Raw genomic sequence first — 56,404 nt, forward strand, 5'->3', positions numbered from 1 at the left:
AGAAGCGCCACCCCGATCACGATGCCGATGATTTCGCCGCTCTGCAGGAACAACACCGCTCGCCAGCCGACGAGGACCAGGTAGAACACCAGCAGCAGGGCCATCAGGCCGGCGGCAAGCCGGCCCTTCATTCGGCGGCCTCACCCGGGTGGGCAGTCGTGACCGTCGTGGGCGCACCCAGTCCGAGATCGATGATCTGGTCGAGCCCGACTGTGACGCCGACGGCCGTGCGCGTGGCCGCCAGGGCCAGCAGGATGCCACGTTCGTAGGATGCGGCCGACAGGGTGTTGTGGCTGATCGTGAGGGTCTCCCCCGCACCGCCGAAGAACACGTCCTGGCGGGCGAGCATGCCGTCGAGGCGCAGGCTGTGCACGGGGATGCTCGAGACCTGCTGGCCACGGGCGCGCTGGTCGGTGTGCGGCGCCGACACCGGCCCGATTTCGGCCCTGGCCCGCCCGATCAGTTCGGCTGTGCGCACGGCCGTGCCCGACGGAGAGTCCACCTTGCCGGCCCGGTGGGCCTCGACGATCTCGATCGAGTCGAAGAAGCGGGCGACGAGCACCGACAGGCCTGTCGCGATGACCGACCCCATCGAGAAGTTGGGGATGATGACGACGCCGATCTCATTCTGCCCGGCGAGGCGGGCGGAGAGGGCGTCGATGCGGTACTGCGACCAGCCGGAGGTGCCCACGAGCACGCGCAGGCCGTGGTCCACCGCGAACTCGACCACGCTTTGACTGACCCCGGGCAGGGTCAGATCGATCACGATCTCCGCGCCGATCATCTCGGACAGGTCGCTCTTCGAGTTCAGGCCGGCGACGAGATCGTACTCCTCGGACTGCTCGACGAGACCCGAGACCAGGCGGCCCATCGTTCCCGATACGCCGACGATGGCCACCCGTGTTTTCATGGGTCCAATCTATCAATCGCGGGGCATCGAGTTAGCCTTGGGCCATGCCTGACACTCCCGCCCTTGCCTTCACCGCCGTGTCGGTGACGGATTCCGGCTCCATCGTGCTGCTCACCCAGTACTTCAGCGATCGGGAGTCGGGCTTCCCGGCCGCGCAGGGCCGGTACCGCACCACGTTCCCCGATCCGGTCCAGTTCCTGCCGCCGTCCGGGGTGTTCCTGTTGGTCAGCGAGGAAATGGGACCGGCCGAACGTGCGTTTGTGGGGTGTGGCGGCATCCGTCGTCTCGAGGATTCCCCGGCCGGAACTGTGCGGTTCGAGATCAAACATCTCTGGCTACAGCCGCAGGTGCGGGGGCGCGGCTGGGGGCAGTCGCTGCTGACCGAGCTCGAACGACGCGCCCGGGGGTTCGGCGCCGACGACGTCGTGCTCGACACCAACGCGAGCCTGACCGCGGCCGGAGCGCTCTACGCGCGGTCGGGCTACGAGTCCGTCGCGCCGTATAACGACAACCCGAATGCCACGACCTGGTATCACAAGAGCCTCACCCGGAAGACGGACAAAGCCGGGCCAGCCGAGAATCGGCCGCCCGGAACCCGCCTATCCACCTAGAACAGGAGCGGGTCCGGCAGACCGGTGCGCAGCTCCACGGGGAGGTGCCCGGTGTCGTTGTGGGTCAGTAACGTCCAGGGGCGGCCCGGTTTTTGGTGCAGCACGGTGAGGCCGCAGTTCGCCTGGTTGATGCTGATCCACCGCCAGTCCGGGGCGCCGAGCACCTCCCGAACGAACCAGGCGATGACGAAGTTGTGGGTGATCAGCAGGTCGTGGCGTTCGCCGCGGCGTGGCTGGAGGAACTCGGCCACGGCGTCGCCCATCTGCGCGCTGCCGGCCTCGATGTCGGCCTCGGTGACCCCACCGAAGAACGGCGCATAGGCCGACGGCGTCTCCGGCGCCCTGCCGGAGGGGATGCAGTCGAAGAGCAGCGGGCTGGGCACCGAGGTCAGGGCCGGCAGTCGCTGCGCGATGATTTTCGCCGTGTCGGCAGCGCGCTGCAGCGGGGAATGCCAAGCGTCCGTGAACGGCACGCCGCCGAGACGCTCGGCGATCAGCTGAGCCTGCCGGGTGCCGCGCGCGGACAGAGGCCCGTCGGGCATGCCGTGCTCGGCATCCTGCTGTTCACCGTGACGAACGAGGTAAATGTAATGGTGCAAGGGGATCTCTCTCAGTCAGGAGCGCACATCAGCGTGTGGCCCCGGCTTTGGGTCTCGGTGGTTCTGGGCATTCAGCATCCGGGCACTGAGTTTTTGGACTCCGAGTTTTCTGGGCTCCGAGTTTCTGGGCCCGACAGTTTTGCTCAGGAGGGCACTGCGGTCGGCAGGATCCCGGCGAAGACGTCGTCGTCGAGCGCGCCGACCGCGGAGATGGAGAGCGAGCCGGCGGCCAGCTCGGCGGCGAGGTTCTGGACGTCGTCGGCCGTGACGCGCGCGAGCCGGCGGAGGGCCTCGTCGAGGTCGATGAACTCGCCGAGGGTGATCTCGGCGCGGCCCAACCGGGACATCCGGGTATCGGAGTCTTCCAGGGCGAGAGCGGATGCGCCGGACAACTGCCCCGCGGCCCGCGTCATCTCGTCGGCCGTGACGCCGTGGTCGGCGAGTCGGTGCAGCTCGCCCAGCATCAGCTCGGCCACCTGGCCGGACTTCGCCGGGGTGCAGCCCGCGTACATGCCGAACAGTCCCGCATCCGAGTAGCCGGGCGCGAAGGAGTAGACCGAATAGGCCAGACCGCGCTTCTCGCGGATCTCCTGGAACAGGCGCGAGGACATGCCCCCGCCGAAGATCGAGGTGAGCACGCTCATGGTGACGCGCCGATCGTCGGTGGCCAGGAGGCCGGGGAAGCCCATCAGGATGTTCGCCTGTTCGAGCGGGCGGCGCACGATGGTGACCGCATCACCCTGGCTGAGCGCGGCAGGGGCACCGGCCCGGCGGCCGACCGGGGGCGCGACAACGCTGAGGTCCCAGCCGGCGAGGGCGAGGGACCTGGTGACTGCGGCGACCAGCACGTCGTGGTCGACCGCGCCGGCCACGGTGACGACCAGGTCCTGCGGGCGGTAGTTCGCCCGGTAGTGTTCCAGAACGGCGGCGTGCGTGGCCGCACGGATCGTGTCGGGACTACCGCCGATCGGGCGCCCGAGCGCGTGATCGCCCATGACCGCCTCGAAGAAGCGCTCGTTGGCGACGTCGGCCGGGTCGTCGTCGGCCATGGCCAGCTCTTCGAGGATGACGCCCCGCTCGTTCTCGAACTCAACCGGGTCGAGCAGTGACGACGTGAGCATGTCGGTGAGCACCTCGACCGCCATCGGCAGGTCTCGGTCTTGCACCTTGGCGTAGTAGCAGGTGTATTCCTTGGCCGTCATCGCGTTGTGCTCACCGCCGACCGAGTCGAAGGCGATCGCGATGTCGAGGGCGGTGCGCTTGGCGGTGCCCTTGAACAGGAGGTGTTCCAGAAAGTGGGTGGACCCGAAGTGGCCGGGCTCCTCGTCGCGGGAGCCGACCGCGACCCAGTAGCCGATGGTCAGGCTGCGGCTGCCGGGAACGTGTTCCGACACGATGCGCACACCGCTCGGCAACACGCTGCGGCGCACCAGGGAATCACCTGCCGCGCGAAACGAGAGTTCGGGCAGATCCAGAGAGAATTCGACGGCACCGTTCATGACTAGACCACCTTACGTCACGGCGCCGGCACGGCCCGGGTGCCGGCACCGGTGCGTTAGGCCGAGATCCGGTCGAGGTCTACCATGTCGCTGCGGGTCAGACGGATGCCGGCCGCCGTCACGAGGGCGTCGACCTGTTCGGGCTGGCTGGCACTGGCCACCGGCGCCACGACCGGCCCCCGTGCGAGCAGCCACGCGATCGCGATCGCCGCCGGCGGCGCCTCGTGCTCCTCGGCGATGCGGTCCAGCACCGCAAGCACGCGGAATCCGCTGCGGTTGCGGTATTGGGCGCCGCGGGAGCTGCGAGTGGTCTTCTCCAAATCGGCCTTCGACCGGTACCGGCCGGCCAGAAATCCGTGGGCGAGCGCGAAATAGGGGAGCACCGCCATTCCCTGGGCGCGGGTGACGAGGGCGAGGGAGGATTCGAATGCGGTGCGGTGCAGGAGGTTGTACTGCGTTTGCAGGGCGACAAAGCGGGGCAGGCCGTTCGCCGCGAGAACGCGGGCCTCCATCAGACGTTCGGCGGAGAAGTTGGAGGCGGCGAGGTAGCGCACCTGGCCGCGGCGCATGAGCACATCGACGGCGCCGAGGCTCTCTTCCAGCGGCACGGTCGGGTCGTCGAAGTGGAAGTGCAGCAGGTCGATGTAGTCCGTCCCCAGTCGGTCGAGGGAGGCGTGCACTGCGCCGATGATGCTGCGGGAGGAGAGCCCGGGGTTGTCGAGGTTCTTGCCGATCTTGGTGGCGATGACGGTGCTGTCGCGCGTTCGGCGCGAGCGCAGCCACGACCCGATGATCACCTCGCTGCGGCCGGAGGTGTAGCTGTCGGCCGTGTCGAGGAAGTTGCCGGCCAGGTCGCGGTGACGGTCGAGGATGCGGTGGCTCGTGGCGCCGTCTGCCGTCCACCCGAACACGCTCGTGCCGAGTGCCAGCGGGTGCACGGTGAGGTCGGTGTCGGCAATCGTGCGGCGGAGCGCCAGGGGGGACGCCCCGGTCGCGGGGGCGGCCCGCGGGACGTACGGATCCGGGATCGCGAGCGGGGGCGGCAAAGCCGCCTTCGGGGCGGTCGGGATGGACGTCGAGATCGGAGCCGGGCCCTGTCCGGTCGGATGAGCGGGCATGCTGGTGGTCGTATGGCGGGAACCGTGCATGCTCGGACGCGGCATCCGTCGTCTCCCTTCGGTTGAGCCGAGGTTATCCCCGAGGCCGAACGTTGCACAGGACACGCCTGGACCGTTACCAAACCGTGCGCGCATCGGGCCTGAACCCCGCCACCGGAAGCGGAGAACCAGTTCCCAGAGTGTGAAGTTAGAATTGGGGAGAACCGATTCCTGAGTAGCGGCCGCCCAGGCAACGCCCCCCGCCTGCCCGAATCATCCGCGAAAGAAGGATCCATGACGCAGCTCGCCGGCGTGTCCACGCCCGAGGTATTGAAAGAAGCGCGCAGGCGACGCACGTTCGCCGTGATTTCGCACCCCGACGCGGGGAAGTCGACGCTCACCGAGGCCCTGCTGCTGCACGCGCGGGCCATCACCACGGCCGGCGCCACGCACGGCAAGGCCGGCCGGCGCGGCACCGTCTCCGACTGGATGGCGATGGAGCAGGCCCGCGGCATCTCCGTGACCAGCGCGGCGATCCAGTTCGAGTACCGCGACGCCGTGATCAATCTGGTGGACACCCCCGGGCACGCCGACTTCTCCGAGGACACCTTCCGCGTGCTCTCCGCCGTCGACGCCGCAGTCATGCTCGTCGACGCCAGCAAGGGTCTCGAGGTGCAGACCATGAAGCTCTTCGAGGTGTGCAAGCAGCGCGGCCTACCGGTGATCACGGTCATCAACAAGTGGGACCGTCCCGGTGCCGAGGCGCTGGACCTGATGGACGAGATCCGGGAGCGCACGGGACTCCTGCCCACTCCCCTGACCTGGCCCGTCGGGATCGCCGGTGACTTCCGCGGCGTGATCGACCGGTCCTCACACGAATTCATCCGCTTTCACCGCACCGCCGGCGGAACGAAAGCCGCCGAACCCGAACGCTTGAGTGTGGCCGTCGCGGCCGCTGAGGAGGGCGCAGCCTGGGTCACCGCGGCCGAGGAGTCCGAGCTGCTCGCCGAGGAGAGCCAGGACCACGATGAGGCCCGCTTCCTCGCGAACGAGACCACCCCGGTGCTGTTCGCCGCGGCCGTGCTCAATTTCGGCGTGCAGCACATTCTGGACACCCTCGTGGACTTCGCGCCGGCCGCGGAAGCCCGGGAGAACGCATCCGGTGGCCACCGCCCCGTGGACAGCGCCTTCTCCGGTTTCGTGTTCAAGGTGCAGTCCGGTATGAACGCCTCACACCGCGACCACGTCGCGTTCGTGCGGGTCTGTTCGGGTCAGTTCCGGCGCGGGATGATCGTGACCCACGCGGCCAGCGGGCGGCCGTTCGCCACCAAGTACGCCCAGCACCTGTTCGGGCGCGAGCGAGAGGTGGCCGACGAGGCCTGGCCCGGCGACATCGTCGGCCTGGTCAATGCCTCCGCCCTGCGGGTGGGCGACTCGATCTTCGAGATCGAACCGGTGGAATACCCGCCGCTGCCGATGTTCGCGCCCGAGCACTTCCGGGTGGTGCGGTCCGCGGACTCCAGCAAGCACAAGCAGTTCCGTCGCGGCATAGACCAGCTTGACCACGAGGGTGTCATTCAGGTGCTGCGGTCGGAGCTGCGCGGCGACCAGGCGCCGGTGCTCGGCGCGGTCGGGCCGATGCAGTTCGAGGTTGTCGAGGAACGGATGACGCACGACTTCGGCGCCGCCATTCGCACCGAGGCTCTGCCGTACCAGCTGGCCCGGCGCACCGACCGCGCGAGCGCCGAGATCCTCGGCCACGACCGCCAGGTCGAGGTGCTGATGCGCTCCGACGGCACGCTGCTCGCCCTGTTCAGCACTCCGTGGCGGCTGCGAAACACCGTGCGCGACCACCCCGAGCTGATGCTGGAAGACCTCGCCACGGGCAGCAACGAGGTTCCCGCCGCGTATTAGGCGCGTCGGTCCTGATTCGCAGGCAAGCAGCCCGAACCGCGAGGGCAGCGGCCAGCACGAGGGCCGCGGCCAGGCGGATGCCGTCGGACGGGGTCAGCGGGTCAGATCGCGCGGCGGCTCCGTGAACTCGTCTCCGCCGTACTTTTCGTTGGCGACGCCCATCATCTCGGGCCACATCCGGTGCCGGGCCGTGGCCGCCTGCCCGCTCTCGAAATATGTCTCCCGCTGGTCCTCGCCGACCCCGGACACGTTCATGACGCCCACGATGGTGGCGACCTTCGTGCTCGCCCCAGCCATCCAGGTGTCCCTGTTCTCATCGGTGGTGCCGGTCTTGCCGATCATCGGCACCTGCGGGTCGGTGTCGTAGTACGACGGGCTACCCGAGCCTCTGGTCATCACGCGCTCCATCGCGTAGCTCATGGCCGCGGCCACCTCGGGGGTGACGGACTGCGTGCAATTCGACTGCGGGGCGGGAAGTTCGGCTCCGTCGGGGCCGGTGATCCGGTCGATCACGATCGGGGTGCAGGTGACGCCGTTGTTGGCGATCCCCGCGTAGGCGGCGGCCATCGTCAGCGGCGCGATCTCATTGGTGCCCAGCACCGCGGACGCGCCCTGTTCCAGAGCGCCACCATCGGCGCGGTGCACGCCGAAGGCTTCGGCCGTCTTGCGGATGCCGCAAAGGTCGAGTTCCTTGGCCATTCCGATGAAGCCGGTATTGATCGAGTCGATGGTCGATTCCAGGGCGGAATAGGAAGAATCGTCATCCGAGGAGGAGTCGTTGCCGGGCGCGAAGCTCTCGCCGTAGTCCTGGGGACCGTTGCAACTGTCCTCGAAGGTTCCCCACTCGTCGCGTTCCCAGGCGCTGACCGAGTCGGCGAGCGAATTACCCTGAGTGAGCCATTCGGCGAGGGTGAAGACCTTGTAGGTCGACCCGGTCTGGAATCCGTTGGAGCCGCCCTGGTCGAGATCGGTGTTGTAGTTGATGCCGGTGAAGTTCGCTCCGGTGTCGGCCGGGTCCTGGCTATAGTCCTTGTTCTGGGTCATGGCCAGAACACGCCCTGTACCGACGCCCACGCTCGTGATCACGCCGCCGAGATCCCAGTCCTCGAAGGTCTTGGGCACGTTCTCGGCCATGGTGCTCTCTGCCGCGCTCTGCAGTTCCGGGTCGAGGGTCGTGTACACGTTGTAGCCGCCGAGCCGGAAGTTGGCCAGGCGGGCATCGGCATCCGCCCCGAAGGCCGGATCGTTCCGGAGGGTCTGGAGTACCAGGTCGCAGAAGTAGGCGCTTCCGCCCGCGGTGCGGCACCCCGTGCTCGGTTCGGTGATGGTCGGTTCGATCGGAGCGCTGATCGCGGCGTCGTGGTCGGCCGTGCTGATCTTCTGGTTCTCCTGCATCTCGTCGAGGATGTAATCACGGCGTTCCTTGTTGGCCGCGTACCCGTTGGCGGCGCCGTTGGTCGGGCTGTCGGGTTCGTCGAGCTGGAACTTGACCGGGTTGTTCACGATCGCGACGAGGCTCGCGGCCTGCGGCAGCGTCAGCGCGGCCGCAGTCGTGTTGAAGTAGTAGTTGGCGGCCGCCTCGATGCCGTAGACGGATCCACCGAAGCCGGTGATGTTCAGGTACTGCCGCAGGATGTCGTCCTTGGAGGACTTCTTCTCCAGACCGACGGCGAGGCTCATCTCCTTGAGTTTGCGCCACGGGCTGGTCTCCGTGGCCGCGTCGTAGCAGGTCATGCGCTCGGCGTCGTCGGAAAGGGCCTCGCACTGCTGCACGAGCACATTTTTCACGTACTGCTGGGTGATCGAGGATCCGCCGCGGACGTCGCCGGTGAACAGCGTGGTGACGGCGCCGGTGAGGCTGCCCCAGATGTTCACGCCGCCGTGCTCGTAGAATCCGGGATCCTCGCCGGAGGTCGCCGCATCCTTCACGTACCGGCTGATCGCATCCGAACTCACTTCGACCCGGTTCTGGTCATAGAAGGAGGCGAGCAGATAGGGCGAACCGTCACTCGCTGTGGCGTAGATGTTGCTCTTCTGCGACAACCGGCCGATCGACAGGTCGTCGGGCAGATTGACCACGACCGCGATCGCCGTCGTCGCCAGCAGGGCCACGACGACACCGAGCGCGATCAGCACACGCGAACGCCGCCGGGACCGACGGGCGTTTCTTCTACCGGACAATTCAGAGGGCATGGGCGCCGAGTCGTTTCTGGTCGCGAAGGAAGCGGGAGGGCCGCCGGGCCGAACGGCCCGGCGGCCCGGCGACTACAATCAGGCGTCGACGACGACCGAGGTGATGACCGGGATGCGGCGGTACTTGCGCTGCATCCAGCGCGTCAGACTCTGCGTGAAGATGTCTTCGAGCTCTGCGCCGTTGACGATCTTGACCTTGTTCGCGGCGCGCAGGGCGTCATCGATGGACTTGGTCGCGCCCTGGATCCACTCGTTGTCCTGCACGAAGCCACGGGCGATGAACTCGACCGGCTCGGTGAGAAGCCCGGTGCGGGTGTCGAGGATGCCGAGGATCGTGACGGCGCCGTCGTTGGAGAGCTGCACGCGGTCGGCGAGAGCCTCCTCGGAGCCGCCGCCGCCGACCGTCATACCGTGCACGAAGACGAGCTCGGCAGCCACGCGGCCGGTGACCTTCGCGACACCGTCGACGAGGTCGACAACCACGCCGTCTTCGACGACGAGGACCTGGTCCTCGGGGACGCCCGTGCGGATAGCGAGATCGGCATTGGACTTGAGGTGGCGCCATTCGCCGTGGTACGGGATGACGTTCTTGGGTTTGACGATGTTGTAGACGTAGACAAGTTCGCCGGCCGACGCATGGCCGGAGACGTGCACCTTGGCATTGCCCTTGTGCACGACGTTGGCACCCCAGCGGGTGAGGCCGTTGATGACCCGGTAGATCGAGTTCTCGTTGCCGGGGATCAGCGAACTGGCCAGCAGAACGGTGTCGCCCTCGCCGATCTTGATGGTGTGCTCGCGGTTGGCCATGCGGGCCAGCGCGGCCATGGGCTCACCCTGCGAACCGGTGCAGATGAGGACGACCTTGTCGTCCTTCATCCGGTCGAAGGCCTTGACGTCAACCAGGAGGCCCTTGGGCACCTGAAGGAAGCCCAGTTTCTCGGCGATGCCCATGTTGCGCACCATCGAGCGTCCGACGAAGGCCACCTTGCGGTTGTGGCGGGCGGCGGCGTCGATGACCTGCTGGATACGGTGCACGTGGCTGGCGAAGCTGGAAACGATGATCCGGCGCGGAGCGGTGCGGAAGACGGCGTCGATGGCCGGGCGGATGTCTTCCTCGGTCACCGTGAACCCGGGAACCTCGGCGTTGGTCGAGTCGGTCAGGAACAGGTCGACGCCCTCCTCTCCGAGCCGGGCGAAGCCGGGGAGGTCGGTGAGGCGGTTGTCGAGGGGGAACTGGTCCATCTTGAAGTCACCGGTGACGAGCACGAGGCCGGCCTCGGTGCGGATCGCGACGGCGAGTCCGTCGGGGATCGAGTGGTTCACGGCGAGGAACTCGAGATCGAACGGGCCGGCCTTGCGGCGCTGACCCTCCTTGACCTCGATCAGGCGCGGCGTGATGCGGTGCTCTTCGAGCTTCGCTGTGACGAAGGCCAGGGTCAGCTGCGATCCGATGACGGGGATGTCCTTGCGCTCGCGCAGCAGGTACGGCACGCCGCCGATGTGGTCTTCGTGGCCGTGGGTGAGCACGATGGCCTCGATGTCCTGGAGGCGGTCGCGCAGCGACGAAAAATCGGGCAGGATCACGTTGATGCCGGGTTGGGTCTCTTCGGGGAAGAGAACGCCGCAGTCCACGATCAGGAGCTTGCCCTTGTGTTCGAAGACCGTCATGTTGCGGCCGATCTCGCCGAGACCGCCGAGCGGGGTGACGCGGAGGCCGCGCCTGGGCAGCTGCGGCGGCGTGGACAGGTCGAGCGGGTGCTTGGTCAAAAAAACTCATTTCTCAGTGTGAAAACGCGCGCGTCGCGGGCGTGTCTCGCGTAGTGGACCGTTGTCGGGTCCTGGTGAACGGATGTTCTGGTGCACAGATCGTGCAAAGTCTGGATTCGGGCGGCCGCGCCCGGGGCGGACGCTGGTGTCCGATCGGGTCGGAGTCGAGGCTGAGTCCGAAGGCGGTGGCGTCAGGTCCGTGAAGTCATCGACACGGCAGTCGAGAGGGCACGGATGATGCTCATGACGCCCCATTCTACCGCAGCCTGGTCAGCCCCTTCACCGCTCCCCTGCCCAGCCTTCTCGAAGGCAGCACCGGTAGCGTCCGACGTATGTCTGCCTCAGAGCTCTATTCGACCCCGCTCACCCTTATCGACGGCACGGAGACGACCTTCGGCCAGTTCGGTGGCAAGGCCGTCCTGGTCGTGAACGTCGCCTCGAAATGTGGGTTCACCCCGCAGTACGCCGGTCTCGAAGCGCTCTACCAGAAGTACCAGGACGAGGGACTCGTCGTGCTCGGCCTTCCCTGCAACCAGTTCATGGGACAGGAGCCAGGGGCCGAGGCGGACATTGAGTCGTTCTGCCAGATGAACTACGGCGTCACCTTCCCGCTGAGCGTGAAGGTCGACGTGCGCGGCAGGCACCAGCACCCGCTTTACGCTCAGCTGACCAAGTTCAAGTCGGGCCTGCTGCCCGGTCTGATCAAGTGGAACTTCGAGAAGTTCCTGGTGAGTCCCGGGGGCGAGATCGTCAACCGCTTCGCGTCCACGGTCGAGCCGGAGTCCGACGAGATCGTACAGGCGATCGAGAAGACCCTCGCGGCCAACGCCGCCTAAGACCCCACCGAGCCGGTTGGAGCCCCCGGCTCCCCCGGGGTGGGTCGGCCCCGGCCGCGCTCGCGCGTGTGGTCAACTCAGGACATCCGTCGCCCGGCTGAACCTGCCGCCGCGGACCAGTGCGGAATAGGCGCGGATGCCCGGCGTGGCCAGACGTATCTCCTGATTAAGCCACACGGCGCCTCGGGTATGCCGCAGGGCTTACGCGGTTCGGGCAATCAGCGGTCGCTCCGCCCCGCGCTGTGCCAGAGGCAGCTAGTGCTCCACCGAGTCGGCCGGAGCCGGTCCCGTCGGAAATCCCGGTTCCGGCGGAACGGCCGCCGCCCGCCGCAGCACGGCCTCGGCGTGGCGCAGCAGGGGTGCGTCGATCATGCGCCCCTGGTAGGCGAACACGCCCCCCTCTCCCGCGGCCGCCTCCAGGATCTGCCACGCCGCCGTGACCTCGGCAGGCGTGGGCCGGTAGGCGGCCCGGATGACGGGCACCTGGCTGGGGTGGATGCAGGCGGTGGCGCGAAATCCGCTCGCGACCGCATCCACCACCTCGGCCTGCAGACCCTCGAGGTCGGGGATGGCCAGGAACACGCCGTCCACGGCCGCCTTGTCGTTGGCCCCGGCCGCCAGGAGCACAGCGGACCGAGCGTGGCGGGCGATGGCGCGGTAGCTGCCGTCGGGGAACCGGCTCGAGCTGCCACCGAGCGAGGCCACCAGGTCGTCGGCGCCCCACATCAGCGCCACCACATTGGGCTCGGCCGCAATCGAGGGGGCGGCGAGCACCCCCGCGGCGGTCTCGCAGAGTGCGATCACCTCGAACCGGGCCAGAGCGGCGAGGTGGGTGGCGCTCACGGTCTTCGGCAGCATCACGTAGCGGTACAGGGTGTCGTCGAGGGCGGCGAGGTCAAGCTGGAAGTCGGGCGTGTCGGCCGGGTTGACGCGCACGACGGTGCGTTCGGGGTCGAGCGGATGGCTGACCAGCAGGCCTCGAGCGCGTGCCCGGTTGCCGGGCAGGAGCGCATCCTCCAGGTCGAGGATCACGGCATCCGCCCGCTCCGCCGCCTTGCGATACCGGTCGGGGCGGTCGGCCGGGCAGAACAGCAGCGCGGGTCCAAGGTCGAAGCTCATTGGACGGCCTCCCGGCACCAGACCAGCACCGTGCGCTCGGCCGTGGCCACCACGTCGCCCTTCTGGTTCCGACCGGTGTGCCGGAGCGTGACCAGCCCCTGGCCCGGCCGGGACGCCGACAGCCGGCGGGCGGTGACGATCGTGTCGGAGTAGAGGGTGTCGCCGTGGAAGAGCGGATGCGGGAACGTCACCTCCCCGAAGCCGAGGTTCGCCACGATCGTGCCCTGCGTCAGCTGCGCGACCGAACTGCCCACCAGCGTCGCCAACGTGAACATCGAGTTGACCAGGCGCTGCCCGAACGGCTGGGTGGCCGCCCACGCCGCGTCAAGGTGCAGTGCCTGCGAGTTCATGGTCAGCGTGCTGAAGAGCACGTTGTCGGCCTCGGTCACCGTGCGACCGGGGCTGTGCCGGTAGCGGGCCTCGAGGTCGAATTCCTCGTAATACAGTCCGCGCTGCTCGATCGTGCGTCGTTCGTCGTTCATTTTCCTCCCGCCTAACCGGTGAACCCAAGCGCCCGCGAGATGACCATCAGCTGAACCTCGGTAGTGCCTTCACCGAGCTCGAGCACCTTCGAGTCGCGGTAGTGCCTCGCCACCGGGTTCTCGTTCAGGAACCCGTATCCGCCAAAGATCTGGGTCGCGTCGCGAGCGTTGTCCATGGCGGCTTCGCTTCCCACCATTTTGGCAATCGAGGCCTCCATTTTGAAGGGGTGTCCGTGCACCATTTTCATGGCCGCGTCGTAGTAGGCGAGGCGGGCCGTGTGCACGCGCGCCTGCATCCGCGCGATCTTGAACGCGATGTGCTGGTTGGAGCCGATCGACCGGCCGAACACGTTGCGCTCGTTGGCGTAACGGATGGCCTCCTCGAGGCAGCCCTGCGCCGCGCCCGTGCACAGCGCGGCGAAGGCGATCCGCCCCTCGTCGAGGGTCTGCACGAAGTTGGCGAAGCCGCGTCCGCGTTCGCCGAGCAGGTTGGCCTCTGGCACGCGCACGTTGTCGAAGAGCAGCGGATGCGTGTCGGAGGTGTGCCAGCCCACCTTGTCGTAGGCCGGCAGCGCCGTGAACCCGGGCGTCGGGGTGGGCACCAGGATGGCCGTGAGCTCCTTCTTGACCGAGCCGTCGGGGCGCTGGGACTCGCCGGTGACGGCTGTCACGGTGACCAGCCGGGTGATTTCGGAGCCGGAGTTGGTGATGAACTGCTTCGTGCCGTTGATGACCCATTCGCCGCCGGTGAGCTCGGCCGTGGTTCTGGTGCCGGCGGCGTCGGAGCCGGCATCGGCCTCGGTCAGCCCGAATGCGGCGAGCGCGCGCCCACTGGTCAGCAGCGGCACCCACTCCTGCTTCTGCTCCTCGGTGCCACGCCGGTAGACCGGCATGATGCCGAGCCCCACGCCGGCCTCGAGGGTGACGGCGATGGACTGGTCGACCCGGGCGAGCTGCTCGACGGCGAGGCAGAGCGCGAAGTAGTCCTGGCCCTGGCCGCCGTACTCCTTCGGGAACGGCAGGCCGAACAGTCCCAGCTCCCCCATCTGGGCGATGATGTCGTAGGGCAGGCTGCGCTTGGTGTCGTACTCGTAGGCGGCCGGCGCCACGACCGTGTCGGCGAAGTCGCGCACGGTGTCGCTGAGCTGCTGCTGCTGCTCGGTCAGTTCCTGTTTCACGTTGGGTCTCCCTTGACTGGCGTGGCTGGTGGTGTGGCTTCCGTCCCGGTGGTCACGGCGGCGGCGGCGGTGGCGGCGGCGGTGACTGTGGCGACGATCTGGTCGAGGCGCACGAGGTCACCCGGGCGCACGCCGATGGTGAGCCGGCCATCCGTCTCGGCCAGCAGATGGTGCTCCATTTTCATGGCCTCCACGGTGAGGATGCGCTGGCCGGCGACGATCAGGTCGCCCGTGGCGAGGTGCACGGCAACCACTGTCCCGGGCATCGGCGAGCGCACCTCCGGCCGGGCCGCCCCGGCCTCTCCTCCGGCCCGGTCGAGGCCGGCGAGGCGGTCGGCGAGCTGCTCGGCCCGGGAGCGGTGCACCAGCTCGGTGCCGAAACCGCTCTGGCCGAGCCAGAGGCGCGGACCGTCGGCCACAAGCTGCAGCACCTCAAGGCGGTCGCCCAGTTCACAGGCGAAGGTGTCGGCGCGGCCGGTGACGGGCGCGAGTCGGCCGGGAACGGGCGTCCGTTCGTCGATGGCCACGCTCAGGCCGTCCGGACCGGTCAGCACGGCAACGTCGACGGTTTCGGTGGCGCTGACCCGCAGGCTGTAGTGCACCGGCCGGGCCGGACCGAGCCGCCAGCCGCTCGGCTGTGCCCACAGGCCGGCGGTGGCGCTCGTCGTGGTGGCGGTGGCGCGCGCGTGCAGGAACAGGGCCGCGGCGGCCGGCAGGTGGTCGGGCAGCGGTTGCCCGGGCATCCCCCGGAGTCCGAGACCGGGCAGGCTGCGCTCGATCAGGCCGGTGTCGAGGCGGCCGGCGCGCACGTCGGGGTTGTGCAGCAGCAACCGGAGGAACTCCACGTTGGTGTGCACCCCGAGCACCACGGTGTCGGCGAGCGCCCGGTCGAGGCGGGAGAGGGCCTCGGCGCGGTCAGCACCCCAGGCGATCACCTTGGCGAGCATCGGGTCGTAGACCCCCGAGATCGGCAGGCCCGGACGCAGCGAGCTGTCGACCCGGATGCCCGCGCCGACCGGTTCGGACAGGCTGCGCACGGTGCCCTGGCTGGGGAGAAAACCACGCGCCGGGTTCTCGGCGTAGAGGCGCGCCTCGATCGCGTGCCCGGTGAGCACCACCTCCGCCTGGGTGAGCGGCAGCGGTTCCCCCGCGGCGATGCGCAGCTGCCACTCGACCAGATCGAGGCCGGTGACCAGCTCGGTCACCGGGTGCTCCACCTGCAGCCGGGTGTTCATCTCCATGAAGAAGAACTGGTCCGGGGCCGCATCGGAGACCAGGAACTCCACCGTGCCGGCGCCGGTGTAGCCGACGCTCCGGGCGGCCTGGCAGGCTGCCTCGCCGATGCGTGCCCGCGTGGCCGGGTCGAGCAGCGGAGAGGGAGCCTCCTCGATCACCTTCTGGTGGCGGCGCTGCAGGGAGCACTCGCGCTCACCGAGGTGGATCACGGCGCCCGAGGCGTCGGCGAGCACCTGCACCTCGATGTGCCGGGGCTGATCGATGAAGCGCTCGAGCAGCAGGGTGTCGTCGCCGAACGCACCCTGCGCCACGCGCCGGGCCGTGACGAGCGCGGCGGCGAGCTCGCCCGCGGCGTCGACCCGCAGCATCCCCTTGCCGCCGCCGCCCGCGGACGGTTTGATCAGGAGCGGGTAGCCCACCTCCTCCGCGGCGGCGATGAGCTGCTCGTCGGTCTGGCCGGGCCGGGAGAACCCGGGAATGACGGGCACACCGCTGTCGGCGACATGGTTCTTGCCGCGGATCTTGTCGCCCATCACGGCAAGGGCGTTCAGACCCGGTCCGACGAAGACGAGGCCGGCGGGGGCGCAGGCGCGGGCGAAGGCCTCGTTCTCACTGAGGAATCCGTAGCCGGGATGCACGGCGTCGGCGCCGGTGGCCGCCGCGGCCGCCAGGATCGCGTCGATGTTCAGGTAGCTCGCCTGAGGCGCGGCCGGGCCGAGGCGCACCGCGGCATCCGCGAGACTCACGTGCAGCGCATCACGGTCGGCATCGCTGTAGACGGCCACCGAACGGATGCCCATCGTGCGCAGGGTGCGGATGATGCGGCAGGCGATCTCGCCGCGATTGGCGACCAGCACGGTCTCGAAGGGTGTCGAGGACGGTGTCGATGCGTTCGGTGTCGGTGCGTTCGGTGTCGGTGCGTTCGGTGTCGGTGCGTTCGGTGTCGGTGCGTTCGGTGTCATGATGCGCCTCACATCCGGAAGAGGCCGAAGGCGGTGTCGGGCAGGGGTGGCCCGGAAACAACGTCGAGGGCCAGGCCCAGCACGGTGCGGGTGTCGGCCGGGTCGATCACCCCGTCGTCCCAGAGCCGGGCGGTCGAATAGTAGGGGCTGCCCTGCCGCTCGTACTGGGCGGTGACGGGCGCGGTGACCTCCTCCGCGGCATCCGTCGACCAGGGCAGGCCGGCCTTCTCCCGCTGCTCGCGTTTGACGGTGACGAGAACGGATGCGGCCTGCGGGCCGCCCATCACGGAGATGCGGCTGTTCGGCCACATCCAGAGGAAGCGGGGCGAGTAGGCGCGGCCGCACATCGAATAGTTGCCGGCGCCGAACGACCCGCCGATCACGACCGTGAGCTTGGGCACGCGCGCGGTGGCGACGGCGGTGACCATTTTCGCGCCGTTCTTGGCGATGCCGCCGGCCTCATAGTCGCGGCCGACCATAAAACCGGAGATGTTCTGCAGGAACAGCAGCGGGATGCCGCGCTGGTCGCACAGCTCGATGAAGTGTGCACCTTTGAGGGCGGATTCGGAGAACAGCACACCGTTGTTGGCGATGATGCCGACCGGATGGCCATGCAGATGCGCGAAGCCGGTGACCAGGGTCGTACCGTACTCCTTCTTGAACTCATGGAACTCGCTGCCGTCAACCAGCCGCATGATCACCTCGTGCACGTCGTAGCGGCCCTGCGGGTCGGTCGGCACCGCGCCGTAGAGCTCGGCCGGGTCGGCGACGGGGTCGACGGCCGGCATCCTCGGCCAGGCCGGCGGCGGAGGCGCGGGCAGGTAGCGCACGATGTCCCGCACGATCTGGAGTGCGTGCTCGTCGTCCTCGGCGAGGTGGTCGGTCACCCCGGAGGTGCGGGCATGAAGGTCACCGCCGCCGAGCTCCTCGGCCGTGACGATTTCGCCGATCGCCGCCTTCACCAGCGGCGGGCCGCCGAGGAAGATGGTTCCCTGATTCCGTACGATCACGGTTTCGTCGCTCATCGCCGGCACGTAGGCGCCGCCCGCGGTGCAGGATCCCAGCACGGCGGCGATCTGCGGGATCTTGGCCGCCGACATCCGGGCCTGGTTGTAGAAGATGCGGCCGAAGTGGTCACGGTCGGGGAAGACCTCGTCCTGCAGCGGCAGGAAGGCCCCGCCCGAATCGACCAGGTAGACGCACGGGAGCCGGTTCTCGAATGCGATCTCCTGCGCCCGGAGGTGCTTCTTGACCGTCATCGGATAGTAGGTTCCGCCCTTGACGGTGGCGTCGTTGGAGATGACGAGCACGTGGCGGCCGTGGATCAGCCCGATCCCGGCGATCAGGCCGGCACCGGGGCTGTCGTCGCCGTAGAGGCCGGTGGCGGCCAGGGGTGCGATCTCGAGGAAGGGGCTGCCGGCATCCAGCAGCCGGTCGATGCGTTCGCGCGGCAGCAGTTTGCCACGGGCGAGGTGGCGCTGGCGGGAGGCCTCGGGACCGCCGAGGGCGACGACGGCGAGACGGCGGCGCAGATCGGCGACGAGCTCGCGGTGGGCGGTGGCGTTCGCGTCGAAGGCCGGACTGGTCGAGTCGATCAGACTCGCGAGTGTCTCCATCGACGACTTCCCGCTTTCCCGCTTGAGTGTTCAGCCGGTACAGTTAGCGTGCACTAACCGAAAATCACGTTAGCGGTTCCTAACTGAGTTGTCCAGAGTTTCCGCGTGAACGGAGCATCGAATGGGAGTCCTCCCGTCGTCGCCGACGGCTCGGAGCCAGGCCAAGGCCGACCGGCGGCAGGCCCTGCTCGGGGCCGCCGCCACGCTGTTCGCCCGGTCGGGCTACAACGGGGTCTCGATCGAGGACCTCGGCGCGGCCGTCGGCGTGAGCGGGCCGGCCGTCTACCGGCACTTCAGCGGTAAGCCGGCCGTGCTGGCCGCGCTGCTGGTGGAGGTCAGCGAGACGCTGGTGGCGGGCGGGCAGGCCGTGGTCGCCGGCGCTCCGGATGCCGCGGGCGCACTCCACGCGCTGGTGCGCTTCCACACGGACTTCGCCCTCTCGCATCCGAACGTCATCCGTGTGCAGGACCGGGACCTGGACAGCCTCGCCGCCCCAGACCGGCACCAGGTGCGCGCCCTGCAACGCACCTACGTGGAGCTGTGGGTGCGCGTGCTCGGGCAGGTGCACCCCGAGGTTGATGCGCCGCTGCTGCGCATCCGTGCCCAGGCGACGTTCGGACTACTGAACTCGACCCCGCACACGCTGCCGGCGTCGCCGAGCGGCAAGGTGCGGCCGCTGCTCGAGGAGATGGCGCTCGCGGCGCTCGGGGCCGGGGGGCTCGCGGGCGGCGGGCTCGCGGGCGGCGGGCTCGCGCCGGCGTGAGCCGGGCATCCGTCGACGAGCCATCAGACGAATCCGTCACCGGCTCAGGAGACGGTGGTGCAGACGCAGAGCTCGTTGCCCTCGGGGTCGGCCAGGACCCACCAGTCGGGGGCGTGCTCGTCGGTGAGGAGATCGCCGCCGGCGGCGATGACGTCCTGCACCCGGGACTCGGCGTCGATCGTGGGCAGATACACGTCGAGGTGGATGCGGTTGCGCTCGGTGCGCGCGATAGCCATCGTCTGGAACCAGACCCGCGGTCCCTGGTCGTGTGGATCGACGAGTTCGATCTCGCCCTCGCTGTCGACCTCCACGTAGCCGAGACCCACCCGCCAGAACGGCCGGATCGCTTCGGCGTCGGTGCAGTCGATCGCCACGTCGTAGCGGGCCGGCCGCACCGGCGCACGGTCGGCGCCCTGCGCAGCCGCGAGTTCCTGGATGCGCAGCGCAAGCCGCAGGTCACGGTCGGTCACGCCGCCGGCGTCGTGGGACGAAAGGCGGAAGCCGACGCGGCCGTAGCCGAGCCGCACGTCGGGGTGGTGATTCATCGCATCCGCCGCCTTGGCAACCTGGTCGACCAGGCGCACAGCCGAGGCGAAGTCCCGGGTCGTGAACGAGCCGTGCAGGGCGCCGTCGAGGTGGACGAAGGCACCGCCGGAGAGCACGGACTCGGTGTCGAGAGGGGTGAGGAGGGTGCCCGGTGATTTCATCCCCCCACTCTGCTGCGCGGTCCGAACCCCGTCAAGGCGCGCTCGGGAGCATCCGTTGCCGGCCGGCTCCCGCAGGCTGCGAACCAATTCGACGGAGATTTTTGGAAAAATGCCCGGTTTACCCGCATTTCGGGGTGTGGGAGCACGATCTCCGTCGAATTCGTCAGGGACTGACCACTGACTCCTACAGGAGGGCGAGGGCGCGCGCGGGGTTGGCGAGAATGCCGGCGACGTCGGTCAGGAACCGGGCCGCCTGCTCGCCGTCGACGAGACGGTGGTCGAAGGCGACGCTGAGAGTGACCACCTGCCGCAGCGCGACCTCGCCGCGATACTCCCACGGCCGCGGCGCGATCGCTCCCAGCGCGAGGATCACGGCCTCCCCCGGAGGCAGGATCGGCGTGCCCGCATCGATGCCGAACGAGCCAATGTTGGTGATCGAGATCGTGCCGCCGTGCAGGGCGGCCGGGCTGGTCGCTCCCGCCCGGGCGGTGCTGGTCAGTGCGGCGAGCGCCGCGGCGAGGTCGGCGAGAGCCAGCCGGTCGGCATCCGGGATGCTGGGCACGATCAGCCCGCGCGGCGTGGCGGCGGCGATGCCGAGGTTCACGTAGTGGAACTGAACGATCTCGCCGGCCGCCTCGTCCCAGCGGGTGTTGACCTCGGGCGTGCGGGCGACGGCGAGGCAGAGCGCCTTCGCGACCACGGCAAGGACGCCGATGCGCGCGTCGGCGAACCCCCGGTCGCGTTTCAGCGCGTCGATCAACTCGATCGTCGGCGTCACATCCACGGTCAGGAACTCCGTGGCGTGCGGCGCGGTGAAGGCGCTCTGCACCATGGCGGCGGCGGTCTGCTTGCGCACGCTCCGGATCGGGCTGCGGGTTTCCCGGGCACGGGGCACGGATGCCGGGGGCCGGTCCTCCGGTTCGGCGCGTCCGAGCTCGAGTCCCGGCTCGTGCGGTGTGTGGCAGACGCCGAGGGCTGCGGGGGCGGCGTACGCCGCCACGTCCTCCCGAATGATGAGGCCCGTCGGACCGGTCCCGGTCACCTGGGTCAGGTCGACGCCCAGTGTGCGAGCCAGCGCGCGCACCGGCGGCGTGGACCGCGGGCGCTCCCCGGTAGCCGGCATCTCCCGAGTCGCGGGTGACGCGGCCGAAGTTGCGGCCGGCGTGGACGTTGCGGCCGGCGTCGACGTTGCGGCCGGCGTCGACGTTGCTGCCGGCGTCGACGTTGCTGCCGGAGTAGAGACCCCGGCCCGGCCCGGCGCATCCGTCGCCCCCGCGCGGGCTCGTCGCTGCGGCCGCCCGCCACGCTCGACCGCGGCGCCGTACCCCACGAGCACGGCCAGCCGTTCGGGCTCGCCGGCAGGAGCCGAAGGAGCAGCAGGAGCAGAGGGAGCAGAGGGAGCCGCATCGGCGGGAGGAGCGGTTGAAGGAATTGAGGGAGGCGCGGCGCCGGCGACCTCGAAGGAGACGATCGGGTCGCCCACGTGCACGGTGGTGCCGGGCTGCTGGTGGAGTTCGGCGACCACACCCGCGAAGGGCGACGGCAACTCGACGACGGCCTTGGCCGTCTCGACCTCGGCGATGAGCTGGTTGAGCGTCACCGTGTCGCCGGGCGCGACCCGCCAGGCAACGATCTCCGATTCGGTCAGCCCCTCGCCGAGGTCGGGCAACCTGAAAACCTTGATCATCGTCGTCGTCCCAGCACTCGGTCGACGCCATCGAGCATGCGGTCGAGGTCGGGCAGGTGGTGGCTCTCCAACTTCGCCGCCGGGTACGGGATGTCGAAGCCCGTGACCCGCACCGGTGAAGCCTCAAGGTAGTCGAAGCAGCGCTCGGTGACCTCGGCGATGATCTCGCCACCCAGCCCACCCGAGCGGGAGGCCTCGTGAGTGACGACGAGCCGGCCCGTTTTGCGAACGGATGCCTCGACGGCGGCGTAGTCGATCGGCGAGAGCGAGCGCAGGTCGATGACCTCGACCGAGATGCCCTCGTCGGCGGCGGCGAGCGCGGCATCCGTCGCCGTGGACACCAGCGCTCCGTAGGCAAGCAGCGTGACGTCGGTGCCGGCGGCCACGACCCGGGCACTCTCGAAGGGCTCGCCGAGTTGCGGGGTCACCGGGCCGGCAGCGTGGTAGCGGCGTTTGGGCTCGAAGAAGAGGACCGGGTCGTCGGAGGCGATCGCCTGGCGGATCAGGCTGTAGGCGTCCTGCGGGTTCGAGACCGCGATCACGCGCAGGCCCGAGGTGTGCGTGAAGTAGGCCTCGGGCGATTCGGAGTGGTGCTCGGCGGCGCCGATGCCGCCGCCGAACGGCACCCGGATGGTGATGGGCATGCGCAGGGCCCCCTGGGTGCGGTAGTGGAACCGGGCCACCTGGCTGACGATCTGGTCGAATCCGGGGAAGATGAAGCCGTCGAACTGGATCTCGCAGACCGGGCGGTAGCCGCGGTACGCCAGCCCCACCGCGGTGCCGATGATGGCGGACTCGGCCAGTGGGGTGTCGACGACCCGGTTCGGCCCGAACTCGGCGAGCAGGTCGCTGGTCACCCGGAACACGCCGCCGAGGGCGCCGATATCCTCGCCGAGGAGCACCACCTTCGGGTCGTCGAGCATGGATTGGCGCAGCCCGGCGTTGATCGCCTTGGCCAGGGTCAGGGTCTTCGTCTCCGTCAGCGCCGCCTCGATCGGCGGCACCGGCGTCACAGGAACGGGCGTCACAGGCACCGGCGTCACAGGCACCGGCGTCGCGCCGTTCGCGGGTGCAGCCGGTGCACTCCGGATGGTTTCGATTGACATCAGACCTTCCCTCCGGTCGGCTCGAAGCTCGCCAGGTAGGCCGCGTACTCCGCGCGCTGGCGGTCGACCCCGGCATGCGGGGTGGCGTAGACGTTGGCGAGCACGGTCAACGGCTCCGGGTCAGGCAGGCCGATGCAGCCGGCGCGCAGCTCGGCGGCCGTGGCGTCGGCCAGAGCCTGGGTCTCGGACTCCAGCTCGGGGGTGAACAGGCCGAGAGAATCGAGCAGCCGTCGCAGTCGCAGGATCGGGTCTTTCTTCGCCCACTCCTCGAGTTCGGCCGCGGGCCGGTAGCGAGTGGGGTCGTCCGCGGTCGTGTGCGGGCCCATCCGGTAGGTGACGGCTTCGATGAAGGTGGGGCCTCCCCCGGTGCGGGCGCGGTTCAGGGCCAGCCGGGTCGCGGCCATCACGGCCAGGATGTCGTTGCCGTCGATTCGGAGGCTGGGAATGCCGAACCCGGGGGCCCGGCCGGCGATGCCGAAGCGGGTCTGCAGTCCGACCGGCTCGGAGATGGCCCAGTGGTTGTTCTGGCAGAAGAAGACCACCGGTGCCTGAAAGCTCGCCGCGAACACGAGCGCCTCGCTGACGTCGCCCTCGCTGGTCGCGCCGTCGCCGAAGTAGGCCACGGCCACCGAGTCCGCGCCGTCGAACCGGGCTCCCATCGCCCAGCCCGTGGCGTGCAGGGTCTGCGCCCCGATGATGATGCTGGGCGTCGCCATTCGGTACACCAGCGGATCCCAGCCGGATTGCGCGGTGCCGCGCCACACCCGGAGGATGTCGGTGGGCGCTACGCCCCGGCACCAGGCGACGGCGTTCTCACGGTAACTGGAGAAGACGAAGTCGTCGGCGCGGAGCGCGCGGCCCGAGCCGATCTGCGCGGCCTCCTGGCCGAGCAACGGCGGCCAGAGCCCCAGCTCTCCCTGACGCTGCAGCGCCGTGGCCTCGGCGTCGATGCGGCGCACCACCACCATCTCCTGGTACAGCGCCGCGAGGTCGGCCCCGGTCACCTCCGCGACCCAGGGATCCAGATCGGCGTCGGCCAGCCGCATCCCCTCGGGGCTCAGCAGCTGCAGAAGAGTGTCGGGGGTCTCCCCGGTGTGGACAGTGTGCATCAGATGCGCTCCCAGCGTCGTTGCCGAAGTTGTTGAGAGCGTACGATTCCGCGACATGGAGCACAACCATGACAATAAATTTTGAGCAATTTGCCCTATTCATGGGGCACCCTGCCTGCTACCGTCGAGCAGTATGCACAGTCTGGACAAAGTCGACTTACAGTTGCTCCGCGCTCTGTGCGCCGATCCGCGCAGCACGTTCGTGGCGCTCGCCCAGCAGCTGCGCCTCTCCCGCAACACGGTGCAGGCGCGCATGGCCAGGCTCGAGGAGTCGAACGCGTTCCTCTCCTTCGACCGCCGCATCAACCCGGTCGCGCTGGGCTATCCGCTGACGGCCTTCATCGAGGTGCACGTGCAGCAGAAACGCCTCGCCCAGATCGTGGCCGAGCTCGCCCGCATTCCGGAAATCGTGCAGGCGCACGGCATGAGCGGGGCGACCGACATTCTGGTGCGCGTGGTCTGCGCGGATGCCGACGACCTGTTCCGCATCGACGGCACCATCCTCGCCTGCGAGGGTGTCGATCGCACCGAGACGTCCCTGGCCATGGGCGAGCTGATCCCCTACCGGGTCACCCCACTGCTGGAGCACCCCCGCCCATGACCGCGCTGCCGGTGACGTCCCTGCCGATGTTCCCGCTCGGGTCGGTGCTGTTCCCCTATATGCCGCTGCAGCTGCGGGTGTTCGAGGACCGCTACCTGGTCATGCTGTCGCGCATCCTCAAGGAGGAGCCGGCCGAGTTCGGCGTGGTGCTGATCGAACGCGGCCAGGAGGTCGGCGGCGGCGAGCGGCGGTTCCACTACGGGACCGTGGCCCAGATCACCGAACTCGAGGCCGCCGAGGGATTCGTCGGGGTGACCGCCCAGGGCGAACGCCGGGTCGAGGTCATCGACTGGCTGACCGAGGACCCGCACCCCCAGGCCACGGTGCGCGACCTTGCCGAGCTGGACTGGGACGACGACCTGCTGCCGCTGCGGGAACGGGCCGAGCAGGCCGTACGACGCGCCCTGGCCCTCGCGAGCGAATTCGCCGACCAGCTCTGGCCCTCGACGGTGGAGCTGTCCCGGGATCCGACGGCGGCCGCCTGGCAGATCGCCGGTATCGCCCCGCTGGGCCCGCTGGACCAGATCGAGCTGCTGCGGTCCACCTCGATGGAGCAGCTCCTCACCGCGGTAATCGAGTACACCCAGGAAGCCGTGGACTCCTTGAGCGCGCCCTGGCCCGAAGAATGACCCGAATCTATTTGATAAATTCATTATATAGGTATATAAAGAAGTAATGATGTATCGTGCCACGCGGAGCCTGAGTTGAGCGTCACACGACTCCTGAACCTCATCCGAACCGGTGGCCGCATCGCCGAGGCGGCCCCACCGGCCCCGGCCCTATTCCCCGGCGCCGAGGTCTTCGGCGGCAGCGTGCAGGTGCGCTTCATCAACGCCGGCAGCTGCAACGACTGCGCGATGGAGGTGCAGAGCGCGTTCGGCCCGGTCTACGACGTCGAACGATACGGCATCCGTCTGGTCGCGTCGCCGCGTCACGCCGACCTGCTCGTGATCACGGGCGCCGTGACCCGGAACCTGATCGAGCCGATGCGCCGAACCATTGACGCCACGCCGACCCCCCGCTTCGTGATCGCGGTCGGCGACTGCGCCATCACCGGCGGTGTCTTCGCCGAAGGTTACGGCGTGGCCGGGCCGGTGTCGGACTTCGTGCACGTCGACCTGTCCGTGCCGGGCAACCCGCCCGAGCCGGCCGTCATCGTCGAAGCACTGCGCCGGATGACCGGTCGATGACCGCCCTCGAAGCCGGCATGATCGGCCAAGCCCTGCTGCTCGTGGTCGCCGTCGCCGCGGCGCTGCTCACACCCGCGTCCTGGCGCTCGCGGGTCAGCGGATCCGTCTGCACCCTGCTCGCCGTGGCCGGCGTCGTCACCGGTGCGATCGCGCTCTCCGGCGGCACCGGGTCGCTGAGCATCCCCACCGCCCTGCCGATGGACCCGCTCGTGCTCTCCCCCGACCGCCTCGGCGGACTGGTGATGGTGGTCGTCTCCGTCGTCGGCGTGCTCGCCTCCCTGTTCGGGATCGGCTCGGCCCGCGTGGCCTCGGCCTCGCGCACCTCGTGGCTGTCGATGGCCGTGTTCCTCTCCGGCATGCAGCTGGTGCCGGCCGCAACCGATGTGGTGTCGTTCCTGCTGTTCTGGGAGATCATGACGCTCGGCTCCACGGCGCTGCTGCTGGCCCACCACGCCACCCGCGGCACGGTCGCCTCCGCCCTGGTCTGGTATTCGGCGATGTCGCAGCTGAGCTTCTTCTTCGTGCTGGCCGGCTTCGCCATGCTCGCCGGTCTGGCCGGCGGCACCGGGTTCGCCGACCTCGCCACCATCGATCCCTTCACCTGGCAGGCCAGCGTGGCGTTCCTGCTGCTGCTGCTCGGCTTCGGCGGCAAGGCGGAGCTCGTGCCCCTGCACGTCTGGGTTCCGCGGGTGCTGCCCGAGGCCCCCGGCCACGTCGCCGCCGCGATGAGTGGCGCGATGGTCAACATCGGCGTCTACGGCGCCCTCCTCGTCGTCGTGCGGCTGCTGCCGAACGGCCCGGCCTGGTGGGGAGTGCTGATCATGGTGCTCGGCGGGGTGTCCGCGCTCTACGGGATTCTGCAGGCCTCCGTGGCGAGCAACCTCAAGGTGCTGCTGGCCTACTCCACGACCGAGAACATGGGGCTGGTGTTCCTGGGGCTCGGGGCATCCGTTTTGCTGCGCGCCGACAACGCCGCGGCCGCGGCCGACGCGGCCCTGGTCGCCGCCCTGCTGCTGATGCTCAGCCACGCCGCGTTCAAGTCCACCCTGTTCCTCGGGGCCGGGGCCGTGGCCCGCGCGGCCGGCGAGATGAACCTCGACCGGCTCGGCGGCCTCGGCAGCCGGATGCCCTGGACCGCCGCCGCGTTCGGCGGGGCCGCCATGGGCGCCGCGGCCCTGCCCGTCACGAGCGGGTTCGTCGCCGAGTGGATGCTGCTGCAGGCTCTGATCCACGGTTCTCGGGTCGACGGGGAAGTCGTCTCCGTCGCGGCATCCGTGGCCATGCCACTCGCGGTCGCCGTGATCGCCCTGACCGCCGGGCTGGCCCTGCTCACCTTCGTCAAGGCCTACGGGATCGCCTTCCTGGCCCGCCCGCGCTCCCGGAAGGCCGCACTGGCCGTCGAGGTGCCCGTCATCATGCGCATCCCGCTCGTGCTCGGCGCCCTCCTCGTGGTCGGGCTCGGCCTGATACCCGGCCCGCTCGCCGTGGCCATCGGCTCGGCCGTGGGCCCGGCGTTCACCCCCGACGTGCGCACCATCGGCCTCGCCGGCGTGGACGCCCGCGGCATCGACGCCGTACTCGACCCCACCACCTTCGTCGTGCTGGCCGCCCTGCTGCTCGTGCCCGTGCTGATCACGCTGTTCGTTTCCGCCCGACGACACCCCACCCGCACCTCGCCGCTCCCCTGGGCCGGCGGCGGGTCACGGCTGCGGCCGCGGATGCAGTACACGGCCACCTCGTATGCCGAGCCGCTGGTGCGCGTCTTCGACGACGTGCTCCGGCCCACCCGCGACGTGGAGGTCACCCACGTGGGTGAATCCCGCTACCTGGTGGAACGCGTGCACGTGGAACAGACCGTGTCCGACGTGGTCGAGACCCGGCTCTACCGCCCGCTGCTGAACCTCATGCAACGCTTCGGCATTCTGGCCCGACGAGCGCAGAACGGCAGCATCCATCGCTACCTGTCCTATTCCTTCGTCGCCCTGCTTTGCGTTCTGATCGTGGTGTCCCTGTGACCGGCGCCGCGGCGATCATCATCGCCCTGGTCCAGCTGGCGCTGTTCGTGTTCCTCGCCCCCCTCCTGATCGGCGTGATCCGCCAGGTGCGGGCCCTCCTCGAAGGCCGGGCCGGTTCCGGCATCTGGCAGCCGTGGCGCGATGTGCGCAAGCTCCTGGCGAAGAACCCGGTCCGCGCCGCCGACAGCAGCTGGATGCTCGCGGCCGGTCCGGTCACCCTCCTGGTCTCCAGCCTGCTGCTCTGCGCACTCCTGCCGCTGGTCGGCACCCTGCCGCTGCCGCTCATCCCCAGCGACCTGTTCGTGATCGTCTCCATCATGCTGATCGGCGTGGTGGCTCTGGCCCTGGTCGGCCTCGACGCCGGCACCGCGTTCGGCGGAATGGGTTCCAGCCGTCACATGACCGTCGCCGCTCTGGTCGAGCCGACCCTGCTGCTCGCGGTCTACGCGCTCTCCATCCCGGCCGGCACCTCCACCCTCTCGCTGATCGTGGAGACCCGGCTCCTGAATCCGGCCGTGATCATCTCCCCGGTCAGCCTGCTGGCCATGGTCGCCCTGGCCATCGCCATCATGGCCGAGACCAGCCGTCTGCCGGTCGACAACCCGTCGACCCACCTCGAAGTGACCATGCTGCACGAGGCCATGGTGCTCGAGGCCTCCGGCCGCGATCTGGTCTGGCTCGAACTCGGCTCCTGGCTCAAGCTGGCCGCCCTGCTCGGCCTGCTCAGCAACCTGATCGTGCCGTGGGGAATCATGACCGACTTCTCGGTGCCCGGCGTGATAGTCGGCGTGGGCACCGTCACCGTGAAAATCCTGCTGCTGGGCGTTGTGCTCAGCGTGGGTGAGGTCTTCCTGGCCAAGGCGCGCCTGTTCCGCGTTCCCGAGCTGCTGGCGGGGTCGTTCGCCCTGGGCCTGCTGGCCGTCACCGCTTCCTACCTGGTCGCTTAGGAGCATCCGTGTTCACCACCATTTACCCGCAGCTGATCGGTCTCTGCACCGGCACCCTGCTGCTCACCAGCGCCCTGATGGTCTGGCGGCACTCGCTGCTGGCGTCGATCCGGCTGCTCAGCGTGCAGGGCTTCGCGCTGGCCGCGCTGGTCGCCGTGATCGGCCTGGAGGAGGGCGAGGTCGAGGTGATCCTGGTCTCGTTGCTCGTGCTGCTGGTCAAGGGTATGGGCCTGCCGTGGGTGCTCGCCCGCGAGACCCACGCCACCACGCGAACGGATGAGGCGCCGCGCCTCAACCCGACGGCGGCCCTGCTGACCGTGGCTCTTCTGACCATCCTCAGCTACGTCGTGGCCAGTCGGGTGCTCGCCGGCGACATCAGCATCTCGGCCCACGCGGCTCCGATCGGCCTGGCCATGGTGCTGATCGGTTTCCTGCTGCTGGTCACCCGCCGGCAGGCCGGGTCACAGCTGATCGGCTTCCTCGTGCTCGACAACGGCATCGCCACCGTTGCGTTCCTGACCTCGGGTGGTGTGCCGCTGTTCCTCGAGCTCGGCATCTCCCTCGACGTGCTACTGGTCGTCGTCATCCTCTACGTCTTCGCCGGCCGTATGCGCACCAAGTTCGGCAACACCGAGATCGATCAGCTCAGAAAGTTGCACGACTGATGTCATTCGCCCTCTGGACCCCTCTGGCCATTCCGGCCCTCCTCGCCGTACTGAGCCTCGGCGTGCCCTCCCCCGCGCTGCGCCGGCTCAGCCCCATCGCCTCCAGCGTCGCCGTGCTCATCTCGGGCCTGCTCCTGGTGAGCGTCGTGCTCGCGGACGAAGTTCCCACACTGGGCGGCGGGCTGCTCCGCGCGGACGCGCTGAGCGCCTACATGCTCACCGTGGTCGGCGCCGTCGGGCTCGTCTCCACCTGGGGAGGGCTCGGCCACGCCACGGCCGAGCCCGCGCGGTTCGCCGGCTCCTACGACGCCCTGATCTCGATCTTCCTGGCCGCGATGAGCCTCGCGGTGCTCGCCGACAACATCGGCCTGATGTGGGCCGCCGTCGAGGCCACCACCATCGCCACGGCCTTCCTGGTCGGCCACCACCGCACCCCTCGATCGCTGGAAGCCGCCTGGAAGTACGTCATCCTCGGCTCCGTCGGCGTGGCCATCGCCCTGCTCGGCATCGTGCTCATCTATGCCGCCTCGCGCGGCACGGGCGAGGCAACCCTGTCCTGGCTCGTGCTCAGCCAGGCCGGCCTGCCACTCGACCCCGCGCTGATCCGCGCCGGCGGCGCCCTCGCCGTGCTCGGCTTCGCCACCAAGGCCGGGCTCGCCCCCATGCATAGCTGGCTGCCCGACGCGCACAGCCAGGCGCCGGCACCCGTCTCCGGGCTCATGTCCGGCGTCCTGCTCGCGGTCGCCCTCTACGCGATCCTGCGCATCCAGACCATCACCGACGCCGTGATCGGGCCGGACTTCCTGCGCATCATGCTCAGCGTCGGCGGGTTGCTCTCCCTCTTCGTAGCGGCGGCACTCCTGATCCGCCAGCGCGACTTCAAACGGATGCTGGCCTACTCCAGCATCGAGCACATGGGAATGATGGCCATCGGCGCGGCCATCGGCGCGGCGGCCCTGCCGGCCGTGCTGCTGTACGTGCTCGGCCACGGGCTGACCAAGGCCACCCTGTTCGTGATCTCGGGCCGCATCCTCGAGGTCGAGGGCACCCCGAAGATCGACGACGTGCGCGCCCTGCTCGTGCGGCGGCCGGGGCTGGCCGTGCCCTGGCTGATCGCTATGGCCGCTCTGATCGGGTTCCCCCCGTTCAGCATCTTCTTTTCCGAGGTCGGCATCATCGTGGCCGGCTTTTCCACCGGCCTGGGCGTGGTGGTCGGCATCGCCCTGGTACTGCTGCTCGTCATCTTCGCCAGCCTCACCCGGTTGACGGTGGCCATGACGATCGGGGCGCCTGCGGCCACGGCCGTCCCGGCCGTCCCGGCTGTCCCGGCTGCGGCCGTCCCGGCTGCGGGGGCCGCGGCATCCGTCACCGGAGCCGTCCCGGTCTCCATTCCGAGCGCATCCGTCACCCTGGCGGACGCCGCGCCGCACCCGGACGACCCCCTCGTGCCGGACCGATCGGGGCACGGGCCGATGCTGCCGCTGATCCTCGCCCTGGGCACCACCGCGGTGGTGGCCTTCATAGCGGACCCGGTCGGCACACTCCTGACGCGTGCAGCCGAGGTTCTGGGAGGAATCCAATGACGACCCCGAATCCGGTTCGAGCCGCAACCCCGGAGGTGCGCACGCTCACCCGCGACGAACTCCGGGGCGAAGCCGCCGCCTTGCTGACCGATGGAAACCGGCTCGCGCTGGTCGCATGCCACGACGACGGCGACCGGCTGCGCGTGGTCTACTCCTTCGTCGCCGTCTTCCCCCGGCGCCAGATCGACCTCATCGTGCCCGTCCCCTATGACGACGCCTGGATTCCGAGTCTGGCCGACCTCTCGTTCCCGGCCGGCAACTTCGAGCGCGGCACCCGCGACCTGTTCGGCGTGCGGCCGGCGAACCACCCTCAACCCCACCGGTTGGTGCGCCACGGCCACTGGCCCCGCGGCTGGTACCCGATGCGGAAGGACGCCACGGCCACCCCCGAATTCGAACCCGACGTCGAGTCGTTCCCGTTCGTGGAGGTCGAGGGCCCCGGGGTCTACGAGATCGCCGTAGGCCCCATCCACGCCGGAATCATCGACCCCGGCCACTTCCGTTTCTCCGTGGTCGGCGAGACCATCGTGCGGATGGAAGCCCGCCAGTGGTACATGCACCGCGGCGTCGAGCGGCTCTTCGAGGGTCGTCTGCCTGCGGATGGCATCGAGATGGCCGAGCAGATCGCCGGCGACACCGTCATCGGCCACACGCTGGCCTACACGATGGCGATCGAGGCGGCCTCCGGCATCGAGATCTCCGAGCCCGACCGCCTGCTGCGCGCCCTGCTGCTCGAACTCGAACGCCTCTACAACCACGTCTCCGACCTCGGTTCGCTGGCCAACGACGTGGGGTTCGGCGTCGTGAACTCGCACACTCAGCGGCTCCGCGAAACACTACTGCGTATCAACAAGACCGTCACCGGCCACCGCTTCCTGCGCGGGGCGCTGTCCGTGGGCGGGGTACGGGTTCTCGCTCTGCCGGATTCCGCCGCCCTCCGCGGCGTCGCAGCCGACGTTCAGGAGATCATCGCGATCACCCTCGGGCACGCGATCGTGCGGGACCGGTTCACTGGCACGGCCCCGCTGCCCACCAGCCAGGCCGAGGCCATGGGCACGCTGGGCTATGTGGCGCGGGCATCCGGCGTCGACGCCGACGCCCGCCGCGACCATCCCTTCGTCGATCTGGGTGAGCACTTCCATGTGGTCACCGACACCGGCGGCGACGTGCTCAGCCGCTACCGGGTGCGCGCGGGCGAGTTCGAGGTGTCCATTGCGGTGGCGATCGACCTCATCGCCCGACTGGGCGCACACCGTGGCGGTGCGGCCGCGGCGTCGTCTCCGGCGGTGACGACGACGGATGCGGCGACGACGGATGCGGCGAGCGGCCTTGCCCTCGTCGAGGGCTGGCGCGGAACCATCTGCCACCGGGTCGAACTGGGGCCAGACGGCACCGTCACGCGGCTGAAGGTCGTCGACCCGTCCTACTTCAATTGGCCCGCGCTGCCGGTGGCCCTGTCCGAGACGATCGTGCCGGACTTCCCCCTCGTGAACAAGAGCTTCAACCAGTCCTACGCCGGCAACGACCTCTAGCGGCGCGTACGCTAGCGCCCGGTGTCGTCGGGGCCGGAGCAGGGCCCAGGGCTCGGACTACGGCGAGCCCTGCTCGATGGTGCGGAGCAGGGCGTGGGAGTCCTCAAGGCTGGTGACGAGCATCCGTTTGGAGATGGCCAGGAGCTCGGCGACACCCGGGTCCCGCAGTCCATAGAAGATGGTGTTGCCCTCTCGTCGGGTGGCGACTACGCCGGCGCGGCGCAGGACCCCCAGCTGCTGGGACAGGTTCGACAGTTCGGCGCCGAGCACCTCGGCGAGGCTGCCGACCGAGCGTTCCCCGCCGACCAGCTGTTCCAGAACCTGCACCCGCAACGGATGCCCGAGAGCTTTGAAGAGGTCAGACTTCAATTGGGCCATGGGTAGTCCGGTCGCTGACACAGTTTGATCATATCGCTAACTTGTAATACTTTCAAATAGATGCGTTTCTGTGGCAAACGGGTCTGACCGACACGCCACACCACACCACACCACACCACCGTGCACGGTGCCGGAGACAGCTGCGCGGCGGGCTAGGAGTCACCGCGGAGGAACCGGAGTCGCGCGAGGCCCGCCCGGAGGACTCCGTCGGCTACGTATCGTCGGAGGAATTCACGAAACGCCGCATCCGGTGGCCGTTCGAACGGCGTTTCACGGGATTCTGCGCAGTCAGCGACGGGGGCGGATGCCGCAGCGACTCTCGAGATTGGCGCACCGGGTCTCGACCGGCTCGACCACCGAACGCTCGACCACCGAACGCTCGACCGCCGGCACCGCGGGTTGCAAAAAGCCCGCCCTGCCGGAGCAGGACGGGCTTTCCGTCTAGCCGACTAACCTGGCGAGAGGTTGTCGGTAGACCCAGCGGACTACGCCTCGGTCGGAACCGGTGCGTCCTCGGTGCCGGCCTCAGCCGACTCGTCGAGGACCGGGGCGAGCGAGAGCTTGCCACGGTCGTCAATCTTGGTGATCTCCACGAGGACCTTCTGGCCCACGCCGAGCACGTCTTCGACGTTCTCAACCCGCTTGCCACCGGCGAGCTTGCGCACCTCACTGATGTGCAGCAGGCCGTCCTTGCCGGGGAGCAGGGAGACGAATGCGCCGAACGCGGCGATCTTGACGACGGTTCCGAGGAACTGCTCGCCGATCTCCGGGTTGGTCGGGTTCGCGACGGCGTTGACCATGGCGCGAGCGGCCTCGGCCGACGGTCCGTCAACGGCGCCGATGTACACCGTGCCGTCTTCCTCGATGGAAATGTCGGCACCGGTCTGGTCCTGGATCGAGTTGATCATCTTGCCCTTCGGGCCGATCAGCTCGCCGATCTTGTCGACCGGGATCTGGACGCTGATCACGCGGGGCGCGGTCGGTGCCATCTCGTCGGGACGGTCGATGGCGGCGTTCAGTACGGCCAGGATGGTCGCGCGAGCGTCCTTGGCCTGGGTGAGCGCGCCGGCGAGAACGGATGCCGGGATGCCGTCGAGCTTCGTGTCGAGCTGGATCGCGGTGACGAACTCGCTCGTGCCGGCGACCTTGAAGTCCATGTCACCGAGGGCATCTTCGGCGCCGAGGATGTCGGTGAGAGCCGCGTAGCGGGTCTTGCCGTCAACGGTGTCGGAGATGAGGCCCATGGCGATGCCGGCGACGGGTGCGCGCAGCGGCACACCGGCGTTGAGCAGTGACAGGGTCGAGGCACAGACGGAACCCATCGAGGTGGATCCGTTGGAGCTGAGCGCCTCGGAGACCTGACGGATGGCGTAGGGGAATTCCTCGCGCGTCGGCAGCACGGGGACCAGGGCACGCTCAGCGAGCGCTCCGTGGCCGATCTCGCGGCGCTTCGGCGTTCCGACGCGGCCGGTTTCGCCGGTCGAGTAGGGCGGGAAGTTGTAGTTGTGCATGTAGCGCTTCTTGGTGACCGGGCTCAAGGAGTCGATCGTCTGCTCGAGCTTGAGCATGTTCAGCGTGGTGACACCCAGGATCTGGGTCTCGCCTCGCTGGAAGATCGCGGAACCGTGCACGCGCGGGATGATGGCAACCTCGGCGTCGAGCGGGCGGATGTCCGCGAGCCCACGGCCGTCGATGCGGATGCCCTCGTTGAGAACGCGTGAGCGCACGACGAGCTTGGTGACCGACTTGTACGCGGCGGAAACCTGGTTGTTCGCGCTGGCGTCGAGTTCGCCGGCGGCGACCTTGGCCGCGATGGCCTCCTTGACGGATGCTTTGAGCGCGTCATCCGCATTCTGGCGCTCGATCTTGTCGGCGATCTGGTAGACGGCCTTCAACTGGTCGTACGCGAGAGCGGCGACGGCGTCGTAGGTGGCCGGCTGGTAGGACGGGAACACCGGGTAGGCGCCGGTCGGCTTGGCGGCCGAGGCGGCAACCTTCTGCTGTGCCTCGATGAGCTGCTTGATGAAGGGCTTCGAGGCTTCGATGCCCTCGGCGATGACCTCTTCGTTCGGCTTGATGGCGCCGCCCGTGATGAGGTCCCAGGCGTTGTCGGTGGCTTCGGCCTCGATCATCATGATCGCGACGTCCTGCGCGCCGTTGGCGTCGGTCACCACGCGACCGGCGACGACCATGCTGAACACGGCGTCGACGATCTGCGAGTGCTTCGGGAAGGCAACCCACTGGCCGGAGCCGTTCTCGTCGGGGATGAGGGCGACGCGAACGCCACCGATCGGGCCCGAGAAGGGGAGGCCGGCGAGCTGGGTCGACATCGAGGCCGCGTTGATCGCGAGCACGTCGTAGTACTCATCCGGCGCGATGGCCAGAACGGTGACGACAACCTGGATCTCGTTGCGGAGTCCGTCGACGAAGGACGGGCGCAGCGGCCGGTCGATCAGACGGCAGGTGAGGATGGCCTCGGTCGACGGGCGACCTTCGCGACGGAAGAAGCTGCCCGGGATGCGTCCGGCGGCGTACATGCGCTCTTCGACGTCAATGGTGAGGGGGAAGAAGTCGAAGTTCTCCTTCGGCTGCTTGCTGGCGCTCGTGGCGGAGAGAAGCATGGTCTCTTCGTCGATGTAGGCGGCAGCAGAGCCCTGCGCCTGCTGGGCGAGACGCCCGGTTTCGAAACGGATGGTGCGTGTGCCGTACTTACCGTTATCGATGACGGTTTCGGCGAACGTGATTTCTGGACCCTCCATATGGGGGTTCTCTCCTTTGGTTTTTGCTTCTCGCCATTCTGGCGATGAAGACTCGGTTGCCCGTATGGCGCGCGAGCTGGACGCGGAGAAGAAGGGCGCGAGAGCTGGCCACCAGTAGAAATTCACCAACTGCGGATGTTGCCGGCAAGTTGGGAAACCACCACCGAGGACCAGCGCGCTGCCGGTCTGCTCCGTACTGAGCGTGATTCTGCGTGGCCAGTCCGAAGATGAGCCTCCTCAAGCCTAACAGAAGACGTTCAGCCTGCTGGTTTCCCGCGCCCGGCCGCGGCCCGGCCCGGCAGCACGGCGTCGAACACCGGGCCATCGACGCACACCAGCGGGCCCTCGACGGCGGGATCCGTGGCGACGGGCGCGGCGCATCCGTGGCAGTAGCCGAGGCCGCAGGCCATGTGAGCCTCCAGCGAGACCTGCACCGGCGCGCCCCACTCGGCGCCGAGATCGGCGGCGAGGCGGGCGAGAACGCCGGCGCCGCAGACGAGGATGACGTCGGGCGGGGCCCAGTCGAAAAACCCACGCAGCCGTTCGCCAAGCGCCGGCAGCGCGCTCGAGCCGTCGTCGTCGGTGACGGGGATGACCGTGGCGCCCAGCTCGGCGCAGTCGGCCAGGCCGATCAGGTTCGCCGGCGACCTCCCGCTGAGCACGACGGTGGCGGCGATGCCGAGCCGGGCGGCGTCTTCGACCGAGCCCATGATGGCGCAGACGCCGACACCGCGGCCGATCATCAGGGCCGTGCGGGGCGCCTCTGGACGAGTCTTCGTCGGGAGGGCGGCATCCGGGAACTCGAAGCCGCGGCCCAGCGGGCCGGTGACCAGGAGGCTCTGGCCCACGAGTACGTCGGTGAGCGCGGTGGTGCCGCGGCCGGCTGAGCCGTAGATGACCTCCACGGTGCCCTCGTCGGGGTGGCGGCGGTGGATGGCCATCGGGCGTGGGAGCAGGATGCGCTCCCCGCCGGTGGGGGGCACGGTGATCATCAGGAACTGTCCGGCAAGGGCGGTCGTCGCAATGGTGTCGGTGGCCAGCACGAGCCGGCGGTACCGCTCTCCCACGACCTCGTGCACGAGAACGCGGGCGTCGTCCCAGACCGGGTCGGGCCGAGGCATCCGTTCGGGCGGGCGCACCGCGATGAGGCCGTCCAGCGCGGCCTCGTCGGCCGCGGCGAACTCCTGCTGGCGGCGCAGGGCGGCGAGGGCGGCGAGGGCGGTCGTGACGGTCATCGGGCGCTCCACAATTCGATCAGTTCGGTGACGTCGGCCGCGGCGACGCCCTCGCATCGCTCCTGCAGGGCGCGAACGATTTCGACCATGGCGAACGGGCGTCCGAAGCTGGCCGTGCCGACCTGCACGGCCCGGGCGCCGACCGAGAAGTAGTCGAGGGCGTCGTCCGCGGTTTCGATCCCGCCGCAGGCGACCACCGGGATGTCGACCGCTCGGGAGGCCAGCCAGACCAAGCGCAGCACGATCGGGCGAATATTCGGGCCGGACAGACCGCCGATCACGTTGCCGAGAATGGGGCTTCGCGTAGCGGCCGTGAGCGGCAGCGCCGGGATCGAGTTGGCCACGCAGACGGCATCGGCGCCGGCCGCCTCAGCGGCCTGGGCACAGTCCGCGATCGAGGAGACGAGCACCGGCAGCTTGACGATCAGGGGCTTGTCGGTCTCCAGGCGCACAGCATGCACGACCTTCCCGATGGCGTCCGGATCGGAGCCGATGTCGGTGCCGTGGCGGTCGAGGTTCGGACAGGAAACGTTGAGCTCGTAGGCGTCGCCCGCGCCCCGCAGGCCCTGCACGACGGGGGCGTACTCGCTCGAACGGTGGCCGCCGACGCTGACGATCACGGGCACGCCGAGCGCCAGGTAGAGCGGATGTTGCGACGCCAGGTAGCCGGCGGCCCCGCGGCTCGGGATGCCGACGCTGTTGACCATCCCGGCCCGGAGCTCGGTCACCCGGTGCGCCGCGTTGCCGCCGCGCGGGGTGCCGAACACGGTCTTGGTGACCACGGCGCCAAGCTCGGCGACCGGGATCAAGCGTCCGAGCGAGGGCCCGAAGCAGCCCGAGGCCGGCATGACCGGGTTGGCGAGGGTGAGGCTTCCGATTCGCACCGAGAGGTCGACCGCCACGGACGCGGCGGGACGGGCGTCGAAGAAGGCGCGGCGGGCATCCATTGAGTGCTGAGGCGGCGCGATGGTCATGGTGTCTGCTTCCCGGGGAGAGGTCACGGGCGGGCGACGGATGCCGCGAGCCGACCTATCGCGGCGTCGGCCTTCAGCGAGGCGTGCGTGGGTGCGTCGGGAACGTGGGCGGGCCGGTTCACGGCCAGCTCCGTGCGGAGCACGGGCACCACCTCGCCGCCGAGGATTTCGAGCTGATCGAGCACGGTTTTCAACGGCAGTCCGGCGTGGTCGATCAGGAAGAGCTGACGCTGATAGTCGCCGAAGTAGTCGCGCATGCCGGCGTAGCGGTCGATGATCTGCTGCGGGCTGCCGACGGTCAGCGGCGTCTGCTCGGTGAACTCCTCAAGGCTCGGGCCGTGGCCGTAGACCGGGGCGTTGTCGAAGTAGGGCCGGAATTCGTCGACGGCGTCCTGCGAGTTCGTGCGCATGAAGACCTGCCCGCCGAGGCCCACGATGGCCTGGTCGGCTCGACCGTGGCCGTAGTGCTCGAACCGGGCCCGGTAGAGCCCGATCAGCTTGAGGTAGTGCTCCCTGGGCCAAAAGATGTTGTTGGCGAAGAAGCCGTCACCGTAGAACGCGGCCTGCTCGGCGATCTCCGGGCTGCGGATGCTGGCGTGCCAGACGAACGGCGGCACCTCGTCGAGCGGGCGCGGCGTCGACTGGAACCCCTGCAGCGGGGTGCGGAACTGGCCCTCCCAGTCCACGACGTCCTCGCGCCACAACCGGCGCAGCAACGCGTAGTTCTCCAGCGCCAGCGGGATGCCCTGGCGCACGTCCTGGCCGAACCACGGGTAGACCGGGCCGGTGTTGCCGCGACCGAGCATCAGGTCGACCCGCCCGCCGGAGAGGTGCTGGAGCATGGCGAAGTCTTCGGCGATCTTGACCGGGTCGTTCGTCGTGATCAATGTCGTGGCCGTGGAGAGGGTGATGCGCTCGGTCTTCGCGGCGATGTAGCCGAGCAGCGTCGTCGGCGACGAGGGCACGAAGGGCGGGTTGTGGTGCTCGCCGGCGGCGAAGACGTCGAGGCCGACCTCTTCGGCCTTCTCGGCGATGGCGACCATGGCCGTGATCCGCTCGTGCTCGGTGGGGGTGTGGCCCGTCGTGGGGTTGACCGTCAGGTCACCGACGGTGAAGATCCCGAATTGCATGTGCAGCCTCCCACTCGCGCGGCGCGTAGCGCGCAGCGCGCATGGACGATTCTATTCGCTGGCGGCAGCGGCCAATCGGCCGAGCGAGCGCTGGATGGCAACAGCCGCGGCCCCGCGGGCCCAGGAGGAAACCCCGCTGTCGTCGACGACGATTGTCAGCGGTGTCGCATCCGGGTCGCGGTCGGCTCGGGCAGCGGCGATGACCTCCTCGGATGCCAGCGCCCACAGTGCGATCCCCTCCCCGGAGAGCACGATCGTGTCGAGCATCCCGATATTGGCGATCACCGCGATCAACCGGCCCAGTCCGCGACCGGTGGTGGTGACGACGGATGCCGCAGCCCGGTTCCCCTCCACCGCGAGCCGGAGCACCTCGTCGTAGTCGACCTCGCGGCCGAGGGCCACGCTGACCTGGGCAGAAACGCTCTGGCTCGTGAGCATTGCCTGCGAGCAGCCGCGGTGTCCTTCCGGGCAGAGCGGCCCGTTCGGGTCGAGCGGGATGTGCCCACCGAGGCCCAGGCCGCTGTCGGCCGTCACGATCACCTGGTCGTTGACGACCAGTCCGTAGCCGACGCCGACGCCGATGGTCAGAACCGCGAAGGTCGGGGCACCCCGGACCGCTCCGAACCACTGCTCGGCTGAGGTGAGCGCGACGACATCGTTCTCGATCGTGACCGGAATTCCGAGCAGTCGCTCGAGCCGCGTGGCCAGGTCCACGTCGTGCCAGCCCAGGAACGGCGCCCGGGTCACGACCCGGGCGTCGGTGACATGCCCACCCACGCAGACGCCGAGCGCCGACAGCCCGTCCGGGCCGCCGAGCTCGCGCACGACCTCGTCGATCCGGGCCACAACGTGCCCGACAGTGTGATCGGCGAGCTCCCGCCGGGCCGAACCCACCTCGTTGGCTCGCAGGTCGGTGAGCACGGCGAAGACGTCGTCGCCGGTGAGTTTCACGCCGACGAACCGACTGGCATCCACCCGGACGTCCAAGGGCCGGGCCGGGCGCCCGACGGTCCCGTCGCGGTCTTCGCTGCCCTCGACGAACAGGCCACAATCGAGGAACGGTTTGCTCAACCGCGTCAGGCTGGCCGGTGACAGTCCCAGGCGACGGCCGAGGTCGCTGCGGGAGATCGGGCCGTGGATGAGCACGGCTCGCGCGAGTTCCCGGGAGGTCTCGCTCACTGTCGACGCCGCATCCGTGGTCACATCTGCCCCCTGAGGTGCCATTTATTCCATAGTGGCATGAATGCTCTGGCCCTGGCGAACTCTTCACCCCACGACAGCGGTAGATTCCCTGAGTTGACGTCCTATTCTTTTTGCCGTAGAAAGATTTATGCAGCGACATGACGGCCTAAGGAGTCCCGCAATGACGGATACGACGACGTACCAGACACCCGCCCGGCGACGCCACCGGTCGAGGAGGGTGCGGACGCTCCGGCGATCCGCGGCACTTCTCCTGGCCGGTACGCTCGGGCTCGGCGCCCTCAGCGGCTGCGCCCCGGATCAGAGCGACGTCGTCACCCTCGATTTCTTCCAGTTCAAGTCCGAGGCCATCGCGGACTTCGACGGCATCATCGCCGATTTCGAGGCCGAGAATCCCGGCATCCGGGTGACCCAGAACGCCGTCCCCGATGCGGACACCGCCATCCGCACCCTGTTGGTCAAGAACAAGGTGCCCGATGTGATCAGTCTGAACGGATCGGGGAACTTCGGCCAGCTGGCGCGGGCCGGTGTCTTCCACGACTTCAGCGGCGACCCCGTTCTCGACCGGATCAACCCGGCCGTTCAGGACATCGTCGGCGCCCTCGGCTCCTACGAGAACGAGGTGAATGCCCTCGGCTTCGCGAACAACGGCAACGGCGTGCTCTACAACCGTGACATCTTCGCCGCGCAGGGCATCGAGATTCCCACCACCTGGGACGAGCTGGTCGCCGCCTGCGAGACGCTCCAGGCGGCCGGTATCGCCCCGTTCTTCGGCACCGCGGCCGACGCATGGACGGTGCAATCCTCCCTGAACGGTATCGGCGCCCAACTCGGCGGCGACGATTTCTTCTCCGATCTCCGCGCGGAGGGTGAGGAGGTGGGTCCCGACTCGGCCGTCTCGTTCGCGAAGAACTACGACGAGACGTTCGAGAAGCTGCAGACGCTGTATTCCTACGCGCAGGACGGCTACCTCGGCCGCACGTACGAAGACGGCAACCTGGCTTTCGCGAACGGCGAATCGGCCATGCTGATGCAGGGGATCTGGGCCCTCAGCCCGATCCTGGCCAACAACCCCGACATCAGCGTCGGCGGTTTCCCCTACCCGGTGACGGATGACCCGGCCGACATCGAGCTTGTCTCCGGTGTCGACGTGGCCATTGCCATCGGCCGCGACACACCGCGCCTTGCCGAAGCCCGACTTTTCGTGGACTTCCTCTTTCAGGAGGAGGTGCTCAACTCCTTCGCAGCCTCACAGAACATGTTCTCGACGGCCCGGGACGCGGCCGAGAACACCAACCCGGCCCTGGCGGAACTGCAACCGTACTTCCAGGCCGGCCGGATCACCGGTTTCGTCGATCACCAGATCCCGGCGAGCATCCCGCTCGGGCCCATCGTTCAGCAGTTCCTGACCGACGAGAACAGCGCGAAAGCGCTGGCCACCCTCGACAACGAATGGCGCAAGGTCGCGTCACGCACCACCTCGACACGAAGCGGAGACTAACAGATGGCTACTTCCGTCCTGACCCGGCCCCGGCCGAAGCAGACGCCCCGAGCGTCGCGGCCGAGCACGGCGCGGCGACGCGTCGGCGCCACTCCGCGCGCCTTCTACTGGATGGTCGTCCCCGCGGTCGCCGTCTTCGCGCTGCTGCACACCGTCCCGGTACTCATCGGCATCTTCTTCTCCTTCACCAACTACGCAGGCTTCGGCGCGTGGGACTTCGTCGGGTTCGGCAACTTCATCGCCCTGTTCCAGGACGACCGGGTCCTGAAGGCATATGGCTTCACCTTCGGCTTCGCCATCGTCGCCACCATCCTCACCAACGTGATCTCGCTGGCCATCGCGGTCGGACTCAACGCGAAGATCGCGTTCCAGTCCACCTTTCGCGGCATCTTCTTCATCCCCTACGTGCTGGCGATCCTGGTCGTCGGGTACGTCTTCCAGTATTTCTTCGCCAACTCGCTCCCCCGGATCCTGTCGAACGTCCCGGTGTTCCGTGACAACATCCTCACCAACCCGGACTGGGCGTGGACGGCCATCGTCGCCCTCGCGGTCTGGCAGGCCTGCGCGTTCGCGATCATCCTCTACCTGGCCGGTCTGCAGACGATCCCTCAAGAGCTCTACGAGGCATCCGCCATCGACGGGGCCACGCCGGGACGGCAATTCCGGTCGATCACGTTCCCCATGATCAGCGCCTTTTTCACCATCAACATGGTGCTGAGCCTGAAGGGGTTCCTGCAGACCTTCGACCACATCGTCGCCCTCACCGCCGGCGGGCCGGGCACCTCGACCGAATCGATCACCCTACTCATCTTCCGGGGCGGTTTCCAAGGCGGCGAGTTCGCCTACCAGTCCGCCAACGCGGTGCTGTTCGTCATCGTGATCATGCTCGTCTCGTTCCTGCAGTTCCGAGTTCTTCAGCGCAAGGAGGCCGACTTCTAATGGCTATCACCATCGACTCCCCCGCCACGATCGAACCCGCATCCCCCCGGGCGGCCCGTGACCCGCGCGGTGTCCCGCGCATCAACACCAACCGCACCCGGATCAACTGGTGGGCCACCGCGCTGATCGCGGTCTGCGCGATCACCGTACTGGTGCCGCTCTACTTCGCCGTGATCACCGCGCTGAAGTCCCCCGACCAGCTCGGCGGCACCGGGTTCGCGCTCCCCACCAGCGTCCACTGGGAGAACTTCGCCGATGCCTGGACGCTGACCAAATTCCCGCAAGCGCTGATGAACACGGCCCTGATCACCGTCGGCGCCGTCATCCTCACCCTGCTGACGAACTCGCTGGTGGCGTACGCCATCGCCCGCAACCTGCACAAGCCGTTCTTCACGGGCGTCTACTTCTACCTGCTGTCCGCCATTTTCATCCCGTTCCCGATCATCATGCTCCCGGTCGTGAAAGAGACAGCCCTGTTCGGTCTGGACAACCAGGTCGGGTTGATCTTGCTCTACGCGGTGTTCGGGCTCTCGCTCAACGTCTTCATTTACGTCGCGTTCATCAAATCGATCCCGATCGAGCTGGAGGAGGCGGCCTACACCGACGGGGCGACCACCTGGCGGGTGTACTGGCAGATCATCTTCCCCTTGTTGACCCCGATGAACGCGACCGTCGGCATCCTTACCTGCGTCTGGGCGTGGAATGACTTCATCCTGCCTCTCGTCGTGCTCTCCGACCCGGCGGCACGCACCCTGCAACTCTCCCAATTCGTGTTCCAGGGCCAGTTCAACACCAACTACTCGGCCGCGTTCGCCTCATACCTGATGGCCATGGCCCCGCTGCTGATTGTGTACATTTTTGCCCAGCGCTGGGTTATCTCCGGCGTAATGAGAGGATCGATCAAATGACGACACCCGCACCCACGTCCGGGACGACCACCCCCGCGACGGGCGCCTCCTGGTGGACCAGTGCCGTCGTCTATCAGGTGTATCCGCGCAGCTTCGCGGACTCGGACGGCGACGGGATCGGCGACCTCGGCGGCATCCGTTCGAAGCTCGACTACCTCGCCGAGCTCGGCGTGGACGCGGTCTGGCTCTCCCCCATCTACCCGTCACCACAGCATGACAACGGTTACGACATCAGCGACTACCAGGACATCGAACCGGTCTTCGGCAGCTTGGCGGAGTTCGACCTGCTGCTGGCCGAGGCCCACGAGCGCGGCATAAAGATCGTGATGGACCTGGTGGTGAACCACACCAGCGACGAGCACGCCTGGTTCCAGGAATCACGCTCGTCGCTGACGAACCCGAAGCGCGACTGGTACTGGTGGCGGCAGCCCCAGGCCGACGGCGGCCCGCCGAACGGCTGGGGCAGCGCCTTCAGCGGCCCGGCCTGGACGCTCGATCCCGCCACCGACGAGTACTACCTGCACCTGTTCGCCAAGCAGCAGCCCGACCTCAACTGGGAGAACCCCGAGGTGCGTCAGGCCGTCTACGCGATGATGAACTGGTGGCTGGACCGCGGCGTCGACGGCTTCCGGATGGACGTGATCAACTTCATCGCCAAAAGGGTCGAGCTGATCGACGGACCGGCTCCGGCCACCGGCGGCGGCTCGCCGATGGGGGCGCAGATCCATGAGTTCCTGCAGGAGATGCACCGCGAGGTCTTCGACGGCCGCGGAGGGCGGCACCTCACCGTCGGCGAGATGCCGGGCGTGAGCACCGACGACGCCCTGCTGTTCACCGACCCGGCCCGGCGCGAGGTTGACATGATCTTCCAGTTCGAGCATGTGGGCCTCGACCAGGGCGAGCACAAGTTCGACGTGCTGCCTCGCAGCCTGACGGCGCTGAAGAAGAGCCTGTCCCGCTGGCAGGAGGGTCTGGCCGAGACCGGTTGGAACAGCCTCTACCTGAACAACCACGACCAGCCCCGATTGGTGTCGCGCTTCGGCAACGACACCTCCTTGCGCTACGAGTCGGCGACGCTGTGGGCCCTGGTGTTGCACCTGCACCGCGGCACGCCCTACATCTACCAGGGCGAGGAGATCGGCATGACCAACGTGCGGTTCGACTCCATCGACGACTACCGTGACCTCGAATCCCTCAATCACTACCGAGAGGCCGTGGGGGAGTTCGATTTGGACCCCGGCACCGTGCTCGCCGGAGTGCAGACCATGGGCCGCGACAACGCGCGCACGCCCATGCAGTGGGATGCCTCGCCGCAGGCCGGTTTCAGCACCGGCACCCCGTGGTTGGCCGTGAACCCGAACAGCGTCACGGTGAACGTGGCCGCCGACCTCGCCAGCGAGCGGAGTGTGTTCCGCTTCTACCAGCGTCTGATTGCGCTGCGGCATGAGAGCGAGGTGGTCGCCCTCGGCGATTTCACCCTGCTCGAACCCGACCACGACGCGCTCTACGCCTTCACTCGCAGCCGGGGTGACGAGACGCTGCTCGTCGTCGCGAACGCATCCGATGCCCCATTCACCGATCTGCTTCCGTTGGACGTCTCCGGCGCCGATCTGATTCTGGCCAACTATCCGGCCACAACGGATGCCGCCGCACCGTCGTCGAACCCGGTGCTGCGTCCCTGGGAGGCGCGCCTCTACCGGCTGTAGGTCGGCGCAACCCGCTTCGACCGGGGCTCCTCACGGCGCACCAGTGTGAACGCCGTGAGGACGAGGCCGACGATGACACCGAGCACGGCGCCGCTCCCGTTCGCGACCAGATCGCGCGCATCCGGGACCCGGGTCGGCAGGAACTGCTGCGTAAACTCGATTGACCCGGTGAGCAGGACGGCCACGACGATCGCCAGCCACCAGAACCGGCGTCCGAACAGGAGCAGCGGAAACACGCCGATCGGGATGAACATGGCGATGTTGGCCGCGAATTCGACCCGCCCGTAGGTGATCCAGTCGGTGGAGTCGTGCCGGTCGAAGAATCGGAGCGCCCGGAGCAGCAGCTCATTGTTCCCACTGTCGAGCGGCTGCGGCCCGAGCGTCACCCAGCCCACGAACGCCAGATAGGCGAGCGTGACCAGGGACAGGACGGGATGGCGGTGCAGCATGGCTCCATCCTTCCCGATGGATGCTGGGGGTCACCCCAGTGACGGCCCCCGGACCGCGAAAGCGCGCTACTTGCCCAGCGCTGCCTTCTCCTCGGCGAGGAGCTCGTCGCGGAGGGTTTCGTCGAAGACGCGCTTGGCCTCGATACCGACGACGGAGTGACGGCGGCCGTAGAGGAAATACACCGCGATGCCGATCGCGAGCCAGACCGCGAAGCGCACCCAGGTGAGCGTTGTGAGGTTGAGCATCAGCCAGAAGCAGAGCGCGGCCGACAGGATCGGCAGGAAGGGCGAGAACGGCACCTTGAAGGCCCGGGGCAGGTCGGGGCGCTTCTTGCGCAGCACGACCACGGCGATGCTGACCAGCACGAAGGCCGACAGCGTGCCGATGTTGATCATTTCCTCGAGCACGCCCACGTCGGTGAACCCGGCGATCAGGGCGACCGCGGCGCCGGAGATGATCTGCACCCGGGCGGGGGTGCCGCGCTTGGACGAGGTGACACTCAGGCCGCGCGGCAGCAGGCCGTCCCGGCTCATGGCGAAGAGCACGCGGGAGAGGCCGAGGAGCAGCACCATGATCACGGTGGTGAGCCCCACCAGGATGCCGACCGAGATGACCTGGGCAGCCCAGCCGGCGCCGACCGAGATGAACGCCGTCGCGAGTGAGGCATTGGGGTCGTCGGCGAGAACGGTGTACGGCACCATGCCGGTGAGCACGAGGCTGACGCCGAGGTACAGCACCGTGACGATGGCCAGGCCGGCGAAGATGCCGCGCGGCAGGGTCGTCTGCGGGTTTTTGACCTCCTCGGCGCTGGTGGCAACCACGTCGAAGCCGATGAACGCGAAGAAGACCAACGAGGCGCCGGCGAGCAGGCCGAACAGTCCGTACTGGGCCGGCTGGGCGCCGGTCATGAACGAGAAAAGGGACTGCATCCAGACGTCGCCGTCGCCGCCCGCGGAGGGCACGGCCTCGGGGATGAACGGCGTGTAGTTCTTCGGGTTGATGAAGAAGGCACCCACGACGATCACGAACACCACGATCGCCACCTTGAGGATGGTGAAGATGCTGGCGACTCGCGCCGACAGCTTGGTGCCCAGCACCAGCAGAGTGGTGAAGATCGCGACGATCACGAATGCGCCCCAGCTGACCTGCAGTCCGAAGACCGCGATCGTGGCCGGGACATCCCAGTTCCAGAGTTCGAAGACCTCGCTCAGGTAGATGCCCCAGTACTTGGCGATCACGGCCGCGGCGGTCAGCATCTCGAGGATCAGGTCCCAGCCGATGATCCAGGCGAGCAGCTCGCCGAGGGTCGCATAGGTGAAGGTGTACGCCGAGCCGGCCACGGGAACCGCCGAGGCGAACTCCGCGTAACACATGATGGCGAGCGCGCAGGTGACCGCGGCGAGGAGGAACGCCAGGGTGACGGATGGCCCGGCGTAGCTGCCGGCCGCCTTCGCACCGACCGAGAAGATCCCGGCACCGACGGCAACCGCGACGCCCATGATCATGAGGTCCCAGGTGCCCAGCGTGCGCTTGAGGCTGTGCCCCTTCTCGAGGGAGTCGGCCATGGAGGCCTCAATGCTTTTGGTGCGCCAGACGCTCATAACTGGGTGCTTCCGTTCCGTTGGGTACCGGTCAATGCTAGGCCCCCGCCGGGCTTTCCCGACGCCGGACCCCGCAGACCCAGGGGCCGCACCCCCTAGCATTGGACGGTGCCCACCGCCCTCCGCCACTCCCCCGGGGCGCGGGTCGGCCTGTCGATCGCGGTGGCCACCGGCCTCTACGGCATCTCGTTCGGCGCCCTGTCGGTGTCGTCGGGGCTCGACATCTGGCAGACCTCGGCGCTGAGTCTGCTCCTGTTCTCCGGAGGCTCCCAGTTCGCGTTCATCGGGGTGATCGCCGGCGGCGGCAGCGGTGCGGCAGCCGCCAGCGCGGCGGCGCTCCTCGGCATCCGTAACGCGGTGTATGGGATGCAGTTGAACGCCCTGCTGCACCCTCGTGGCTGGCGCCGCTTCGCCGCCGCCCAGGTCACCATCGACGAATCGCTTGCCACGAGCACCGGACAGACCGTGCTCGTGGAGCAGAAGCGGGGGTTCTGGGTCGCCGGTCTCGGCATCTTCGTGCTGTGGAACATATTCACCCTGATCGGGGCGCTCGCGGGCGACGCCGTGGGCGACCCGAAACAGTGGGGCCTCGACGGTGCGGCGGTCGCGGCGTTCCTCGGGCTGCTCTGGCCGCGGCTGCGGTCGAAGGAGGCCGGGGCGATCGCCGCGGTCTGCGCGCTGGCCACCGTACTGACCGTGCCGTTCGTTTTTCCGGGCGCGCCCATCCTCGTGGCGGCTGTCGTCGCCGGGGCCATCGGCTGGTTCGGTTTTCGGCACGGGCCGGCCGGCGAGGGTCTCGAGCCCGACGTCGACCCCTATCCCGGTCCACCCGACGCACCCGGTTCGACGGATGCGCAGGCTCCCCGATGAGCGTCTGGTTCTGGATCCTCGTGGCCTGCGCGGCGGCGTTCCTCACGAAGCTGCTCGGCTATCTCGTGCCGCAGAAGTGGGTCACCAACGCGCGCATCGCCCGCGTCGCCGGCAGCCTCACGATCGGCCTGCTGGCTTCCCTGACGGTCGCGAACACCGTGGCCACCGGCCAGGACCTCGTCGTCGACGCCCGGCTCGGGGCTCTCGTCGCCGCGGCGATTGCGCTCTGGTTCAAGGCCCCGTTCCTGGCGGTGGTCATCGTGGGCGCGGCAACGGCCGCCGGGCTCCGGCTGCTCGGTCTGGGTTGAGGGTTTCGGGCGCCAACGGGGGCGGTAGGGTTTTTCCAACGGCAATGCGTCCGTCGACGTTTTTCGATGAAGAAGAAAAGAGTGTGTGATGTCCGGGAAATATGAACTCTACGCGGAACGATCCGGCGGATATCAGTTTCGGCTGAAGGCCAACAACGGCGAAGTGATCGCGACCTCCGAAAGCTATCATTCCAAGGCGGAGGCCCTCAAGGGCATCGAGGCGCTGAAGGCCCACGTCAAGTCGCACGTGGTCGACATGACGGAACCGGACGCCTGAACGGGCCTCGCTTCTGCCGGGTGAGTCCCCGAACCCCCGCCCGCGACGCCATCCCGCCCACGGCTGTGAGGGCGCACTCGTCTAGACCGCCGCGAGTTCCTCGGTCGCGAGTTGCTCTCCGGTGAAGAGCTCGGCGGCGAGCAGTTCCAGCGTGCGCGCACGTCCGGGTGAGGTCGCCGCGTCGGCGCCCGTGTGAGCGGAGGCGATCGGCTGCAGCATGACCTCATCGACCCCGAACTGTGCCGCGAGGACACGGATGCGCGCGGCCGCGGCGCCGGGCTCGTCGATGATCCAGGCCGCGGCCATCCGTTCGATCATCTGGAGCAGCGCCGGCGCCATCGGTGCGGCGGCGGCCTCTTCGACCGTCGCGAGCGGGCCGAGCGGCAGGCCCGAGCGCAGGCGCGCCATCTGCTGCATCTGCGGCAGGGCAAGCGCGAGGGCCTCGTCCCCGGTCTCGGCGACCGACACGTTCAGGGTGAGGATGGTGCGGGGGGCGTCGAGGGTCTCGCTGGGGGTGAACCCGCGACGGTACAGCTCGAGGGCCGCTGTGGTGCCGTCGCCGGCGAAGTGGTTGGCGAACACGTAGGGCATGCCCTGCCGGGCGGCGAGCCGGGCCGAGTAGTCGCTGGAGCCAAGCAGCCAGATTTCGGGCATCCCGGTGGCGGCGGGAGTCGCGTGCAGGGTGTAGTCCTGACCGGAGGTGAGGCTGAGCGAGGCTCCGTCGGGGTGCAGCAGCGCCGCGATGTCGGCGATGTTGCGCGGAAACGCGTCGACGTCGCTCACGGCTCCGCTCGAACGCAGCAGTGCGGTGATCATCGGGTCGCTGCCGGGCGCACGGCCCAGCCCCAGGTCGATGCGCCCGGGGAAGGCCGCCTCGAGGATGCCGAACTGCTCGGCGATCACGAGCGGAGAGTGGTTGGGCAGCATGACGCCCCCGGAGCCGACCCGGATGCGTTCGGTCTGCGCCGCGAGGATACCGATCAGCACGGGTGGGTTCGTCGACGCGACCGCCTGCATGTTGTGGTGCTCCGCGACCCAGTATCGGGTGTAGCCGAGCCGGTCCGCGCTCTGGGCGAGGTGCACGGCTGCCGCGACCGCCTCAGCGGAGCTCTGCGAGGTGCGGACGGGGATCAAATCGAGCACGGACAGGCTCAGCGCGGAGGTAGACATCGGTGGGGAAAACCGCGCCGGGTCCGGAGATATTCCCGGTCCCCCGCCCCGGACACACGAAACGGGCCGCCACCCGGAAGGTGACGGCCCGTTTGTAAGAAGATCGCGGTGTCTTCGAAAAATGCCTTAGCGGCGCAGTCCGAGGCTGCCGATCAGCGTGCGGTACCGAGTGATGTCGACATCCGACAGGTAACCGAGCAGACGACGGCGCTGACCAACCATGAGAAGCAGACCACGACGCGAGTGGTGGTCGTGCTTGTGCTCTTTCAGGTGCTCCGTGAGGTCCAGGATGCGCTGCGTGAGCATGGCAATCTGAACTTCGGGGGACCCGGTGTCGCCTGGGTGGGTAGCGTACTTTTCGATGATCGCCTTCTTTGCATTAGCTTCGAGTGCCATAGATGGGATCCCCTTTCTCTCACTGCGCGGTGCCCGGGGCCGAATGCCTGGGCTCTCTTGATCCGCGGCCGTCAAACGGCAACCGTCCGAGTTTAGCAGAGTCCGGGAGGTCGGTCGGAGCAGCACGACCCCGTCGCGCATCTCGTCGCTCATCCATTCGCGGTGGTCAGCTTCGCGCGGCGTCGAGCAGGGTCTTGTCTCCGAGGTCGGACTGGCCGCGGGCCTTGATCCCCTCGGTTGCGGCCCGGAGCATCGCCACCACATCGGCACCGGTCCGCTCCTCCGTGCCCGACACCGCGGCGGCCGTGCGGGCGATGCTGTAGACACCGCATTCGGTGTCGAACAGGGCTGAGCGGGTCATCGGCTCTCCGGGTCGGGGGCCGGGTGGTCGGGGGTACTGAGGATGGTGGCGAAATCGGACAGGTCGACGAAGAATTCCGGCTCCAGACCCAGCGGGTCGCGCAGCGTCACGGTGGTGGGGCCGCCGGGGTCCCCGAGCGACGACACCACCAGGGCCGCCCCGGTGAAATCCTCGTCCGCGGTGTAACCGCTGATCGTGATCACGGTGCGGAGGCCCGCGGCGAGCGCCGACCGGAGGCCGTTCGCACTGTCCTCGACGACCACGGCGTCGGCGGCGGCGATCCCGAGTTCCCGTAGGGCATGCAGGTAGATGTCCGGGGCCGGCTTCTTCCGGTCCACGATGTCGCCGGCGAAGACCCGGAACTGCGCGGCCAGCTCGGGCCCGATTGTGTGCGTGAGCACGGCACGCACGGATTTCTCGGGCGAGGTGGAGGCCACGGCGAGGATCCAGCCGGCGCCCGCGGCCTGGGCGGCGAGTCGACGGATGCCCGGGCGGGCCGTCAGCGCGCCGCTCGCCACCCGCTCGGTGTAGATCGCGCTCTTGCGCCGGTGCCAGCCGGCGACGGCCGAGTCGAGGGCCGCGGGGTCGTCCGCCGGCAGACCGAGCACGCCGGCGACCTCCGGGGTGAGGATGCTGCGCATCCGCTCCTTTCCTCCCCCGATCGTCACCTTTTGGACGTAATCGGAGTCGCTCCACTGCACGGGCACCGAGAATTCCTCGAAGGTCTGGTTGAAGGCCGGCAGGTGGCCGGCGCGTTCGGTGTCAGCCAGCACGCCGTCGCAGTCGAAGATGAGAGCGGGCATCGCCTCAGGCCTTCCTCGCGTCGACGATGGCGGCGAAGGCTCGGTCGTCGGCTGCTCTCAGCGGTGAAATCGCCACCTGTGCCTCCCCGGTCAGATGCCGATTATCGTAGGCTCGCCACCCCGAGCCGACAATGGGGCCGGCCTAGGCGGGCTTCGCCGGCTGAGGCCGGTGCCGGATGGAGAACTTCGCCCGCTGGGTGATCGACTGATCCGGCCTGTCCCAAACCTTGATCATCGCCCAGCCCACCGCGACGAGCGGGACCGCCAGAACGGCCCCGGCGAGACCACCGAGGATGGTGCCCGCGGTCAAAGCGACGAGGATCACCAACGGATGCAGTTTCAACGCCCCCGCCATCACCACGGGGTTGAGCAGGTCACCCTCGATCTGGTTGACCACGATCACGATGGCCACAACGATCAGCGCCACGAGCGGCCCATTGGCCACCAACGCCACGAGGGCAGCCAGGATGCCCGCGATGGTCGCCCCGATCAGCGGGATGAACGCGGTGAGGAACACGATCACAGCCAGCGGCAGGGCCAGCGGAACTTGCAGGATGGCCAGCCCGACGCCGATCAGAACGGCGTCGAAGAGGGCGATGATCGCCGTTCCCCGCACGTACTGGCCGAGAACCGTCGGGGTGACGTCTCCGATCCGGTGGGCGCGCTCGAGGCTCTCGCCGTGCAGGAAACGTAGGAAAAAGTTCCAGATCTGGCCGCCGTCTTTGAGGAAGAAGAACAGGATCACCAGCACGAGCAGGGCTCCGGTGACCAGCTCCACCGCGGCGGACACCCCGGCGAGCGCCCCCGTGCCGAATTGTGCGCTCGTGACGAAACCCACGATCGCATCACGCACCGCGTTGAACTGCTCAGAGTCGAGCGCAATCGGGCCCTCGACCAGCAGCCCCTGGAGTTCGTCGAGCCCGTCGCTGGCCGCCACCACCAGCGCACCCCACTGGTTGCGCACCGCGAAGACGATGAGCGTGACGATGCCGCCGAGGATGAGTGCCCCTGCCAGCAGGGTGATCCAGGTCGCGAGAATGACCGGGAGGCCCCGCGTGCGCAGCCAGCCGACCAGCGGCGCCAGCGCCGATGCCAGGATGAGCGCCACGAGAACGGGGATGACCACGAGTTTCACCTGCACCAGAGCGGAGACGGCGCCGGCGGCCAGCACGACCACGACGATGATCTGGGTGGAGCGGATGGCCCACCGGCCGAGCCGACTGGTCAGTAGGGTTTGCAGGGACGGGGATGAGGGGTCGTCGGCGCGCATGCTGACACCATAGGCACCTGTGCAGCATCGGTATACGGGCCGTCCAGGCCGAGTGCCTCTCAACCGATTCGGCCGGTACTCCGGCCCTTTCATCCGCCGCAGCCGGTTCAAAGTCGGGTTTGTCGCAGCGCAGCAGCAGAGAGCGGTCCATGCGCAGTTCGCTGCCGCGCTGGTCGAGCAGGGTCAGCTCGGCGGCCGTGCGCGGCATCCCGACGCTGACCAACCCGTTGAGGATGCCGTCCCGCGTCACCGTCTTCACGGAGCGGCCATGCTCGGGGTCGGCACGGTGATCTCCCTGCGCACTCTGGGCATGATCGATACCGTTATCAAGCACGGCTTCCGCATCGACGTCCAGGGTCTATGGCGCCGTCGGGTCGGTACCGATCGGGTCGGCCGCCGCCGGATCGACCAGCACGACCGGCGTCGGCTCGGGCCGCTCCGCCTGCGCGGCGTCGTCCGACTCCGCGCGGGCGTGCTCCACCGGATGCTTGCGACGCCACAGCTTCCACCGGCGCTGCTCTCCCTCGGAGAGGGCGGCGGTGATCCGCTCGTCCATCTGGTCGCCAAAGTGATCGTCGAAGTTCTCTTCCAGGTGCTCGGTGACGTTCTTCTTGATCCGCCGGGACAGCTCTTCCCGGCGCTGGCGGCGTTCGAGGCGCACCAGCACCTGATGCTCCTCCTGGAACGCCTTGTAGGTGGCCACACACATGCCGATCATGACCACGCTGACCGGGATGGCAGTCAGGATGGCTCCGGTCTGCAGGGCCGCGAGCCCACCGGCCAGCAGGAGTGCGATCGCGACGAGTCCGCCGAGACCGGCCCAGAGGATGCGGCTCCACTTGGGCGGGTTGGTGTCTCCGCCGGAGGCGAGCATGTCGATGACAAGCGAACCGGAGTCCGCCGAGGTGATAAAGAAGATGGCCACCACGATCACGGCGATCACCGACAGAATGCCGCCGCCCGGCAGGCCGGAGAGGAAGTCGAAGAGCACATTCTCGGGGATGATGCCGACCTCCGGGTCGAACAGTCCGCCACCATCGCCGCCGAAGGCCTGCTTGATGGCGCTACCGCCCATGACCGCGAACCAGGCGAAGGTCACCAGGGTCGGCACCAGCAGGACGCCCGCCACGAACTCGCGCACCGTGCGGCCGCGGGAGATCCGGGCGATGAAGACGCCGACGAACGGCGCCCACGAGATCCACCAGCCCCAGTAGAAGACGGTCCACGCACCCTGCCAGTCGAGGCCGGCCTGGCCGGTGAAAGAACCCGCATCGAACGTGAGCCCGACGACGCCCTGCAGGTAGCCCCCGATCGATTCGACGAAGACGCGCAGCAGGTAGAGCGTGGGGCCGAGAAGCAGCACGGCCACGAGCAACAGCCCGGCCATGCCGAGGTTGATATTCGACAGCCACTTGATGCCCTTGCCCACTCCGCTGACGACGGAGGCCGTTGCGATCAGGGTGATCAGGACGATAAGCACCACGAGCAAGGTGTTGTCGACCTCTTTTACAACGCCCAGGTGGCGGAGGCCGGCGGCGATCTGCTTGACGCCCAGCCCGAGGGAGGTGGCGACACCGAAGAGGGTACCGACGATCGCGATCACGTCGATGGCGTCGCCGAGGCGACCGCGCACCCGGTCGCCCAGGAGCGGTTCCAGGGCCCAGCGGATCGAGACGGGGCGTCCCTTGCGGTGGATGGCGTAGGCCAGCGACAGCCCGACCACGGCGTAGATGGCCCAGGCGTGAAAGCCCCAGTGCAGAAACGTCTGCGACATGGCCGCCGCGGCCAGGTCCTGGCTGCTGCCCGTGACGCCGGGCTTCGGGCTGGTGAAGTGGGTGAGCGGCTCGGCAGTGCCCCAGAATACGAGGCCGATGCCCATGCCGGCGGCGAAGAGCATCGAGAACCAGGACATCAGCCCGAACTCGGGCACGTCGTCGTCCTGGCCGAGCTTGATGTCACCGAACCGGCTCATGCCCATCCATGTGGCGAAAACCACGAACGCGGCGACGATGATGATGTAATACGGGCCCAGGCCGGCCACGACCCAGCCCTGCAGCAGGGCGAGGGTGTCGCCCGTGCGGGTGGGGAAGGCAATGGCGATCACGACGATGGCCAGGATGATGATCAGGGCCGGGAAGAAGACCCGGGGGGCCGGAACGATCTTGCCGCCGATGCGGTGGCGGGAATGGTCCGGGACTCGAGCGTCGGGGCGGCCCGGTGGGGAGAATGGTGCGGTCACGTCGTGCCTTCTGAATCGGGAGCATGGACCGCCGCCATCGTGATTGGGCAGGCGCGGATCGGAGACTGTGTCAGCACCTCGTCGACGAGGCCTGAAGCGAGACCGGGACCCGGTTCCAGAATGGAGGGGGGATGCCCGGTGCGGATCGTTTATTTTAGCTCATTTGGGCCGGCTCTGCGGGGTCGGTTCTTCTCAGATTAGTTTCCGAATTAGGCGCGCTGCCGGCTGATCACGGCCGCGGCCCGGTGCAGAACGGCTTCCGTTCCGGCGTAGATGCCGGCCGCTCGCGGCCAGTGGCTGATCACGTCGGTGAAGCCGAGTTCGCCGGCCCGACCTACGGCATCCTCGAACGCTCCGATGCTCTGCAGGGAGTAGCTGCCGCCGCTGTCGAGGGACAGGTACCGGTCGATGGTGGCCGGCTCCCTGCCCGCGACGACTGCCGTGTCCTCCAGCCGGTGCGTCAGGCCGGCTACCGCCGCCCACCAGTCCTCGCCCACGACGCCGTCCGCTCCCGTCGTCACCCAGCCGGAACCGAACGTCGTGACGAGGCGCAGCCCTTTGGGCCCGTTCGCGGCGATGACGAACGGAACCCGCGGCTTCTGGGCAGGCACACCGACCATTCGCGCGCCGACCGCCCTCGCCCACTCCCCCTCGAAGCTGATGCCGCCGCTGCCCGGTTCCTCATGGCGCAGCAGCCGGTCGAGGGCCGTGACGAACGCGGCGAAGCGCTCGGACCGCTGCTTCGGGGTGTACTCGGGCTGCCCGAGCACGGTGGCGTCGAACCCGGTTCCGCCGGAGCCCACCCCGAGCAGGAATCGCCCGCCGGCAATGTCGTCGAGGGTGGCGATCTCCTTGGCGAAGGTCACCGGATGCCGGAAGTTCGGTGACGAGACGAAGGTACCCAGCCGGATCCGCGTGGTGACGACCGCCGCGGCAGTCAGCGTCGGGACGGTCGCATGCCAGGGCTGGTCGGCCAACGACCGCCAGGACAGGTGGTCGTAGGTCCAGGCGTGGTCGAAGCCGAGCTGCTCAGCGCCCTGCCAGCGACGGCGGGCCTCCGGCCACGAATCCTGCGGGAGTATGACGATTCCGAAGCGCATGCTGAGAGTCTACGGAAGCCCTCTCACCGGCACCTTCTCGCTCGGCGCGCACGGTGCTATTAATGGTGCTCGACCGGCGTTCCTCAATTTTCAGGCAGCGGGTCGGCTGCTGATGACACCAGACCCCCGCGGCGGCACCCGGCCCACGTTCCGGATGCCGCCGCGGGCCTTCGCTCGGGTCTCAGGGTCGCGGCACACGGGCTGATCAAGAATTTCTGTGGTGCGCGTCACCGCCGAGTGCCACACTCGACCCATGACAGGCTCATCGCACGGCTTCTCCCGGTGCACTATCGTGCCGCCGTATCTGCTGGTGCGGCTGGCGCGGGTCGACGATCCCCGGCTCGCGACCGCGGCCGAGGCAGCCAGACGGTCTCTGATGCGGGACGTGCCGATCCGGGAATTGCGCGCGGCGGCGCATCCGACGCCCTCGTCGTCGGTCCACTCCGGTGTGCGCGGCGGTGCGGCCGCTCGGGTTCGCGGGCACGTGGACCGGGCCGTGTCGGATGCCGGCGGCCTGGAACGACTGCCGGGCCGGCTGGTCCGCCGCGAGGGCCAGCCCGCCGGGGCCGATCTCGCGGTCAATGAGGCCTGGGCGGGGCTCGGAGACACGCATTCCCTGTTCTGGAACGTGTTCGAGCGCGACTCGATCGATGACCGCGGTGTGTCGCTGGAGGCGACCGTGCACTACGGCCGCAACTACGACAACGCGTTCTGGGACGGCGAGCGTATGGTGTTCGGCGATGGCGACGGCCTGGTCTTCAACCGTTTCACCTCGTCGCTGACGGTGATCGGGCATGAGCTCACGCACGGAGTGACCCAATTCACGGCCAACCTCACCTACGAGGGGCAATCAGGTGCGATCAACGAGTCCCTGTCGGACGTGTTCGGCTCACTGGTGGAGCAGC

Annotated in this window: 51 protein-coding genes and 1 pseudogene (2 of these 52 running past the window's edge); 20 read left to right on the top strand and 32 right to left on the bottom strand. The window is 68.5% G+C overall.

Annotation, left to right across the window (positions count from 1 at the left end):
* A protein-coding gene (locus E3O18_RS15430) for a tetratricopeptide repeat protein (protein WP_134394649.1) crosses the window boundary here: on the bottom strand, window positions 1-131 show its beginning. 307 nt of this gene lie to the left of the window's left edge; 131 of the gene's 438 nt are visible here — the first part of the coding sequence; the start codon lies at window positions 129-131; its stop codon lies beyond the left edge, outside the window.
* Window positions 128-910 carry a 4-hydroxy-tetrahydrodipicolinate reductase gene (dapB, locus tag E3O18_RS15435; protein WP_134394651.1) on the bottom strand — a complete coding sequence of 261 codons (783 nt, stop codon included), beginning with the start codon at window positions 908-910 and terminating at the stop codon, window positions 128-130. The genes E3O18_RS15430 and dapB overlap by 4 nt, the downstream gene beginning before the upstream one ends.
* 44 nt (window positions 911-954) lie before the next feature.
* Here dapB and E3O18_RS15440 point away from each other — a divergent pair, with 44 nt between their 5' ends.
* Complete coding sequence (locus tag E3O18_RS15440) at window positions 955-1,521, top strand: GNAT family N-acetyltransferase (protein WP_134394653.1); 567 nt, start codon at window positions 955-957, stop codon at window positions 1,519-1,521.
* Here the strand turns inward: E3O18_RS15440 and E3O18_RS15445 are convergent.
* The 3 genes from E3O18_RS15445 to E3O18_RS15455 all read right to left on the bottom strand — a co-directional run bounded on the left by E3O18_RS15445 (window position 1,518) and on the right by E3O18_RS15455 (window position 4,737).
* Complete coding sequence (locus E3O18_RS15445; RefSeq protein ID WP_134394655.1) at window positions 1,518-2,120, bottom strand: histidine phosphatase family protein; 603 nt, start codon at window positions 2,118-2,120, stop codon at window positions 1,518-1,520. The genes E3O18_RS15440 and E3O18_RS15445 overlap by 4 nt on opposite strands.
* 143 nt (window positions 2,121-2,263) lie before the next feature.
* Complete coding sequence (locus E3O18_RS15450; protein WP_134394657.1) at window positions 2,264-3,619, bottom strand: pitrilysin family protein; 1,356 nt, start codon at window positions 3,617-3,619, stop codon at window positions 2,264-2,266.
* A gap of 56 nt (window positions 3,620-3,675) precedes the next feature.
* Window positions 3,676-4,737, bottom strand: a complete 1,062-nt coding sequence (locus E3O18_RS15455) for an aldo/keto reductase (protein ID WP_134418485.1) — start codon at window positions 4,735-4,737, stop codon at window positions 3,676-3,678.
* A 273-nt stretch (window positions 4,738-5,010) separates the two neighbouring features.
* Between E3O18_RS15455 and E3O18_RS15460 the strand changes: the two genes are divergently transcribed.
* Window positions 5,011-6,630, top strand: coding sequence for a peptide chain release factor 3 (locus E3O18_RS15460; RefSeq protein ID WP_134394660.1), 1,620 nt, complete (start codon window positions 5,011-5,013; stop codon window positions 6,628-6,630).
* Window positions 6,631-6,723: 93 nt separating this feature from the next.
* On the opposite strand, the gene E3O18_RS15465 is transcribed toward E3O18_RS15460, so the two are convergent.
* Together E3O18_RS15465 and E3O18_RS15470 are read right to left on the bottom strand one after the other, a co-directional pair.
* Window positions 6,724-8,766, bottom strand: coding sequence for a transglycosylase domain-containing protein (locus E3O18_RS15465; RefSeq protein ID WP_166784653.1), 2,043 nt, complete (start codon window positions 8,764-8,766; stop codon window positions 6,724-6,726).
* A 135-nt stretch (window positions 8,767-8,901) separates the two neighbouring features.
* Window positions 8,902-10,590 carry a ribonuclease J gene (locus tag E3O18_RS15470; RefSeq protein ID WP_233191417.1) on the bottom strand — a complete coding sequence of 563 codons (1,689 nt, stop codon included), beginning with the start codon at window positions 10,588-10,590 and terminating at the stop codon, window positions 8,902-8,904.
* A gap of 332 nt (window positions 10,591-10,922) precedes the next feature.
* On the opposite strand from E3O18_RS15470, the gene E3O18_RS15475 reads away from it, so the two are divergent.
* On the top strand, window positions 10,923-11,426 hold the full coding sequence (locus E3O18_RS15475) for a glutathione peroxidase (RefSeq protein ID WP_134394663.1): 504 nt from the start codon (window positions 10,923-10,925) through the stop codon (window positions 11,424-11,426).
* 255 nt (window positions 11,427-11,681) lie between these two features.
* Here the strand turns inward: E3O18_RS15475 and E3O18_RS15480 are convergent, their stop codons facing one another.
* The 5 genes from E3O18_RS15480 to E3O18_RS15500 are packed head-to-tail and all read right to left on the bottom strand — an operon-like array spanning window position 11,682 to window position 18,019.
* Window positions 11,682-12,545, bottom strand: coding sequence for a CoA ester lyase (locus E3O18_RS15480; RefSeq protein WP_134394664.1), 864 nt, complete (start codon window positions 12,543-12,545; stop codon window positions 11,682-11,684).
* On the bottom strand, window positions 12,542-13,027 hold the full coding sequence (locus E3O18_RS15485) for a MaoC family dehydratase (RefSeq protein ID WP_134394666.1): 486 nt from the start codon (window positions 13,025-13,027) through the stop codon (window positions 12,542-12,544). Before E3O18_RS15485 ends, E3O18_RS15480 begins: the two co-directional genes overlap by 4 nt.
* A gap of 11 nt (window positions 13,028-13,038) precedes the next feature.
* On the bottom strand, window positions 13,039-14,205 hold the full coding sequence (locus E3O18_RS15490) for an acyl-CoA dehydrogenase family protein (RefSeq protein WP_134394668.1): 1,167 nt from the start codon (window positions 14,203-14,205) through the stop codon (window positions 13,039-13,041).
* Window positions 14,202-16,403 (bottom strand): biotin carboxylase N-terminal domain-containing protein, encoded by a 2,202-nt coding sequence (locus E3O18_RS15495; RefSeq protein WP_134418459.1) that lies wholly within the window; start codon window positions 16,401-16,403, stop codon window positions 14,202-14,204. Before E3O18_RS15495 ends, E3O18_RS15490 begins: the two co-directional genes overlap by 4 nt.
* Window positions 16,404-16,411: 8 nt before the next feature.
* Window positions 16,412-18,019: a carboxyl transferase domain-containing protein gene (locus E3O18_RS15500; protein WP_134394672.1), complete on the bottom strand. Its 1,608-nt coding sequence runs from the start codon at window positions 18,017-18,019 to the stop codon at window positions 16,412-16,414.
* 121 nt (window positions 18,020-18,140) lie between these two features.
* On the opposite strand from E3O18_RS15500, the gene E3O18_RS15505 reads away from it, so the two are divergent.
* Window positions 18,141-18,782 carry a TetR/AcrR family transcriptional regulator gene (locus tag E3O18_RS15505; protein WP_134394674.1) on the top strand — a complete coding sequence of 214 codons (642 nt, stop codon included), beginning with the start codon at window positions 18,141-18,143 and terminating at the stop codon, window positions 18,780-18,782.
* Between the two features lie 44 nt (window positions 18,783-18,826).
* On the opposite strand, the gene E3O18_RS15510 is transcribed toward E3O18_RS15505, so the two are convergent.
* From E3O18_RS15510 to pdhA, 4 genes are all read right to left on the bottom strand, one after another.
* On the bottom strand, window positions 18,827-19,489 hold the full coding sequence (locus E3O18_RS15510) for a VOC family protein (protein ID WP_134397524.1): 663 nt from the start codon (window positions 19,487-19,489) through the stop codon (window positions 18,827-18,829).
* 184 nt (window positions 19,490-19,673) lie between these two features.
* Window positions 19,674-21,176 (bottom strand): dihydrolipoamide acetyltransferase family protein, encoded by a 1,503-nt coding sequence (locus tag E3O18_RS15515; RefSeq protein WP_134418460.1) that lies wholly within the window; start codon window positions 21,174-21,176, stop codon window positions 19,674-19,676.
* Complete coding sequence (locus E3O18_RS15520; RefSeq protein WP_134418461.1) at window positions 21,173-22,282, bottom strand: alpha-ketoacid dehydrogenase subunit beta; 1,110 nt, start codon at window positions 22,280-22,282, stop codon at window positions 21,173-21,175. The genes E3O18_RS15515 and E3O18_RS15520 overlap by 4 nt, the downstream gene beginning before the upstream one ends.
* The gene (gene pdhA / locus E3O18_RS15525) at window positions 22,282-23,391 is read right to left on the bottom strand and encodes a pyruvate dehydrogenase (acetyl-transferring) E1 component subunit alpha (RefSeq protein WP_134418463.1); all 1,110 of its coding nucleotides are present in this window, start codon (window positions 23,389-23,391) and stop codon (window positions 22,282-22,284) included. The genes E3O18_RS15520 and pdhA overlap by 1 nt, the downstream gene beginning before the upstream one ends.
* Window positions 23,392-23,524: 133 nt before the next feature.
* Here pdhA and E3O18_RS15530 point away from each other — a divergent pair, with 133 nt between their 5' ends.
* The 8 genes from E3O18_RS15530 to E3O18_RS15565 all read left to right on the top strand — a co-directional run bounded on the left by E3O18_RS15530 (window position 23,525) and on the right by E3O18_RS15565 (window position 31,924).
* Window positions 23,525-23,992, top strand: a complete 468-nt coding sequence (locus E3O18_RS15530; protein ID WP_134394683.1) for an Lrp/AsnC family transcriptional regulator — start codon at window positions 23,525-23,527, stop codon at window positions 23,990-23,992.
* A complete protein-coding gene (locus E3O18_RS15535) occupies window positions 23,989-24,621 on the top strand; it encodes an LON peptidase substrate-binding domain-containing protein (protein ID WP_241973285.1) in 633 nt (210 codons plus the stop codon). The genes E3O18_RS15530 and E3O18_RS15535 overlap by 4 nt, the downstream gene beginning before the upstream one ends.
* A gap of 75 nt (window positions 24,622-24,696) precedes the next feature.
* Window positions 24,697-25,182 carry an oxidoreductase gene (locus E3O18_RS15540; protein WP_134394685.1) on the top strand — a complete coding sequence of 162 codons (486 nt, stop codon included), beginning with the start codon at window positions 24,697-24,699 and terminating at the stop codon, window positions 25,180-25,182.
* A complete protein-coding gene (locus E3O18_RS15545; RefSeq protein WP_134418464.1) occupies window positions 25,179-27,197 on the top strand; it encodes a proton-conducting transporter membrane subunit in 2,019 nt (672 codons plus the stop codon). The genes E3O18_RS15540 and E3O18_RS15545 overlap by 4 nt, the downstream gene beginning before the upstream one ends.
* Window positions 27,194-28,144 (top strand): NADH-quinone oxidoreductase subunit H, encoded by a 951-nt coding sequence (locus E3O18_RS15550; RefSeq protein ID WP_134394688.1) that lies wholly within the window; start codon window positions 27,194-27,196, stop codon window positions 28,142-28,144. The genes E3O18_RS15545 and E3O18_RS15550 overlap by 4 nt, the downstream gene beginning before the upstream one ends.
* A gap of 8 nt (window positions 28,145-28,152) precedes the next feature.
* The gene (locus tag E3O18_RS15555) at window positions 28,153-28,809 is read left to right on the top strand and encodes a hypothetical protein (protein WP_104101117.1); all 657 of its coding nucleotides are present in this window, start codon (window positions 28,153-28,155) and stop codon (window positions 28,807-28,809) included.
* Window positions 28,809-30,392 (top strand): proton-conducting transporter membrane subunit, encoded by a 1,584-nt coding sequence (locus tag E3O18_RS15560; RefSeq protein ID WP_134394690.1) that lies wholly within the window; start codon window positions 28,809-28,811, stop codon window positions 30,390-30,392. The genes E3O18_RS15555 and E3O18_RS15560 overlap by 1 nt, the downstream gene beginning before the upstream one ends.
* Window positions 30,389-31,924: an NADH-quinone oxidoreductase subunit C gene (locus tag E3O18_RS15565; protein WP_134394692.1), complete on the top strand. Its 1,536-nt coding sequence runs from the start codon at window positions 30,389-30,391 to the stop codon at window positions 31,922-31,924. Before E3O18_RS15560 ends, E3O18_RS15565 begins: the two co-directional genes overlap by 4 nt.
* A gap of 57 nt (window positions 31,925-31,981) precedes the next feature.
* On the opposite strand, the gene E3O18_RS15570 is transcribed toward E3O18_RS15565, so the two are convergent.
* From E3O18_RS15570 to E3O18_RS15595, 6 genes are all read right to left on the bottom strand, one after another.
* Entirely contained in the window at window positions 31,982-32,302 is a 321-nt protein-coding gene (locus tag E3O18_RS15570; protein ID WP_134394779.1) for a metalloregulator ArsR/SmtB family transcription factor, read from the bottom strand.
* A 485-nt stretch (window positions 32,303-32,787) separates the two neighbouring features.
* On the bottom strand, window positions 32,788-35,061 hold the full coding sequence (locus tag E3O18_RS15575) for a polyribonucleotide nucleotidyltransferase (protein ID WP_134394694.1): 2,274 nt from the start codon (window positions 35,059-35,061) through the stop codon (window positions 32,788-32,790).
* Between the two features lie 257 nt (window positions 35,062-35,318).
* Window positions 35,319-36,296, bottom strand: a complete 978-nt coding sequence (locus tag E3O18_RS15580; RefSeq protein WP_241976652.1) for a dihydroorotate oxidase electron transfer subunit — start codon at window positions 36,294-36,296, stop codon at window positions 35,319-35,321.
* Window positions 36,293-37,270 (bottom strand): dihydroorotate dehydrogenase, encoded by a 978-nt coding sequence (locus E3O18_RS15585; protein ID WP_134418465.1) that lies wholly within the window; start codon window positions 37,268-37,270, stop codon window positions 36,293-36,295. The genes E3O18_RS15580 and E3O18_RS15585 overlap by 4 nt, the downstream gene beginning before the upstream one ends.
* 23 nt (window positions 37,271-37,293) lie before the next feature.
* A complete protein-coding gene (locus E3O18_RS15590) occupies window positions 37,294-38,400 on the bottom strand; it encodes an LLM class flavin-dependent oxidoreductase (protein WP_134418466.1) in 1,107 nt (368 codons plus the stop codon).
* A gap of 51 nt (window positions 38,401-38,451) precedes the next feature.
* Window positions 38,452-39,624: an ROK family protein gene (locus E3O18_RS15595; protein ID WP_134418467.1), complete on the bottom strand. Its 1,173-nt coding sequence runs from the start codon at window positions 39,622-39,624 to the stop codon at window positions 38,452-38,454.
* A gap of 139 nt (window positions 39,625-39,763) precedes the next feature.
* On the opposite strand from E3O18_RS15595, the gene E3O18_RS15600 reads away from it, so the two are divergent.
* From E3O18_RS15600 to E3O18_RS15615, 4 genes are read left to right on the top strand one after another with little or no spacing between them, the layout of a single operon-like run.
* Window positions 39,764-41,101, top strand: a complete 1,338-nt coding sequence (locus E3O18_RS15600) for an extracellular solute-binding protein (protein WP_134394699.1) — start codon at window positions 39,764-39,766, stop codon at window positions 41,099-41,101.
* A 3-nt stretch (window positions 41,102-41,104) separates the two neighbouring features.
* Window positions 41,105-42,040 (top strand): sugar ABC transporter permease, encoded by a 936-nt coding sequence (locus E3O18_RS15605; protein ID WP_134394701.1) that lies wholly within the window; start codon window positions 41,105-41,107, stop codon window positions 42,038-42,040.
* Window positions 42,040-42,948: a carbohydrate ABC transporter permease gene (locus E3O18_RS15610; protein ID WP_134394703.1), complete on the top strand. Its 909-nt coding sequence runs from the start codon at window positions 42,040-42,042 to the stop codon at window positions 42,946-42,948. The genes E3O18_RS15605 and E3O18_RS15610 overlap by 1 nt, the downstream gene beginning before the upstream one ends.
* On the top strand, window positions 42,945-44,654 hold the full coding sequence (locus tag E3O18_RS15615; protein WP_134418468.1) for an alpha-glucosidase: 1,710 nt from the start codon (window positions 42,945-42,947) through the stop codon (window positions 44,652-44,654). Before E3O18_RS15610 ends, E3O18_RS15615 begins: the two co-directional genes overlap by 4 nt.
* Here the strand turns inward: E3O18_RS15615 and E3O18_RS15620 are convergent.
* The gene (locus E3O18_RS15620; RefSeq protein ID WP_134418470.1) at window positions 44,642-45,103 is read right to left on the bottom strand and encodes a VanZ family protein; all 462 of its coding nucleotides are present in this window, start codon (window positions 45,101-45,103) and stop codon (window positions 44,642-44,644) included. The two genes, E3O18_RS15615 and E3O18_RS15620, sit on opposite strands and share 13 nt — an antisense overlap.
* A gap of 66 nt (window positions 45,104-45,169) precedes the next feature.
* On the bottom strand, window positions 45,170-46,705 hold the full coding sequence (locus tag E3O18_RS15625) for an amino acid permease (protein WP_134394709.1): 1,536 nt from the start codon (window positions 46,703-46,705) through the stop codon (window positions 45,170-45,172).
* Between the two features lie 108 nt (window positions 46,706-46,813).
* Between E3O18_RS15625 and E3O18_RS15630 the strand changes: the two genes are divergently transcribed.
* From E3O18_RS15630 to E3O18_RS15640, 3 genes are all read left to right on the top strand, one after another.
* A complete protein-coding gene (locus tag E3O18_RS15630) occupies window positions 46,814-47,575 on the top strand; it encodes an AzlC family ABC transporter permease (RefSeq protein WP_134418471.1) in 762 nt (253 codons plus the stop codon).
* A complete protein-coding gene (locus tag E3O18_RS15635; RefSeq protein ID WP_134394712.1) occupies window positions 47,572-47,883 on the top strand; it encodes an AzlD domain-containing protein in 312 nt (103 codons plus the stop codon). Before E3O18_RS15630 ends, E3O18_RS15635 begins: the two co-directional genes overlap by 4 nt.
* Window positions 47,884-47,971: 88 nt before the next feature.
* On the top strand, window positions 47,972-48,160 hold the full coding sequence (locus E3O18_RS15640; RefSeq protein WP_104101102.1) for a DUF1508 domain-containing protein: 189 nt from the start codon (window positions 47,972-47,974) through the stop codon (window positions 48,158-48,160).
* A gap of 81 nt (window positions 48,161-48,241) precedes the next feature.
* On the opposite strand, the gene E3O18_RS15645 is transcribed toward E3O18_RS15640, so the two are convergent.
* The 8 genes and pseudogenes from E3O18_RS15645 to E3O18_RS15680 all read right to left on the bottom strand — a co-directional run bounded on the left by E3O18_RS15645 (window position 48,242) and on the right by E3O18_RS15680 (window position 55,499).
* Window positions 48,242-49,330, bottom strand: a complete 1,089-nt coding sequence (locus E3O18_RS15645; protein WP_134418472.1) for an LLM class flavin-dependent oxidoreductase — start codon at window positions 49,328-49,330, stop codon at window positions 48,242-48,244.
* Window positions 49,331-49,456: 126 nt separating this feature from the next.
* On the bottom strand, window positions 49,457-49,726 hold the full coding sequence (rpsO, locus tag E3O18_RS15650) for a 30S ribosomal protein S15 (protein ID WP_104101100.1): 270 nt from the start codon (window positions 49,724-49,726) through the stop codon (window positions 49,457-49,459).
* A 166-nt stretch (window positions 49,727-49,892) separates the two neighbouring features.
* Window positions 49,893-50,087, bottom strand: coding sequence for a DAK2 domain-containing protein (locus E3O18_RS16370; RefSeq protein WP_198410616.1), 195 nt, complete (start codon window positions 50,085-50,087; stop codon window positions 49,893-49,895).
* Entirely contained in the window at window positions 50,084-50,890 is an 807-nt protein-coding gene (locus E3O18_RS15660; protein WP_134418473.1) for an HAD-IA family hydrolase, read from the bottom strand. The genes E3O18_RS16370 and E3O18_RS15660 overlap by 4 nt, the downstream gene beginning before the upstream one ends.
* Before the next feature lie 142 nt (window positions 50,891-51,032).
* A complete protein-coding gene (locus tag E3O18_RS15665) occupies window positions 51,033-52,160 on the bottom strand; it encodes an AI-2E family transporter (protein WP_134394718.1) in 1,128 nt (375 codons plus the stop codon).
* Between the two features lie 112 nt (window positions 52,161-52,272).
* Window positions 52,273-52,443: pseudogene (locus E3O18_RS16680) on the bottom strand (NAD(P)/FAD-dependent oxidoreductase); the annotation flags it as partial.
* Window positions 52,444-52,518: 75 nt separating this feature from the next.
* Entirely contained in the window at window positions 52,519-54,399 is a 1,881-nt protein-coding gene (locus E3O18_RS15675; protein WP_134394720.1) for a BCCT family transporter, read from the bottom strand.
* Window positions 54,400-54,608: 209 nt separating this feature from the next.
* Window positions 54,609-55,499 carry an LLM class flavin-dependent oxidoreductase gene (locus tag E3O18_RS15680; protein ID WP_134418474.1) on the bottom strand — a complete coding sequence of 297 codons (891 nt, stop codon included), beginning with the start codon at window positions 55,497-55,499 and terminating at the stop codon, window positions 54,609-54,611.
* A 253-nt stretch (window positions 55,500-55,752) separates the two neighbouring features.
* Here E3O18_RS15680 and E3O18_RS15685 point away from each other — a divergent pair, with 253 nt between their 5' ends.
* On the top strand, window positions 55,753-56,404 hold the 5' portion of the coding sequence (locus E3O18_RS15685) for a M4 family metallopeptidase (RefSeq protein WP_134394724.1). It continues 530 nt past the right edge of the window; 652 of the gene's 1,182 nt are visible here — the first part of the coding sequence; its start codon is at window positions 55,753-55,755; the stop codon falls past the right edge of the window.

Source organism: Cryobacterium sp. TMT2-42-4 (genome assembly GCF_004402645.1).
Taxonomy (GTDB): Bacteria; Actinomycetota; Actinomycetes; order Actinomycetales; family Microbacteriaceae; genus Cryobacterium; species Cryobacterium sandaracinum.

Excerpts from the sequence above, each read along its gene's own strand:
- dapB (WP_134394651.1), bottom strand. The coding sequence starts at position 910 with ATGAAAACACGGGTGGCCATCGTCGGCGTATCGGGAACGATGGGCCGC.
- E3O18_RS15440 (WP_134394653.1), top strand. The coding sequence starts at position 955 with ATGCCTGACACTCCCGCCCTTGCCTTCACCGCCGTGTCGGTGACGGAT.
- E3O18_RS15450 (WP_134394657.1), bottom strand. The coding sequence starts at position 3,619 with ATGAACGGTGCCGTCGAATTCTCTCTGGATCTGCCCGAACTCTCGTTT.
- E3O18_RS15455 (WP_134418485.1), bottom strand. The coding sequence starts at position 4,737 with ATGCCCGCTCATCCGACCGGACAGGGCCCGGCTCCGATCTCGACGTCC.
- E3O18_RS15460 (WP_134394660.1), top strand. The coding sequence starts at position 5,011 with ATGACGCAGCTCGCCGGCGTGTCCACGCCCGAGGTATTGAAAGAAGCG.
- E3O18_RS15475 (WP_134394663.1), top strand. The coding sequence starts at position 10,923 with ATGTCTGCCTCAGAGCTCTATTCGACCCCGCTCACCCTTATCGACGGC.
- E3O18_RS15480 (WP_134394664.1), bottom strand. The coding sequence starts at position 12,545 with ATGAGCTTCGACCTTGGACCCGCGCTGCTGTTCTGCCCGGCCGACCGC.
- E3O18_RS15485 (WP_134394666.1), bottom strand. The coding sequence starts at position 13,027 with ATGAACGACGAACGACGCACGATCGAGCAGCGCGGACTGTATTACGAG.
- E3O18_RS15495 (WP_134418459.1), bottom strand. The coding sequence starts at position 16,403 with ATGACACCGAACGCACCGACACCGAACGCACCGACACCGAACGCACCG.
- E3O18_RS15500 (WP_134394672.1), bottom strand. The coding sequence starts at position 18,019 with ATGGAGACACTCGCGAGTCTGATCGACTCGACCAGTCCGGCCTTCGAC.
- E3O18_RS15505 (WP_134394674.1), top strand. The coding sequence starts at position 18,141 with ATGGGAGTCCTCCCGTCGTCGCCGACGGCTCGGAGCCAGGCCAAGGCC.
- E3O18_RS15510 (WP_134397524.1), bottom strand. The coding sequence starts at position 19,489 with ATGAAATCACCGGGCACCCTCCTCACCCCTCTCGACACCGAGTCCGTG.
- E3O18_RS15515 (WP_134418460.1), bottom strand. The coding sequence starts at position 21,176 with ATGATCAAGGTTTTCAGGTTGCCCGACCTCGGCGAGGGGCTGACCGAA.
- E3O18_RS15520 (WP_134418461.1), bottom strand. The coding sequence starts at position 22,282 with ATGTCAATCGAAACCATCCGGAGTGCACCGGCTGCACCCGCGAACGGC.
- pdhA (WP_134418463.1), bottom strand. The coding sequence starts at position 23,391 with ATGCACACTGTCCACACCGGGGAGACCCCCGACACTCTTCTGCAGCTG.
- E3O18_RS15530 (WP_134394683.1), top strand. The coding sequence starts at position 23,525 with ATGCACAGTCTGGACAAAGTCGACTTACAGTTGCTCCGCGCTCTGTGC.
- E3O18_RS15535 (WP_241973285.1), top strand. The coding sequence starts at position 23,989 with ATGACCGCGCTGCCGGTGACGTCCCTGCCGATGTTCCCGCTCGGGTCG.
- E3O18_RS15545 (WP_134418464.1), top strand. The coding sequence starts at position 25,179 with ATGACCGCCCTCGAAGCCGGCATGATCGGCCAAGCCCTGCTGCTCGTG.
- E3O18_RS15560 (WP_134394690.1), top strand. The coding sequence starts at position 28,809 with ATGTCATTCGCCCTCTGGACCCCTCTGGCCATTCCGGCCCTCCTCGCC.
- E3O18_RS15565 (WP_134394692.1), top strand. The coding sequence starts at position 30,389 with ATGACGACCCCGAATCCGGTTCGAGCCGCAACCCCGGAGGTGCGCACG.
- E3O18_RS15570 (WP_134394779.1), bottom strand. The coding sequence starts at position 32,302 with ATGGCCCAATTGAAGTCTGACCTCTTCAAAGCTCTCGGGCATCCGTTG.
- E3O18_RS15575 (WP_134394694.1), bottom strand. The coding sequence starts at position 35,061 with ATGGAGGGTCCAGAAATCACGTTCGCCGAAACCGTCATCGATAACGGT.
- E3O18_RS15580 (WP_241976652.1), bottom strand. The coding sequence starts at position 36,296 with ATGACCGTCACGACCGCCCTCGCCGCCCTCGCCGCCCTGCGCCGCCAG.
- E3O18_RS15585 (WP_134418465.1), bottom strand. The coding sequence starts at position 37,270 with ATGACCATCGCGCCGCCTCAGCACTCAATGGATGCCCGCCGCGCCTTC.
- E3O18_RS15590 (WP_134418466.1), bottom strand. The coding sequence starts at position 38,400 with ATGCAATTCGGGATCTTCACCGTCGGTGACCTGACGGTCAACCCCACG.
- E3O18_RS15595 (WP_134418467.1), bottom strand. The coding sequence starts at position 39,624 with ATGGCACCTCAGGGGGCAGATGTGACCACGGATGCGGCGTCGACAGTG.
- E3O18_RS15600 (WP_134394699.1), top strand. The coding sequence starts at position 39,764 with ATGACGGATACGACGACGTACCAGACACCCGCCCGGCGACGCCACCGG.
- E3O18_RS15605 (WP_134394701.1), top strand. The coding sequence starts at position 41,105 with ATGGCTACTTCCGTCCTGACCCGGCCCCGGCCGAAGCAGACGCCCCGA.
- E3O18_RS15610 (WP_134394703.1), top strand. The coding sequence starts at position 42,040 with ATGGCTATCACCATCGACTCCCCCGCCACGATCGAACCCGCATCCCCC.
- E3O18_RS15615 (WP_134418468.1), top strand. The coding sequence starts at position 42,945 with ATGACGACACCCGCACCCACGTCCGGGACGACCACCCCCGCGACGGGC.
- E3O18_RS15620 (WP_134418470.1), bottom strand. The coding sequence starts at position 45,103 with ATGCTGCACCGCCATCCCGTCCTGTCCCTGGTCACGCTCGCCTATCTG.
- E3O18_RS15625 (WP_134394709.1), bottom strand. The coding sequence starts at position 46,705 with ATGAGCGTCTGGCGCACCAAAAGCATTGAGGCCTCCATGGCCGACTCC.
- E3O18_RS15635 (WP_134394712.1), top strand. The coding sequence starts at position 47,572 with ATGAGCGTCTGGTTCTGGATCCTCGTGGCCTGCGCGGCGGCGTTCCTC.
- E3O18_RS15640 (WP_104101102.1), top strand. The coding sequence starts at position 47,972 with ATGTCCGGGAAATATGAACTCTACGCGGAACGATCCGGCGGATATCAG.
- E3O18_RS15645 (WP_134418472.1), bottom strand. The coding sequence starts at position 49,330 with ATGTCTACCTCCGCGCTGAGCCTGTCCGTGCTCGATTTGATCCCCGTC.
- rpsO (WP_104101100.1), bottom strand. The coding sequence starts at position 49,726 with ATGGCACTCGAAGCTAATGCAAAGAAGGCGATCATCGAAAAGTACGCT.
- E3O18_RS16370 (WP_198410616.1), bottom strand. The coding sequence starts at position 50,087 with ATGACCCGCTCAGCCCTGTTCGACACCGAATGCGGTGTCTACAGCATC.
- E3O18_RS15660 (WP_134418473.1), bottom strand. The coding sequence starts at position 50,890 with ATGCCCGCTCTCATCTTCGACTGCGACGGCGTGCTGGCTGACACCGAA.
- E3O18_RS15665 (WP_134394718.1), bottom strand. The coding sequence starts at position 52,160 with ATGCGCGCCGACGACCCCTCATCCCCGTCCCTGCAAACCCTACTGACC.
- E3O18_RS15680 (WP_134418474.1), bottom strand. The coding sequence starts at position 55,499 with ATGCGCTTCGGAATCGTCATACTCCCGCAGGATTCGTGGCCGGAGGCC.